This window comes from Chryseobacterium metallicongregator (assembly GCF_031324065.1).
In the GTDB taxonomy this organism is placed as follows: Bacteria; Bacteroidota; Bacteroidia; order Flavobacteriales; family Weeksellaceae; genus Chryseobacterium; species Chryseobacterium metallicongregator.
In genome coordinates, this window is sequence record NZ_JAVIXS010000003.1 from 403,700 (window position 1) to 461,370 (window position 57,671).

Here is a 57,671-nt window from a genome sequence, read left to right on the forward strand (position 1 = left end):
TTGATAACCGTCCAGAAATCTGAAGATCCATAGAACTTTGTACAGATTGCCCCTGATTATTACCAAAAGTAATCCCACGGATAATAGAACCTTTTGAATTAAGTTCTCCTAAAAACCTCTTTTTATCATTTTTTGCCAGTACAGCTTCATCAATAATGATCTTATTATGCGTTCTTATGAAATCAAGAGTGTCTTTTGCAAAGATGTCTTGTTCCAGTTTTGCTGCGAGAATACTGTCTCTTTTGATGCTGTCTTCCGGGACGTTGGGATTTTTCCACGAAAAGACCTGAGCATTTCCTGAAAATATGCCTAAGAAGAACAAAACGAATAGAATGACAAAATTCCGCAACTTTTAAAAATAATTCGTAAAAATAATTAAAAAATGTTAACATTAAGAGGTCAACTATAATTAACAAAAACTTAACCTCTTTATTGTCCACCAAAAAAAAATTAGAATGTAGTTTTGTTACGGAAAGAAAATTATTAACAACAAAAAAATTAAATCATGAAAAAACTTTATTCTCTTTTTGCAACAGTTGTGATGAGCGCAGTTGCTTTTGCACAAACAACTTACCTTTGGGATGGGAGTTCTGTAAATCCTATTTCTGGTACAAATGCCAATATTTCAAGTGTAGTATTTGCAGCAACTCAGGGAAATAATAATGGTACTACTAATTTAATTACTACTTCATCTGTGTCTTCAGGATATACAGGAGCAAGTGGATCCAGCAATTTTGGTGCTGCAGCTTTTAAAGAGGTTCTTTCAACTGCGACAAGTACTTATTTTAGTGTAACTGTTACTCCTGTTGCCGGTAATAAAGTAACTTTAAATTCTTTAAACTTAGGATCCAGAGGAACCTCTACAGGACCTGGAAAAATTACTGTATATTCCAGTATTGATAACTATGCAACAGCGATAGGTACTGTAATTGTTAACAATAATAGTACATGGACATTGAATAATATCGCTTTTTCAGGATCTAATTTAGTAGGGGCAGAATCAGCTCCGGTTACCTTAAGAATTTATGGAAGTGATAGTCCTGGAACAGGAACTCCGTCTCTTGGTACTGCTAACTGGAGAATAGATGATATTTCTTTAACGGTTACTTCATCTAGTGCTACTTTAGCGGTTATTGATGCTAAAAACGCAAAGCCAGGAAACTTCATAAAAAACTCTTTCGTTAAAAATAACGAGATCATTTTCGGAGCTGATGTAAAAGATGTAAAAGTTTTCAATATGTTCGGACAACTTGTAAAAGAAACTTCAGTAAAACAAAACGAATCTGTAAGTGTAGCTGAACTGGCAAAAGGAAACTACATCGTTACAGGTACAGTAAACAATCAGCCGGTTTCTCAGAAAGTTCTTAAAGACTAATTTCTTTTTAGATAAAAATAAAAAAGCCACTTCACTGAAGTGGCTTTTTTGTGATTGTTTCCTGGTTTTTAAGTTTTTGTATCCTATATATTTCTTAATTTGGTGGTATTGTTTTTGATGTTTTATGATCAATCCATTTCTTAAAAATTATTACGATGAAAAAAATCTTTACTCTTGTTGGACTTACAGTATTAACCTCCTTTTCCAATGCCCAGATTGTGATCAATGAAATCTATGGTGGTAACGCCAATTCAGGGGCTGTATTGAAGAATAATTATATCGTCCTTAAAAATATCGGGACTAATTTGGTTTCTTTAACGGGAGCAAGTATTCAGTATGCACCGGCAATAGGTGCCTTTACGGAATATCATACGCTTCCGGACTTTACTTTAGGACCGGAAGAAACCTATTTAATTCAGGAGTCAGCAATTGAAGGAGGTGTTGAAAATCTACCAACACCAGATTTTATTGCCACTACGATAACTAATTTTGACGGAACGCCTAATCAATCTTCCGGACTGAAAATTTCCAGTGTATCAGGAAAAGTAGCTTTAGCCGGAAATATAGTGCAGGTGGAAGGACCTTCTGCATCCAATGTACTGGATTTTGTAGGATACGGATCCAATGCAGATCAGTTTAAAGGAGACGGACCAGCTCCTTCTCCCACTACAACCACAGCTATCAAAAGAACTTTGGTAGGTAGTAATGATAATATGACAGACTTTTCTCTTGAAGGAAGTGTAAAATCAGGTTTTGTACAGAATCCATTCATAAAAGACAGTAAAGTAGTGTTCGGAACTGAGGTGAAAGATGTGAAAGTGTATGATACATTTAGACAAGTTGTTAAAAAATCACCGACTAAACTGGCCTCAACTCTTGATATCGCAGAGCTTCCAAAAGGAACTTATATTGTCACAGGAACAATTAACAATATTCCTATCTCGCAGAAAATTATAAAAGATTAGTTTTAAATAAGAAATAGCTTCTTTGAAAAGTGTCATTCTGAACGTAATGGAATGTAGTGAAGAATCTTATGAGCTTGGCTGCAAATAAGATTCTTCCTTCGTCAGAAATCGAAGATTCGACGCAGTCAATGACAAAAGCCAATTTATTTGACTTTTGAGACCATCTTTTTTGTTATCACGAATCTTAATACCAGCCTCTTCTCGCTGCATTAATAATTGACCCGAGATTAAGAATTAAAGTATATCTGATACGTTTCCCATAATCTTTGAATGAAGGTTCAAATCCTAAAGAAGACTGTATCGGGAAATAAACTTCCAGAAAATCTGGAATGATTCTTACTTTAACTCCGGTGTCCCAGATGAATTTGGCAGGAAGATCTTTGTTTTTATAAACTCCGGCATCTGCATATACGTGGAATATTTTCCAGACACTTGAATCTACATTGGCAGAAGTAATCCATTGGTTCACTGTTCCCGGAAGAAAAGATTTAAAACCACCATCAGCTAATATAAATTGTTGAGAAAGAAGACCACTGCTAGCACTTTCTCCCAAAAGGGTGTAGGAGAATGAATAATTGGAAACCCTTGAGATCCCATAATCAAAAAGATTATTTCGGGTATTGTTTCTTAAGAAGTATCCGGCAAATAAACGCAAGCTCAACTTTTGTTTAGGTGCAAATTCCCATCTGTAGAAGCCTTCAGCTGTTATTTTATTGAAATCTTCCATTCCCTGGGTGCTTAAGCTGAAGCTTTTTTCATGAATCATCTGGCTATCGCTATAACCATATCCGATACTCCAGAGGTTATATTTACTGTAATCATTATTGGCGATCATTTTAGCACTCAGATCCCTTTCAAAATAATTATAGGAAATTCCCAGACTTCTGCTTACTGTACTTCTTGGGTTCTTTCTGAAGTTAATGGAAGATGATATTGAGGTTTTTCTGTAGGCAAGATCATAATCATAATGGAAATAAGAGCCTGAAAGTCCAAATGTCAGACTTCGGATAATACTTTCTGCAGGCAGAATAGAATAGGAAACAGCTCCTGAACCGGTCAGTTTGCCTGTTCCTGTACTATAAGTTGGAGTTACTGAATACAGGAATTTCTGATCAAAGAAAGACTGATTTTTAAAATTGGCTCCCAAAAGAAATTTATCATACGTATTGTTGAAACGCACTCTTGGGCTGATGTAAATTTCGTTGTATTCCGGATTGGGAATATCTTTTATTAGTTTAAGTTTAATTTTTTTTGCATTGGAAAACAATCCTTTTGCATATAAGAAGTTATCTCTGTAATTGGATTCAGGGAAAGTATAGCCACTATTTAAGGTGACTTTGTAAATATTTTCTGATGCAGGGAGAGATAGACTGGTAGTACGTTCATTTTCTTCGGTATCTATCCAGTAGGCCTTTTTTTCTCCTTCTTTGGTTTCTGTTTCCAGTTTTACAGGAATAGAAACATCTGTATTCCTTACAATTTTTATTTGTAGAGAATCGTTATCTTTTCTAATGTTTTTTAATTTAAAATCAACCCTGTTCTTCTGTTTGAAAAAGTTCGAGAGGTAGGCAGTTGATTTATTATTTTCAGAAAGAGAAGCCAGAAACTCATCAGGATTAATTTTTTTTCCGGAATTCTGAGAAATATAATTTTTTACAATTCCATTGAATTGATCGTATCCCATTTTGTCTGCCGAGTAGTTGAAAAGACTTCCCGTTTCAAAACTACTGATAGCCATATCATTGAAATTACTCAAAACAGGGAAATGTTCATCAATCTTCTGATCAAGGTTTTGCAGCATGATATACTGATAGGAAAGTCCATAGCGGTCCAGAAGTTTTACTTTGGATGCATGGAATAACTTTAAAGGTTTAAGTCCAAATATTCTGGTCTCAGGAAGTGTACCTAAAAGTTTTGTGTCACCATAGAATTTTTTGAGATACTGAATTTCAAGATAAGCTTTTAAACCATTTTTAAACCAGTGATCTTTTTCTTTATCCGCAATCACGCCTTCATCAAGAATTTTCTTGGCAATGATTCCAAAATAATCCAGATCAGTCTTTTCCGTATCGGTAAACAGACGGAATTTGAACTTCCAGAAAGTAATATCATTATTTCCGAAAAAGTCTTCTTTAGCTCGGAATTTATCTGAAATAAAAATACTTTTCGGAAGAAATCCGATGCGTTCTTTAATGAATTTTAATTGTAAAGGAAGATAAAACTCGAGGTTTTGTTTTTCTTCCGGCTTCAGATTATATCCAAATTTGATTTCAACTTCATCTCCGTCAACATTCGTTTTGATGGATTGAAATTCTGTTGGAGAAATCAAAAATTCAGGATCTGAGTCAAGATATCCCTTAAATGAATTCATCTGAACTTGCGGAAGATTACCTTCAACAAAACTATTTACAGGGATGTCAAAATTGATGGTCCAGAAAGTATTAAAACTTACCTGTTCCTCAATATCGTGGTAGTTTCTTTTGGAAATATTGTCCGGATCAAAATGATCCGGAACAATAAAGAAATATTTTAATACAGTATTTTGAGCGGATGTTCCGTATCCCGTAAAATTTTTATCGGGAAGCTGCATCCTGTATTGCAACTGTAAAGTGACGCTTTCGCCAGGTTTTAATACATTTTTCAGAGGAATAAAAAGATTTTCATCTGAGAGTGTATTAACAGGAAGGACTTCATTGTCAGAATTTTTAATATTCAGTTCAAGGAGTTTTCCCAATTGATCATTTTTTGCAAAATGCAAATCATTATTTCGGTCTTCCAGTTTTCTGTAGACTAAAGAGGTTCCCCGTTTATTGTACGCGGAAACCCAATTCAGGAGTTTTACGGATTGAAGTTCTTTTCCGGAGTGATTGTAATAAACAATTTCCTGGCGGACATCAAGATTCTTTTTGTCAGGAGACAGTTTTGTTTCAATGTATATACTGTCTGTCTGTGCAGAAACCTGTACAACTCCACATAACAAAATAAGGCAAAGGCTGATCTTTTTCAAATATTCGTGATAAAGCCCAAATATAACTTATTTTGTATATACTTTATAGGATTTTAACCCTGAATTGCTTTTTTTTCCAAAGAATTAATATAAGCATTCCATCCCTCTGTTTTATAAGTGATTGCTGATGCTTCAGGATCATTGGATTTGTAGATTCCTCTTCCTACGATAATGAAATCTGTATGCAGTGTTTTGAAAACATGCTCAGGTGTGTTGTACTGCTGTCCTTTGCCATCTCCTGAATCTGCAAGATTTACTCCCGGAGTGAATAATAAAAGATCCTCAGGAATTTTATTCTGAGACACACCACCAATTACATTAGGATGAGATAAAGCTACTTTTAAAGCTTCTTCACGATAGCTGGCTGTTGTTAAAGCTCCTTTTGAAGACATTCCAACGATGGCTACCACTCCTACATTTTTGAAACAGTCTAATGATTCAAAACCTCCGATTACCTGAGAAGTTACGAAATCTGCCCAATCTGTAATTTTGAAAACTCCGCTTGTGAACTGAAGTTCCTGTGTATTTCCGATATCAGCAAATTTTCTGTCTTCCATCAGTAAGAACTGGTGTTTTGCTGCAATCGCTTTTAAAGGAGTAATTGTTTTTTCATATTCGAAATCAGAGATAATATCAATATGCGTTTTTAAAGCAATAATATGGGGTCCTACTTTTTCAGCAAGTTCCAATAGCTCCTGAGTTGTAGTAACATCAGCAGAAGCAATAAGGTTTGATTTTTTTGCTAAAGCAGTTTCCAGTAATTTTTTCGAAACGGAATGTTGTGTTGATTGAAGTTTCTGCTCATAAGAAGATCTTGTTTCTTCTTCAAACTGAATGTGGTTCCCTTGAAGGAAATCCTGGATTCTTTTTACTTCTTCATCAGATAATTCACCTGTTTCCTGAAGAATATTGCATACTTCCGAAATATTGAAAAGAGTATGTACTCTGTATCCTTTACCTTCCAATAACTGTTTTCCTCCCTGCTCTCTGTCAAGTACCACAACGATATCCGAAACTTTAAGATCTTCCTGTTCTATTTCAGGAATGGTTTCCAGCAAAGATTTTCCTGAAGTGATCACATCCTCTACCAAAAGACAGTTTTGTCCTTTCTGATAAATTCCTTCAATCAGTTTCTTTGTACCGTAGCTTTTCGCTTCTTTTCTTTTAATAATTAATGGAATATAACTTTCCAGAGACATTGCAGTAGCCATAGGAAGCGCAGCATAAGGAACTCCACAGATTAAATCAAAATTATCCAACGGAAGCATTTCCAGTAAATAATTAGCAAGATTTTTTAAAATTTTAGGATCTGAAGCCAAAGGTCTCAAGTCTACATAAAAAGGACTTTCAATACCACTTTTCAGGGTAAACCTTCCGAATTTAATGATTCCTAGTTTGTAGCACTCTAAGAAGAATTCTTTTTTACTTTCCATTATTTTTTATTAGATATTGCAAATTTAAGGAATTGAAATAAGGCTTAAAAATTTATCACTCATTTGTAAACAAAAAACCATCCCGGAGTAACCAGGATGGTGTGAAAAATATAATAAACTATTATTTTACGATTTCAGCATCAATGACTTGGGCACCACTGTATTTTTGCTGAGCTTCCCATAATAAAAACTTGTCAACCTCTTTAATGAGCTTAGGAATGGTAAGTGACAATACTGCCAGGTCATCCATGACTCCAAGTACCGGTATCACAAATTCAGGAAGGAGGTCAATAGGAGAGAGGACATATAAAATTCCCAGTAAAGGAAGAATAATGTCTATGGATTTCATTGGATAAATTCCTTTTCTCCACATTTTGACCATTCTGAAAATATCAGGGATCTTTTTGATAAAGCCCTTATGATTGATGGCTTCTTTTGCAAGATTTAATTTTGAATATTTCATTTTGTGTTTGGATTTAATAAATTTTTCAACGGTATAAATTTCGCAAATCCTGTACCAACAAATTATAAAATTTAGTTAAAATCTTATTTGATAATATTGTCAATGAACTGATGCACAGTCTCTGTGTTCCAGTCTTTTGTAGCATCCTCTTTAATAAGAATTCTTCCGTGTTTATCCAGTAGGAAAGTGGTTGGAAATACCTTTGGAAGAATTTTCTCAGAAATTGGACTTTGAGCAATATATACAGGAACAGTATAGTTATTTTCTTTCAAAAACTTTCTTACATCCTCTTCCTTATCATTCATAGCAATCAGCACAAAATCTACATGATCTTTTCTGGTATCATACAATTTCTGAATAGAAGGCCATTCTTTTCTGCAAGGTGGGCACCATGTTCCCCAGAAGTTAAGGAAAACACCTTTATCCTTAAAGTTTTTAAGATTAGTGCTCGGAGCATTAATTCCTTTAAGTTCTATATCATAATCCTCTTCACTGATATGAACTGCATTTTCTATAGTGGCTACAGGAAAGAACGTATCCTTTAGAAAGTTTCTTACCCCTGGTATAAAAGCAACACCAGCGATAATGACAATAATTACAAGATAAATGACATTTTTTTTCATATCTATTGTTTATAGAAGATCCAAAATTTCCTGAACAGCATCTTTTCCTCTGTTTTTGGCATAATATATCTGCAGATCATTATAGAAAGTATCTTTTGGATAGGCTTCAGGATCAGCTTTATATTTCATCAGGAGCTCATATCCATATTTGGGACGTGGCCCCCATGAATTTTTTACATTCAGGTCTTTATCAAGGATAATTACTTTAGGAATAGACTCTGTACCATTGGTCAAAAACTGGTTGATTAAACTTTTATCACTGTCTCTCAGGAAGACTCTTACCTCATTATGCCCTTCAAAAAATCTGAAAAGAGCGGGTACTGTTGCGCTTGCGTCTCCACACCATGCTTCGGAAATGATTAAAATCTTTCCGTCAAAATTTTTGGCAGCAAGTTCTTTCAGTTGATCTTCATCCGGAACGTATTTTTTTACCGTTCTGTCCATTCTTTGAAGACCTAATTCGTAATATTGTTTATAGTCAAGTTCCTGTTGGTTGGCCGGATTTTCTAATCTTTCTTTTGCAATCTGAAGATATTCTTCAAAAGAAATTCCTTTATCCCAGTAATTTTTCATTACTAAAAATATTTATGTTAAAAATTATTGATGTTTCTTGTTTTATTGATCAAAAACAGGTCTGCCAATACAAATGCAGCAAGGCCTTCCACTACCGGAACGGCTCTTGGAACTACACAAGGATCGTGACGCCCTTTTCCTTCTACGATTACTGGGTTTCCGTCTTTATCGATACTGTCCTGAGGTCTCAGAATAGTAGCTACAGGCTTGAATGCTACACGGAAATAAATATCCATTCCATTAGAAATTCCCCCCTGGATACCTCCGGAAAGGTTAGATTTTGTAGTAAAATCTGTATTGAAAGCATCATTGTGTTCTTTTCCCGTCATTTTAGCTCCACAGAAACCGCTTCCGTATTCAAAACCTTTGCAGGCATTGATATTCAGCATTGCTTTTGCAAGCTCAGCCTGAAGTTTGGAAAATATAGGTTCACCAATTCCTACAGGAACATTTTTAATCACACAGGTGATGGTTCCTCCGATAGTGTTACCCTCTTTTTTGATTTCTTTGATTCTTGAAATCATCTTTTCAGCAGTTTCAGCATCAGGACAACGAACATCATTGCTTTCTGTTTGAGAAAAATCTAAAGCCTGATAAGGTTTTTCGCAGAAAATATCACCTACGGAAGATACATAAGCATTGATCTCAATGTTGGGTAAAAGTTGCTTGGCAAGTGCGCCGGCTACTACCCAGTTCATTGTTTCTCTGGCAGAAGATTTTCCTCCTCCACGATGATCTCTGAAACCAAATTTCTGATCATAGGTGAAATCAGCATGACTTGGACGATATGCACCTGCGATATGGTCATAATCTTTTGATTTCTGATTTTCGTTTTCAATGATAAAACCAATTGGCGTACCTGTTGTTTTCCCATCAAAGATTCCGGAAAGAAACTTTACTGTGTCACTTTCTTTTCTTTGTGTAACGATTGCTGACTGGCCGGGTTTTCTTCGGTTCAATTCATACTGAACTTTATCGAGATCTACCGCTAAACCTGCCGGAAAATTATTGATGATACCGCCATAAGCCACTCCGTGACTTTCTCCAAATGTTGTAAGACTAAGAAGATTACCTAATGTGTTGAACATGATACAAAATTACCTTTTTTTCTTCAGATAATAAAGTTTCTGGATTTGTTCTATTTATCAATGTTTTTGATATTATTGATAACCTTTTGGGCTTCCTCTTTTTCTTCTGAAGTCATTTTTTTCGGGATAAACCCTTTTTTGATATCATTTTTGTCTGAAAGCTGTGGAAAAATACCTGCATTCAAATCATCAAAAAGATAAGCCAGAGTAATTGCCGGAAGTGGAGTGTCAAAACTATAGGGATAATGGTGAGAAACATTAAACTTTAAATTTCCCACCTTAAATGTGTCAAATTGCTGATATTCATAGGTTGAAGGCTTGTACATCTGCTCTTTTTCAAATCCGGTCATAAAACTTCCCACCCGGAAACTTGGAATATATCTCTGGATAAATTCCGGAAAGGATAAGGTAGAAATAAATAATAAACTGAGTGCTGAAAAGACAATAATGGATTTCTTTTGATCAAAATATTCGTAAAATAAAATAAAGAATATCACAAAAAAGACATCTATAAAAAATCTGTATTGGGCTGAAAATACAAGAACTAATATACTTTTTATCAACAATGAAATGCAGATCAGGGTGATAAGTTTTTTCTTTTTTATCCAGGCGAATACTATGAAAATAATTAAGCTCAGAACAAAGAGAATATTAATTTTGGATTTGATCCCTTCCAGAGAAAACCAGTTTTTGATATAATCTGCGGTCGAGAATTTTTGAATTTCCTCATAGGTGTACTGCATATCATAGGTTTTCATGATGGCAAATTGTGAAGAAATTTTTAAAATCTCAGGATCAGGCTTCCAGAAGGATACTCCTATATCACCTATTGCTATCGGAAAAACCGGATATCCAAATGTCCAGATATTTTTAATGAAAAATAAAAATAGTATTGAACTCCCTAAAATAAGTTGTTTAAAGTGACTTTTAAAAATAAAAACAGAACTTAAGAAAACCAGTATGGGCAGCCATATCATCGTAGGTTTTATCGTAAAGACAAAAACTGAAAATGCAAAAAGGAGCATGGTATTTCTGTTTCCGGCTACAATTTCATTTAAAATAATCAAGGAAAAGATAATAACAGGAAGGTCCGGGCTTGGAGACTGGGAAAACAGTAGGAGTATCGGCAGAAAACAAAGATGGATCCAGTTTTTTCGTTCAATACTATACATGCTGTAGATGACAAGCAGTATAGAGTTGATTCTTAAAAACGGGTCGGAAAAATTCGAAAATCCTGCCTGAAAAATGTGCCAGACAGACATTTGTCCTAAGGTGAGGTCTACATTCGAGATACCCTTTACCAGCCCATATTCTGTAAGCCATTTCAATGTAGGGATATAATACCCGAAGTGATCCAATATATAAGGATGGAAAGAACCTGCGAATATAACGATCAGAGAACTTACACTTAATATAATAAAATCCTTTTTTGAAAATTGACGGAACTCCTGGTAAAGTTTATTTTTAAAGAAAGAAAATAATCCCAATAGTATTGAAGGTGCTTCCACATTGATATTTAAGGGAATGAAAAAAGAAATAATTGCCCATATCAGGCAAATTCCAAGGATTCCGGATAAAATTTTTCCAGAGATTCCCTGAAATAAAATTCCCCACATATTTTCCATGATCTTTCCCCAGCCCATCAGGACAGGAATGATGAAAATAGAAGAAAGCAGAATCAATATCATAAAAAAAGATTGCTTAAAAGTAAGCAATCTTTATATTCTATCATTAAAAATATTTATTAACGGGGTTGTACCCTTCCGTCTTTTCTATCCTGTGATCTCCCAATAGTATATCCGGTTGCACCACCTACAACACCACCAATTACAGCTCCTAATCCTCTGTTTTTCTTAGCGATAAGGGCTCCGGCAGCGGCTCCGCCTACAGTACCAATGACGGTTCCTTTGGCAGCTTTACTCCATCCTTTTTTCTGAGTAGTTCCCTGTGAAGTACCATTTCCGTTATTGGCATAACTTCCGTTGTTGCTTCCTGAGCCAGAATTTGAGCTTCTGTCTCTATATATTGTTCGTGTTTCTCTGATCACCTGTGGTTTTGAATTATTTTCAGCAGCAGCTCTCGCTTTTTTGCTTTCTGATACACTGTCTGCTTTTTTTTGAGCTTCATATACCATTTTTTCCTTTTCTATAGCCAGCTTTTGTTTTTCTATTTCAAGTTGTCTGGCCTGAAATTCAAGTTTCTGTGCTTCCAATGACTTTTCAGCAACACTGTCATCTTTCTTGCAGGCCGTCATTAAAAAGACGGATAAAAAACCTGCTAATACTATCTTTCTCATAATTCAAATTTTAATACGATAAAGCCAAAATGACTTTGATTTTAATTCTATTTTCAATTATGAAGCCAAATTTTAGTTAATAAGTGTTAAAAGTGATAATTAAAAAGAGAGTTAATTTTATATAATGATCAGTTTTATACTGTTAATGGTAGATTCCGGAGGTCTAAGAATAAAGATTGATTTTTTTTGATGGTATATTTTCATAGGTGAAAATAAAATAAATTGAACTATATGCTATCAGAATAGTTCCTTTTCTCTGTTTATTTTTAAAAGTATTTGTAAATTTTATTTCATTGATAGTTTTTATTAAATTCATATAAGTTGAGTATTTTTGAATACCAAATTACTTTTTAATATGAAAAAATCAATTTTTACAGTATCAGCATTGATAGGATTGCTGACTGTTGCTACCTCCTTTTCCTCCAGGGAAATAGCAGAACTACATAAAGTCAATTCAGAAATAGCTGATAAAACACCCGAAACTCAGACCTATAAGATTCGTTATGGTCTTCTTTCAAAAAACGGAACAAAAATTCTTTCAGGAAATTATGATGTAGGAAGTTTCCTTGCTGAAAATATGACAACTGGAGAAGTGTATGATACTTATTATGGTGGTGGATTTCAATCTGTTCCACAATATTATGATGCGCTTCCTGCAGGAACCTATATTTTTTCTGCAATGCAGGGACAGGGAGGATGGGTTGGCTATGGAACAGTAGTTGCAACAGTTTCTGATGCACAGGTAGATTCTGATGGATATATCACCGTATATATTCCGATCATTTGGGAAGAATAAGCCTTGTGAGCAAACAAATATTTAGCTAAATTTACCCATTCCAGAGATGAAGATGTTTTCAATCATTCAATAATTATATATGGTTTTTAGATTAAATATAACCTATAAAGCATTTCGTAATGCAAATTATTTTTGATTAGTCTTCAGCGGGGCATCTTGATTCTTATAGAAAGTATTCATTCTTCTGTTGTGATATTGGGTTATATTTTCTTCTTAGAAAATGTAAAATATATTAGTCATGCTGAATGATTCTACCATATTCTGTTTGGATTTTTCTAAATAGATTTTTTTCATCATTTGTGTTTTTTAGGCCTCCGTCAGGAGGCCTTTTCTTTTTAATGCTTTTATGATTTTACGCATATAATAATTGTTCAAAAACTGATACTTTTATTACAAACATTTTCATTCCATATTTTATAATAAAAGGCTGCTCAAATAGAACAGCCTTTTATTTATATATTATCTAAAGTAACTTTTATTTTGCTAATGATGCGGTGCATTCTGTTGGTCTGGTAATTCAGAAGATTAAAAATTTCATTTGAACTGGTAAAAACCTCAGGAACGGTTTTGTGGTTAATGGTTTTTATTCCCCGTCTTTGCATCGTTTCATGGATTATTCTTGCAAAAGATTCTTTTGCACTTTGTTTTGCTTTATCCTGAGAAATTCCATTGGAATGGAGTCTGTAGAGATACAAAGGTTCTTTGAGGTATTTTACTTCTCCCTGCTCCAGTATTTTCAGATAAAGATCCTGGTCTACCGCATTTTTCAGATTCGGATTAATTCCTGTAGTTCTTAAATAAACCTCTCTTTTAAAGGTGAAAAAGTGGGCAAACTGAATGGGGTAGTTGAAGAAATAACGATTGTTATAAATTTGTTTAGTACCCGTATAAATTTTTTCAGGAACAAGGTTCTCGTTGCAAAGTATCATTTGAGAATATATGGCAGCAAGATCATCTCTGTTCACAAATTCCAGCGCTACTTTTTCCAGCGCCTCAGGATGAAGAGCATCATCAGGGTCAAGATATGCACATAAATCTCCCTGAGCATATTTCATGCATTTGGCTTTCGTAGATCCACAGCCTTCATTAAGGGCATTATGATAAAGTTTAAAACGGGAGTCATTTTTAATCAGAGACTCTATGATCTCTACCGAATCGTCTGTAGAGGCATCATCAATAATAATCACTTCCCAGTTTTCATAGGTTTGATTGATTAATGAAAGATAGCACTCCTTGAAATACTTTCCATTATTATAGTTTGCTATAAGTATAGAAAAATTTGTCACGGTTTTTTTGAATTAATAGTGTAAAATTATAAAATAATATATACGGAAAACATAATCTCAATCATTATATATCTAGTATTTTTTTCTTATATTTTGCACACTACGAAGTGTGTTGTACTTTTTTAAGAATAGAATATTTTACCAAGCACAAGAACTATAATCATATAAATTTTGATTATTGTCTTTTTTTGAGAAATAAAGTGGATAGCCTGAAAATTCTGTATTTAAAAGAAATAATAATTTTATGATTATACTCATAAAATAAAAAAAAAGACTGGTATATCTTTGGCTAAGAATTAATAGATAAAATAATTTTTATCTCTGATATAAAATTTTTTTTCATCATTTGTGTTTTTTGAGGCCTCCATTTCTGGGGGCTTTTTATATAAAGGATTTATATGATATTTTATGTTGATCTTCATGGAATTTTTCATAACTTTTTTGTATCATGATGATTAATCTTTTTATGGAGGATGTAGGGAATGTGCCAATTTGTTATCGAAAATCCTTTTTATGGCAGATCAGCTCTTTTAATTTTTTTTTATGTCCTGAATGTAAATTTTATTTTATTAAAATGTAAATTATTTTTTTTTTTAATACTTTTGCCGGAGCATTAGATTTATCTGAAATTATTAAAGGTAATTATGAAGAGGTTTTTAAGGTATCAGTAAAATCTGTTTTAAATGTTGAATTGGTGAAAATGGTGTCATAACAAGAAAATAACTTTTTTTCTCGAAATCGTTATTCTTGGCACGATTTTTCAATATAGAAATGTAACTCATGTTTAATTTGAGTTTTCATGGTTATTAGTTTTTATCCTCGGAATTTCCGGGGATTTTTTTTACCCTAATATGACGCTACTCATAAAAGTATGTTGGATCAAACTTCTATTTTTGAACGAGATAATTTTCTATCCATCATTACTTTTTACATTATTTATCAAGCTCTTCTTTGATCTGGAAGAGCTTTTTTTTTGTGAATAGTATATTACATTATAAATAAAAAACCATAAAGATTGAATAGTCCGTGGAAAAGTGCTGTTAGAATAAAACTGTATTGATGAGCGTGCTTGTTGTAATAGATGTAAAGATTATTTAAAATAATACCGCCAAAGAATGTCATAGCGATATACAGCCCATTATAATAATGCATAGAGGCAAAAATACTGCTCATAATGATTATGCAGAGCATTCTATTATTTATTTTCATCCATTTGCTTAAAACCAGGTAAGGGAGATATTGAAATAGAAAAGTCTCCAGAAAAGGTGCGATGAATATTGCAATGAAGTTTAGTTCTTCTTTCGAAATATTGTTGTGTCTATTTTGATTGACATCAAAATGAAAATAGGTATCATTAATGAAATTAAAGAAATATCCATTCAAAAGAGCAAGAGAAAATGAAATGATGAAGAAGGATAGTAATTTTTTCATACGTAAATATTGATGATAAAAAAGAATGGAATACTAAAAAAGCTAAAAGTATCAAAACAAAAAAACCTCTAAATAACTTAGAGGTTTTTTTTGAGGTACCTAGCGGATTCGAACCGCTGTAGATGGTGTTGCAGACCACTGCCTAGCCGCTCGGCCAAAGTACCATTTTTACCATTTTTGAGGTGTGCAAATATAGTGAAATTTCTTTATGAACAAAAGTTTTTAAGCAAATTCTTTCCTCCCAAGATCTTCAATTTCTCTTTTTGCTTGAATCTCAGCCTGATAATTTTTGATGTTAATTACTCTTGTATCACTCCAGCTGTCATGCCATCCGTTTACACCAAGAAAAGATATCCCATCAAAGGAACAATTCTGGAAAGACTTCTGTAAAAAAATTGCTGGGTAGTTGGCTTTGTATCGTCTGTACTGATTACTTTGGTTCCGGTAATATACTTTGCAACGGTTCTTCCATCTAAAAAGTTTTCCATCAAAAAGTAATACACACAATAATTGAAATTTCCAATAAAGAGCTGCCATATTATATTTCCATTACTATAGAAGTAGAAAAACTCAATTGAGGTTGCTTCATAAAGATAGTTTTTTAGTTTAGTTTTTTTATTGGAGTTTTAAAATCCGTTCACAAGTAGCTTTAAGGAGGCGTTCGTATCAATAACCGCTGTAATACCTGTATTACTGAGTAGAATTTTACTAGGTTTAAGATTGAAAACTTTTCCATTCATCTTTAATCCTTTATAATATTCTTTGTTGAAGGCTTCTTCAATACTTTTTCTTGAAGTTTCTTCCAGTTCCTGAGTTGGGATACCATATTCTTCTTCAATCATTTTTACGATTTTCCCCTGAAACAGGAGAGAAGCTGTTTTCTGCAGAATATTGGTAGTTTTTAGTTTGAATTTGGTTTCTGACAATACAATTTTTCTTTTTGTTTCGTCATACACCGGAATTCCTGAAATAATAGAAGTTCCTTTGATATAACCATCAGTTTGAGCCTCAATAACTACTCTGTCATCAACACCGTATACTCTGATATCTGTTACTTTTACTTTAGAATCACGCACATCAAACTCTTTGTTTAGAAACGTTTTTCTTGCCATATTACTAGCTTCTGTAAAAGGAATATTGGCTGTCGTCTGCAGAATAAACTTGTCAGCAACGGTAGGTGTTGTATTAAAATTGACAACACTGGTTACTGGTGAAGAAGCGGCAGGTTTATTTCCTGTAAAAGTTTCAGAAAAAATATCTACACCAAGGGTAGCATTGATCTGGTTTCCATAAAATTTTAAAGGAGTGATATTGACTCCCACAGGGCTTACTTTCAGCCATGTATTATACTCCTCAGAAATATTGAAGGGCTGAAGGAAAGTATTCCACGCCATTAACGCATATTGCTGGAAATTCAGCTGTGTAGCCATTTGCTGATCAATAGTTTTACAGAATTTTTCCTGTTGCTCTTTTAAACTTTTTTCAACAATGGAGGTAATAGGAATCTGTATTCTTCCATAGTCCAGAACAGGTTTTGTTACCCATCTGAAGCCATTGGGCCGGGTATTGGTGGTAATGGTCCAGTTATTTTTAAAAGTAACGGTGGTATTGAAAGACATTACCGTTTCGAAAGTGGTATTTTGATAGGTATATACTCCTAATGTACCAATTCCTTTTTCAGCCCATATTTTTAAAGGAACTTCAATCAGTAAATTCTGACTGGTTCCTCCTACAAGGCGAATGGGTCTTGTTTTCCATACTTTTACCTTAAACTGATCATTATTATTGTCTGTATAAGAATCATCCTGATACACAAGATCTTTCACGGAAGCATTGATCATATTGCTCAGTTCCGAAAGGGGAATGGTCACAGGCATTGTAATACTGGACTTTATCTTCGGAAAATTATAAGCCGCCAACTGATTATCAACGCCGGCCTGGCCAAAAACGCTGATTCCTGCTACTAAAAATAATATTTTAACGAATTTCAATTTGTATGTTTTTTTAATGAAACGAAAATAAGAATTTTAATTTTCCGGTTTAAAACTCTTTTCCAACTCAATACTCGCTCCTTTCATTTCTCCCTGCATAGGTGGAGCTGTTTTGGTGATTTTTAATTTAATATAATCGACCTGTGGAAAGCTGTCATGAATTTTTGTGATGATTCTTCCCGCTACATGTTCCAGTAATTTGGATTTTATTTTCATTTCACAGTGAAGGATATTGTTGATATCTGCATAACTTATAGTGTCATGCAAATCGTCGGATGTGGCTGCTTTCCACAGATCGGTATGAAGTTCTGCATTCAGAATATAATAGGTACCGATGGTATTTTCTTCAGGAAGTACACCATGGTACGCATATATTCTTACATCTTCAAGATATATTTTGCTCATTGCATCAGATTTTATGAAGCAAAAATCGTCTTAATTCTTCAAAATCTGAATTTATTTCTACAGTTTTTTTCTCCTTTTCCATAAGTTCCTTCAATGATTCCGGAATTTCAATTTGGGTATGAATCGCTTTTTCCACAGCATCAGGGAATTTTACCGGATGAGCAGTACCCAGGATAAATCCTTTTTGATTGGGATTTTCTTGCAGATATTTTTCCATTGAAGCAAAGGCTACGGCACTGTGAGGTTCCAGAATATATCCGTATTTTTCATAAACTTCTGTGATGGTACTCATGGTTTGGTCATCATTAATGGAATATGCCGATATTTTATATTTTAAAGCTTCAAACTGATGCCCAAAAAGCTCCAGAACTCGTACAAAATTACTAGGATCTCCTACATCCATTGCATTGGATAGAGTAGCAATCGCTTTTTGTGGTTGGTAGTTCTGAGTTGTAAAATAATCCGGAACTACATGATTGGCATTACAGGCTGCAATGAAATGACTGGCAGGTAATCCTCTGAAATGAGCCAGAAGTCCGGCACAGATATTTCCGAAATTACCACTTGGTACACAGATTACAGGATGTTCTTTATGCTGCTGAATCCATTGTTTTAATGCAATTAAATAATAAATCTGCTGGGGAAGCCATCTTGCAACGTTGATAGAATTAGCAGAAGTCAAAAATAACTGATTGTTGATTTCTTCATCTGAAAAAGCCTGCTTGACAAGATTCTGACAATCATCAAAACTGCCATTGACTTCTAGTGCCGAAATATTTTCGCCTAATGCCGTCAACTGTTTCTCCTGCACCGGACTTACCCTGTTTTTAGGATACAAAATAACTACATTAATCTGCGGAATTTTATAAAATCCATGGGCAACAGCGCCTCCGGTATCTCCGGAAGTGGCAACAAGAACAGTTACTTTTTTCTGCTGATCTTTCAGAAAATAAGACAGGCAGCGGCTCATAAATCTCGCACCAATATCTTTAAAAGCTAGAGTAGGGCCATGAAACAATTCCAGTATAGATATCTGTTCATTGATTTTTACCAAAGGAATTTCAAAGCTGACGGTTTCTGCAACAATCTCTTTTAATACTTGTGAAGGAATTTCATCGCCCACAAAATCTCTCATGCATTGATAAGCAATTTCTTCATTGGAATACTGATGAAGGTTTTTAATAAATTCTTCATTCAACTGGGGAATGTTTTCAGGAAAGAACAATCCTTTTTCTTTTCCCTGACCTTTTATTGTTGCTTCTCCGAAATTAATTTTTTCCAGATGGTCTTTTAAATTATAATATTTCATTTCTGTTTTTTATGATTAAGCTTCTTCAATGATTTGAATACCAGCCGGATTTATTTTTGAAACGTATACAAAACTTTCTATTTCAATTTCCTCATATATTGATTTCATCATTTGGGCAATTTTATCTGCAGTTTCTTTTTGTTCAGAAAGCATAAAAATAGAAGGCCCAGATCCTGAAATTCCACCACCTAAAGCTCCTAATTGCAGACTTTTTTCTTTGATTTCGTTAAATTTCGGGATCAAAATACTGCGGATAGGTTCTATAATGACATCGTTGAGGCTTCTGCCAATCAACGGGAAATCATTCTTCTGAATCCCAGCTACGAGCCCGGCTATATTTCCCCATTGTTCAACAGCGCTTTTTAAAGTGATATTTTTCTTTAAAATCTGTCTGGCATCTGAGGTTTTAACTTCCACCTGTGGATGAACGGCAGTTACAAATAAATCAGGACTATTCAGAGGGATGATATCCACCGGCTTGGTAGATTTCACCAGCGTAATTCCACCATAAATGCAAGGAGCGATATTGTCTGCATGCCGTACTCCTGAAGCCAGCTCTTCTCCAAACATGGCAAAATGAACCATTTCCTCTTTGGAAAGTTTGTTTCCTAATAACACATTGGCACCAAAGGCGGCTCCGGCGGCACTTGCCGCACTGGAGCCGAGCCCGCTTCCGGGCTTTATATGTTTATGAATAATGACTTCAAAGCCGTTTTTCAGATTAAAGTATTCCTGAATTTTTAAGAGAACAATCCCGGCAACATTACTGGAAGGCTTTTCAGGAAGTCCGAAAGAGTCTGTATGTTTTATAATAATTTCTGGGGTTTCCAATAATCTGAATTCCATCTCATCATAAGGATCGTGCATAGCCATTCCTAAAATATCAAATCCGCAAACCAGATTGGCAACAGTGGCTGGTACTTTTAATTTTACTTTTTTCATAATTATATTTTAAATAGAACGGATAATATCTGCAAAAACTCCACTTGCCGTTACATCTGCGCCGGCACCGGCTCCTTTTACAACCAATGGCTGTTCTGAATATCTTAAAGTTTTAAAAATGACAATATTGTCTTTTCCATATAAGTGAAACAGATCGCTATCCGGAGCAATATGCTGTAGCCCTACTTTAGCTTTTCCGTTTTCAAATTCTGCAACATATTTTAATATTTTGCCTTCGTTTTTAGCTTTAATCAATAAGTTTTTAAAATGATCTTCATATACTGTAAGCTTTTCGTAGAAGTTTTCAACACTTCCCTGCATGCATTCTTCAGGCAGAAAACTTATGTTTTCAATTTCCTCAAACTGAAGCGGATATCCTGCCTCTCTTGCCAGAATTAAAATTTTTCTGGCTACATCTGTTCCGGACAGATCAAGTCTTGGATCCGGCTCTGTATATCCTTCCTTCTGAGCCTGAGCTACTACTTCAGAGAACGTTCTGCTGCCATCATACTCATTAAATACAAAATTCAATGTTCCACTCAATACAGCCTTAATAGATTGAATTCTGTCTCCGCTTTTGATCAGATCATTAATGGTTCCTATTACCGGAAGCCCTGCTCCTACATTGGTTTCAAAATAGAAATTACAGCTGTGATTTCTTGCGGTATTTTTTAAAGTTTTATACTTTTTGAAATCTGAAGAAGCCGCAATTTTGTTACAGGCCACGATGTTCACACTTCTTTTTAATAAGCTTTCATACACTTCAGGAATGTTAGCGCTTGCCGTTACATCAACGAAAACCGAATTTCTAAGGTTTCTGCGGATAATTTCATCAGCAAATTCTCTGGCAGAGGCTTTTTCACCATGTTGTTCCCAGTTAGCATAGCTGTCCATTGAGATTCCCTGATCTGAAAACAGCATATAACGGCTATTGGAAATCCCTGCAATTCTCAGGTTGATCAAAAAGTTTTCTTTTAAATAATCATTTTGGTTATAAACCTGCTGTATTAGTTTTGAACCTACATTTCCTGTTCCACAGATGTACAGATGGATTTGCTTTATTTCAGATTCAAAAAATTCTTCATGAAGTACGTTAACCGCTTTTTTACTATCCTTTTCTGAAATCACAATGCTGATATTTCTTTCTGAAGATCCCTGTGCAATTGCTCTTATATTAATCCCATTATTTCCGAGACATCCAAACATTTTTGCACTCACTCCACTTCTACTTTTCATATTTTCTCCTACCAAAGCCACGATGGAATGTCCTGTTTCAATTTTTACAGGATACACTCTTTTCAGGTTAATATCATCTGCAAAAGAAGTATTGATGGCATATTCGGCACGCAAAACTTCTTTTTCTTCAATAGCAATGGTGATAGAATGTTCTGAAGATCCTTGTGTAATTAGGATTACATTTATTTTTTCATGGCTTAGACATTGAAATAATTTTGCTGAAATTCCGGGTATTCCTACCATTCCACTGCCTTCAAGGGTAAGCAGGGCAATATTGTTCATATTTGAAATTCCTACTACAATCTGCTTTTCATCTTCGGAACATCTCGGTTGATGAGAAATTAAAGTTCCTGGTGCATCCGGATCAAAAGTATTCTTGATGATCAGGTTTGTATTTTTTACCATCACAGGCTGAATGGAAGGTGGATAAAGCACTTTTGCCCCAAAATGTGATAGTTCCATCGCTTCATGATAAGAAATTTCTGAAATAGGTTTAGCATTGGAGACCAGACGCGGATCAGCGGTCATCATCCCGCTTACATCTGTCCAGATCTGAAGTTCTTCTGCATCAATAGAAGCCGCAATAATAGAAGCCGTATAATCGGAACCACCTCTTCCTAATGTGGTTGTATTTTTTTTTTCATCATGAGCAATAAACCCAGGACCTAAAAGAATACGGTTTGGGGTTTTATTCAGGAAATTGGCAATATTACTATCAGTACATTTAAAATCTACTTTTGCATGAGTGAAATTACTGTCTGTTCTGATCAGCTCTGCAGAATTCATCCATACGCAGTCTGATTTTTCTTGTTGAAGTCTTGCTGCAATAATATTTGAAGACAGAAATTCTCCGTAAGAAGCAATTTTATCTTTTATTCTGTCAGTAAGCTCACCAAGTACAGCAATCCCGCTGCAGAGCTCTTCGATATCATTGAAATGTTTTTTTACAAAACTTAACCATGAACTTTGTTCTGCAATTGGAAAAAGTTCTTTTACCAGATTGATATGTTTTTCCTCAAGGTTCTTGACAATCTGAATATAATTTTCATCTTTTACAGAAGCGTGTTCTGCGGCTTTGATCAGTTGGTCAGTAACACCGTGAAGTGCTGATACAATAACAACAACTTTGCTTTTTAAAGATTCTCTTTTTATTATTTTTTCCACCAGTAAGATATTCTGAGAATGGGCGACTGATGTTCCGCCGAATTTTAAAACTTTCATCAAGTATTTTTTTGAAGTTGGATAAATAGAATGATATACTCTTTTAAAAAAAAGAGTACGGATACCGGGAATAATATGTGAAAATCTACCCCGTTATGGGGTAATTGTTGTAATTCCGAATGTAGAAACAGAAGATATGCCTGAAATAAGTGATTTCAGGGAAGAAATATCAGATATGTTTCTTAATAAATTCATTGTAACGGAACAAATGTACAAATTATTTTGAAACCACCAAGTTTTTAACAGAATAAAATATATTTCCTTTTCATGAGATATATTTGGTGTAATTGATTAAAAATGTTACATTTATAATATTAACTAATAACGAAAGAATTATGAAAAATTTAAAGAAATTAAACCGCCAACATCTGAAATCAATGAATGGAGGAGATGTGAATAACTGTTTTGAAAATTGTCCTGCCGGACCCTACGGACCTGGTGAACCAAGATCATGTGCTGATTATTATGCATTACCAGAGTGCTGTAAAGGAAGAGTATTAGTAAGCTTTGAATGCTTCGGCCCTTACTGATTTACATGATCAATTTATTGTTATTACAGAATACTAAAATTATTACAATATGAAAACAATCAAGAAATTATCAAGAGAAGATCAGAAAAATATCAAGGGTGGTTTCACTGATATTCAGATTGAAGCATGTGGAGGTGAGCAATTTGTCTGTTTCCGCGGAGGTGGAAAATGGGGCTGCTGGCTAAAGCCGGGTGGTACTTGTTATGCGCCTATGTTATAATAAGATAAGATGTAATTATTTCAATAAACCTTAATCAAACTCAATGACCATGAGAAATTCAAAAAAACTTAACAGAGAAAGCTTAAGAGCCATCATTGGAGGGACAGGAGACAGCTGTGCCGTAGATCTTGACTGTGGACCAAAAGGTTGTGCGATATGTACAGATCTTAAAGGACGTAAAGTTTGTCTTTATCTTCTCTCTTATGATCCATCTATTCCAGGCAGCTGTATGGTTCTGGAAGGTTAGTAAAAAATCAAAAATTAATTAAAACTACTATGAAAAATTTAAAGAAATTAAACAGAAAAGAACTTCAAATGCTGCAAGGAGCAGGTCCAGCCACATGCACAGGATGTCCTAAGAATACTACTTATGGAAATAATCCTGGTGATGCTCCATGTGAGGCTTTTCAGATGCTTCCTGACCGTTGTAAAATGTGTGTTATTGTAGATATGTCATGCATGAGCGGAGGAGTTTCTTAAAAGATAATTTGACTTTATGAAAAAATTAAAGAAACTGAACAGAAGGGATTTGGAACAAATGAAGGGTGCTGGTGTATCAAGGTGTGATGGTTGTCCTACCCATCTGGTTTTTGGACCAGGCTCTTCCAGTGATCCTTCGTGCGAGGCATATTGGATATTGTCCGAGAATTGCAGAATGTGCGTTGTTGTGAGCGCAGATTGTTTTGTTGCAATCACTGCTGACTAAAAATAAAAATAAAAAAGCACTGTGAAAACAGTGCTTTTATTTATTTTATACTTTTAGAAAGATCAAGCATGGCTTCAATAGGTTTCAATGCTTTTAATCTTAATTCTTCGTCGATAAGAATTTCAGGAAGCTCATATTTCATACATAAATAAAGCTTTTCCATTGTATTACGTTTCATATAGAAACATTCTGAACAGTTGCAGCTTTCATCAAAAACCAATGCAGGAATCAGTTCCTTGTGAGGAGCACGTTTTCTCATTTCGTGAAGAATTCCTTCTTCTGTAGCGATGATGAATTTCTGACAGTCATCTTTTTCTACATAGTTCAACAGGGCAGAAGTGGAACCGATAAAGTGAGCCAGTTTTAATACTGCTTCTTCACTTTCAGGGTGTGCAATCAGTTTTGCATCCGGATTATCTGCCAATTGCTGGGCAATTCTTTCCATTGAAAATGCTTCGTGTACTACACAGCTTCCATCCCAAAGGATCATATCACGACCTGTTTTTTTTGATAAATATCTTCCAAGGTTTTTATCCGGTGCAAAAATAATTGGTCTGTCTTTCGGAAGTGCTTCAATTACTGTTTCAGCATTGGAGCTTGTAACGATGATATCACTTTCTGCTTTCGTTTCTGCGTTACAGTTGATGTAAGTGGCAATTAAAGCATTTGGGTACTGTTCACGCATTTTTCTTAATCCCTCTCCGGAACAACCGTCTGCCAGAGAGCATCCGGCCATGGTATCAGGAAGAACTACTTTTTTAGTTGGGTTCAGGATTTTAGCGGCTTCTGCCATGAAATGTACTCCGCAGAATACGATCATATCAGCATTCGTATCTTTTGCCTGTCTTGCAAGCTGTAAAGAATCCCCCAGGAAATCAGCAATATCCTGAATTTCTCCAGGCTGGTAATAATGGGCAAGAATAACAGCGTTTTTTTCCTCTTTAAGCTTAAGAATGGCTTTCACCAGTTCTTCTCCCTGAGGAATAGCAATATCTTTTATATCCAGAAATCCTCTGACAGGAATTGCAGATTTAGCTTTTTCTAATGTTTCGGTACTCATATCAACCTCAATTTTTTTCTTTATAGAAGTTAGAGATTAGACATTAGAAGTCAGTATACAATGAGGATGATTTTCCTGGATTAAAAAACTAACTTCTAATTTCTAACTTCTAGTTTCTTTCTATAAAACTTTTTATTAAACTTTCTATTTCTTTTTTAGCTGCATCAAGATCTTCATTAATTACGATCTTGTCAAACTCGCTAGCGTAGGTCATTTCTTCTTCTGCCTTTGCTACACGGGTTTTTATGGTTTCTGCATCATCTGTATTTCTGGAGATCAATCTTCGTTCCAATTCTTCAATGGAAGGCGGTTCTATAAAAATAGACAGTGCCTTTTCACCAAAATATTTTTTTAACGAAATTCCTCCTTTTACATCTACATCAAAAATAACTACTTTTCCCTGATTCCAGATTTTTTCTACTTCAGATTTTAAAGTACCGTAATATTTGTCAGTATATACTTCTTCATACTCTACAAAAGCATCTTCAGAAATTTTCTGTCTGAACTCATCCGGTGTCAGAAAATGATAATCTACCGCATGAATTTCACTTCCTCTCGGTTGTCTCGTTGTACATGAGATTGAAAATTCCAGCTCAGGAAATGTTTCCAGTGAATGCTTTACCAATGTAGTTTTTCCGCTCCCTGATGGTGCTGAAAATATAATTACTTTATCCATTTTTTTTAATTTCGGACTATGGGTTTCGAGTTACGGATTTCTTTCTTAAAAATTATAACCACGCATCTCGTACCTGCCATTACAATACGTTTAACGTTTGCTCTTTTATTTTTTCAAGGTCATCTTTCATCATCACAACTAGTTTCTGGATATCTGCGTGATTGGCTTTAGACCCTAATGTATTGATTTCTCTTCCGATTTCCTGAGAAATGAAGCCCAGTTTTTTTCCATTAAAAGATTCATTGTCCATTACTTCTTTATAGTATTTCAAGTGCTGGCCAAGTCTTACTTTTTCTTCAGAAATATCAAGTTTTTCAGTAAAATAAGCCATTTCCTGATAGAAACGTGTTTCATCAACGTTTTCAAATTCTTTCAAAGATTTCTGATAACGCTCTTTCACGCTGACAATTCTTTCTTCTTCAAAAGGAATTACTTCACCAAGATATTTGTCAATATTCTGAATATTTCTGTTTAATTCTTCGTGTAAAATACTACCTTCAGTTCTTCTGAATTCTTCGAATCTGTCTACAGCATTATTGACAATCTTAGCCAAAGCTTCCCATTCACCTTCCGTCAATTCGTCAGGTCTGGATGTGATGGCATCAGGAAGTCTTACCGCCATTTTAAGGTATTCGAAATTGGGACCGTCAGAAGCTATGTTTTTAAGTTCATTGATATAAGAGTCAATTAAGTTTTTATTAATTTTTACATCATTGGACTCTTCAAGATTCTCAATATTAACGTAGCAGTCTACTTTTCCACGGATAATTCTATCATTAAGAATTTTTCTGATCTCAAATTCTTTTTCTTTATAACGTAAAGGAATTTTGATATTCAAATCAAAGCTCTTGCTGTTCAGAGATTTAATATCTATTGTAATCTTTTTTCCTTCAAAAACATCTTCGGCTCTACCGAATCCGGTCATTGATAAAATCATAGTTTTTTATTGTTCTACAAAGATAAACATTTAAGTCTATAGTTGGGCTAATGTTGAATGGCTGGAAGATGGAGGTAGGAAGCGGGAAGATTGTTGCAAATATAAATGAGATCTAATTTTAACTTCCAGTCTCAGGCTTCCATCTTCCAGCAAATTAAATGAGCTCATTTTCGTAAATTAGCGCTGTGAAAAAGAAAAATTTAATTTCTGTTGTAGGACCCACCGGAATTGGGAAAACGAGATTGGCAATTGATTTGGCTCAGTATTTCAATACGGAGATTATTTCATGTGATTCCCGCCAGTTTTTTAAAGAAATGAAAATAGGAACAGCGGCACCTTCTGAAGAAGAACTGGCGGGTGCACCTCATCATTTTATCGGAAATCTTTCGGTGGAAGAATATTATTCTATCGGGCAGTACGAAGAAGATGCGCTTCAAAAACTTAATGAACTTTTTACCACTCATGACACCGTTATCCTTGTCGGTGGAAGTATGATGTATGAAAAAGCAGTAATAGAAGGCTTACATGATCTTCCGGAAGCGAACGCTGAAAACCAGGAGAAACTTCAGACTATTATGGAGCAGGAGGGGATAGAAAAGCTTCAGGATATTTTAAAAGAACTGGATCCGGAATATTTCAATGTGGTAGATATTCACAATCACCGCAGACTGCTGAGAGCCATTGATATTATCTGGCAAACGGATAAAAAATATTCTGACCATATTTCGGTTTCCCAAAATGGAAGGGATTTTAATGTAATCAGAATCGGAATAGAAGCTCCAAGGGAAGAACTGTATGACAGAATCAACCGTAGGGTGGATATTATGATGGAAAAAGGTTTACTGGATGAGGTAAAAGGTCTTGAACAATTCAAAGAACTGACGGCTTTAAATACGGTAGGATATGCTGAACTTTTCAAATATTTTGATGGAGAGTGGGATCTTGATTTTGCGGTTTCAGAAATTAAAAAGAACAGCCGAAGATATGCGAAACGTCAGCTGACGTGGTACAGAAAGGCGGATGATATTCATTATTTACCGCTCGGGTATTCTCAAAATGATTATAAAGAGCTGCTAAAATGGATTGCTGAGCAGTTTCAGAAATAATACGTTTACACCATTAAGAAGCTTTAAAAGTTTTAAAAATAGAGATTCCTACGGAATGACATAGTGTATGAATAAGCTAAGCGTACAGTTTGTCATTCTGACGAAGGAAGAATCTCATTACGACTAATAGATTCTTCACTCCACTGCGTTCCTTTCAGAATGACAGTGCAGATAAAAATTAATAATTGTCTTTTAATATGTAAATAAAAAATGCGGTCCAAAAAGAACCGCACCTTAACAAATATAATTTAATTTACTACTTCCAACCGCCGCCTAGCGCTCTGTATAGATCTACAATGCTGCTTAATCTCTGTCTTTTAATGGAAGCCAGATTCAACTCTGCCTGTAGGGAATTTCCCTGTGCTGTAATCACTTCCAGGTAATTGGCTGAACCTCCTTTGTAAAGAAGTTGTGCACTTTTAATTCCGTCTTTCAATGTGGTAGACTGCTCGGTAGCTTTCTGTTCCTGAACTTTTAAGTTTTCATTGGAAACCAAAGCATCTGAAATTTCACCTACTGCATTCAGTACCGATTGGCGGAATGCCAGAACATTTTTCTCCCTTTGAATTTTTGCTACTTCCAGATCTGTTTTCAATTGTCTTTTCTGGAAAATAGGCTGGGTAATTCCTCCTAAAACTGATCCGAATAACGATGCCGGAATCTGGAACCAGTTATCAAATTTGAATGAATTTACTCCTCCGTTGGCTGTAATTTTCAATGCCGGATACATATTGGCCTGAGCAATTCCTACCATCGCATTGGATTCTAGTAAAACCAATTCCTGCTGACGTACATCCGGTCTGCGGCTCACCATAGCTGCCGGAAGTCCCGCGGAAATATTCTGAGGTAAAGAAGTATCAGACATTTCAATGGTTCTGTTTACTTTATTAGGCAGTTCACCTGTCAGAATACTCAGTGCATTTTCCTGAATAGCGATATTCTGTTCCAGCTGAGCAATCAGAAGTTCTGTTGCCTGTTTCTGTGCTGCAGCCTGCTGTACTCCTAAAGAAGTATTATCACCACTTTCCCACATTTTTTGTGTAATCATTAGGGTATTGCTGCTCAGTTCCAGATTGGATTTTGCAATAGCCAATTGTCTGTCAAGCATTAACAGGTTATAATATCCCTGTGCAATAGCTGCCACTACCTGAGTCTGAACTGCTTTTGAACCTTCATAGGTCTGAAGATATTGCATTCTTGAAACTTCCTGCTGGTTTTTGATTTTTCCCCAGATATCTGCTTCCCATGAAAGGTTGAAGGCTGCATTATAATCTTCAACATGGCTTGAACCTAAAAATAAATTTAAGCTTTGTCCGTTCATGCTGTTTTTAGAAGGTCTTGAAATCTGCCCGCTTACTCCGAAACCAACATCCGGATATTGCATATATTTTGCCTGTTTCAGTTTTTCCTGTGAAGCAGCTACCTGTTTCAGGGCAATCTGAAGGTCATAATTATTTTTAATTCCTTTTTCAATCAGTTCCTGTAAAATAGGATCGCTGAAAAACTGTTTCCACTCCAGGTTGGCTATACTGGCAGTGTCTGCAGTGGCGGTGTACTGAAATTTTTCCGGAAGAGGAAGCTCAGGCTCCGTGTATGCCAGTTTAGACACACACGAAACAGAGCCGATGGCCAGCACAAATGTTAGAATAATATTTTTTACTCGTTTCATAGTTTTTAAACTTTTAATTGAATACAAAACTTAGAGAGGTTTCTGTTGAGGCAAAAATTGACTTTAGTAGGAGAAAATAGTTAGCTTTTTTAAACCATTAAGATTAGTAAGAGAATAGTTGATCTTTTAATCTTAAAATTTTCCCTAAGTTTTTGTTATTCATTTTTTATTAGTGACTAGCAGCTAAAAGTTCTTCTTCCATTTGTTTTTTCAGAAGTCTTTTCTTTTTTCTGCTTGGCATTTTTTCATGAAGGTACTGGAACACTACATACATTACCGGAATGATAAAGATCCCGAAAATTACTCCTGTAAGCATTCCTCCTACAGTACTATAACCGATAGAGTGATTTCCTTTTGAAGAAGCACCTTGCGTCCATACCAGCGGAAGCATTCCCACGATGAAGGCGAAAGAGGTCATTAAGATCGGTCTTAGACGTAATCTTGATGCCTGAAGTGCAGATTCAATTAATGTTTTCCCTGCTTTTCTTCTCTGTACAGCAAATTCCACAATCAGGATGGCATTTTTTGCCAATAGTCCTACCAGCATGATCAATCCTACCTGAACGTAAATATTGTTATCAATTCCAGCTAATCCTGTGAAAGCAAATACTCCGAAAATCCCTGTAGGAATCGTAAGAATAATAGCAAACGGAAGAATATAACTTTCATATTGTGCTGCCAGTAAGAAGTAAACAAACAGAATACTTAAGAAGAAAATAAAGGCAGTCTGTCCGCTTGTTTTAATTTCCTCACGGGTAATTCCTGTCCATTCATATCCATATCCTCTTGGAAGTGATTGCTGAGCCACTTCTTCTACCGCTTTAATGGCATCTCCGGTACTGTAACCAGGTTTTGGAGTTCCGTTGATTGTTACGGCATTGAAAAGGTTATTTCTTGTTACCGTTTCAGGACCGAAAGATCTTTTTAACGTAACCAGTGTTTTTGCCGGCACCATTTCTCCGGATTTATTTTTTACATAAATTCCTTCTAATGAATTAACATCTGTACGGTAAGGAATATCGGCCTGAGCCATTACTCTGTAATATTTTCCAAATCTGTTGAAATCCGATACAAAGCTACTTCCGAAATAAATCTGCATGGTCTGCATCAGTTCTGTTACAGAAACACCCAGCTGGTTGGCTTTATCCGTATCCACATCAATAGTATACTGAGGGTTTCCTGCCGCATAGGTTGTAAAGGCAAAAGCAATTTCAGGTCTTTTCATCAATTCACCAATGAACTGTTGAGTAGTTGTTCCCAATTGTTCGAAAGAACCGTTCGTTTTATCCTGAAGCATGAATTCAAATCCGGAAACGTTACCGAAACCTTGTACAGTAGGGAAGTTGAAGAAAAATGCGTTGGCATCTTTTACCTGGCTTACCTTACCTGTCAATGTTGCTGCAATCTGATCAGGATCTTTCATTTCACCACGCTTGTCATAATCTTTAAGTTTAATGAAACCTGCAGAATATGGAGAAGCGTTGGCATTACTGATGAAGTTCATCCCATCTGCTACCCAAAGGTGGTTGGTTGCTTTTTCCCCGTTGATGATTTTATCAATTTGTGCTGTCGCTCTGTGTGTTCTTTCTAATGAACTTCCTGGAGGAGTATTCACGGCATACAATACGAATCCCTGGTCTTCAGTAGGAATAAATCCTGATGGTGCTTTTTTGATCAAAAATACACTTGCTGCTGTAATGACAACAAGACCTCCTATCGCTACCCATTTGTTTTTAATTAAAAATTTAAGGCTGTAGATATATTTTCTGGTCATGCTGTTGAAGCTGGCATTAAAAGCATTGAAGAATCTTGCTCCAAAACCTTTTTTATGACCGTGTTCTCCATGCTCTCCCTGAGGATCATTTAAGAACATTGCACATAATGCAGGACTCAATGTTAATGCATTCACTGCTGAGATTAAGATGGCAATCGCTAATGTGAAAGCAAACTGTCTGTAGAAAACTCCTGCAGGTCCCTGCATGAAACCAACCGGAATAAACACGGCACACATTACCAATGTAATGGAAATAATGGCTCCGGAAATTTCACTCATTGAGTGCATCGTTGCATGTTCTACAGGCATTCCCGTTTGTTCCATTTTGGAATGGACGGCTTCTACCACCACAATGGCGTCATCCACTACAATACCAATGGCGAGTACCAATGCAAATAAGGTAAGCATGTTGATACTGAAACCAAATAACTGCAGAAAGAAGAAGGTTCCGATAATCGCTACCGGTACGGCAATAGCCGGAATTAATGTAGATCTGAAATCCTGAAGGAAGATAAATACTACAATAAATACCAAGACGAAAGCAATAACAAGCGTTTCTACAACCTGATGAATCGAAGCATCCAAAAAGTCTTTGGAATTATACATGATAATGGGTTTCACTCCTTTTGGAAGGGTAGTTTCCATTACTTTCACCTGCTGTTCAATTTCGGTTAGGATCTCATTGGCATTGGAACCTGCGGTTTGTAAGATGGCAAATCCGGCAACCGGTTTTCCGTCTACTCTGTTGGTCGCAGTATATGTATAAGAACCAAACTCTACTCGTGCAACATCTTTCAATCTTAGGAAAGATCCATCACTATTTGCTTTGATGGCGATATTTTCATAATCTTCATCTTTGTTCAGCTTTCCTTTATATTTAAGGATATATTCGTAAGTTTCCTTACTTCCCTGTCCCAAACGACCTGGAGCCGCTTCAAGGTTGTGATCTTTAATGGCTCCTAACACTTCCTGCGGAGAAAGATTATTAGCTGCCAGACGATCCGGTTTTAGCCAGATTCTCATGGAATAATCCCTTGTTCCGAATACCTGAGCCTGTGCTACACCCGGAATACGCTGTATCTGTGGAATAACATTAATTTTCAGGTAATTCTGAAGGAATAATTCATCATATTGTTTTTCATCTTCACTGGTTAATCCCATGAACATGATCATACTATTCTGAACCTTCTGGGTTGAAATCCCGGCCTGTACTACTTCCTGAGGCAGCTGGCTCATCGCTTTCGATACACGGTTCTGTACGTTTACTGCTGCATTATCAGCATCAGCACCCTGTTTGAAGAAAACACTCAGGGTCATAGTACCGTCGTTACTGGAGTTTGAGGTCATGTACGTCATGTTCTCAACCCCGTTTACCGCTTCCTCAATAGGAGTAGCCACTGAACGTGCTACCACCTCAGCATTAGCTCCAGGATAGAAGGCCGTTACCTGAACGCTTGGTGGAGCGATATCCGGGAAAAGGGCAATCGGTAAATTAAAGAGAGACAAAGCTCCCAATAATAAGAGTATTATGGAGATGACCGTTGAAAGAACCGGTCTTTCTATAAATTGTTTTAACATAAGAAGTTTATTTTTTTAAGTCTTCTGTATTCGGAAAGGACTATAATGGTTTTGCTTTTAACAAGCTGTCCGAAGAAATGTTTTTCGGCTTAACAGAAGCACCGTCTTTCAGGTTTCCAATTCCGGTGAATACGATTTTTTCTCCAGGCGAAAGCCCTTCAGAAATAAAATAATAGCTATCCGTTTTTCCTGATATTTTGATCGGTCTTCCGGTTACCTTCTGGTTTTTACCCATTACATAAACATAGGTTTTATCCTGAATTTCGAAGGTTGATTCCTGTGGAATAACCACCGCATTAGAAATCAGCTGAGGCATACGTACTCTTCCTGTATTTCCTGTTCTTAAAGTTCCGTTGGCATTAGGGAAAACGGCACGTACACTGATCGCTCCGGTAGTTTTATCAAACTGTCCGTCTACAATACTTAATCTTCCTTTTTCAGGGTAAGTACTGTTGTCGGCAATCACAAGATCTACCATCGGCATATTTTTCAGTTTTTCTTCAAGACTTGCTCCAGGATACTTATTCTGGAAAGCAATGAAGTCAAGTTCACTTAAAGAGAAATAGGCGTAGATTTCGCTGATATCAGATAATAAAGTCAATGGATTTACATCTGTTCTTGAAATCAGACTTCCTTTTTTATAAGGAATTCTTCCGATATAACCGCTTACAGGAGCAGTAATGGTTGTAAATCCTACGTTGATTCTGGCGCTTCCTACAGAGGCTCTCGCTTGTGCAGCAGCTGCTACAGCCGCTTCATAATTGGCTTTTGCAGTTTTAAGCTGTACATCAGAAACTACTTTGGCAGCAACCAGTGGCTGAAGTCTGTCTACTTCCACTCTTGCTTTTTGGATATTGGCATTGGCAGCCTGAAGATTAGCTTGAGCCATATTCATCTGTTCGCCGTAACTTCTTGAATCTATTTTAAATAACGGTTGTCCTGCTCTTACATAAGCTCCTTCTTCTACATAGATTCTATCCAGGTAACCATCTACCTGAGATCTGATTTCTACGTTGTTTTTCCCTTCCAGGGCAGTTGGGAATTCCTGATATGTAGTAGCGGGTGAGGTGATAACGGTATAAACCGGAAGTTCTGGAGCTGGAGGTGCGGCATTGGTTCCTTCTGCGGCTTTTGTGCAGCTCTGTAAAAGAATTATACTTGCAATAAGTACAATAAACCTTGTTTTTCCAGGTAATTTCATTGTTGGTTTAATTTTTTTAATGAAGTGTTAGAGGTAAGTAAAGTGTTTTTATAAATGCTGTATTTTTTCCTAACAGTGTTAATAATTAGTTCAAAAAAAATTACAGAATTTTTAATGTCCGATAAAGTCGATTGTTTCCATAATTGAAAATTGTTTTTAATGTATTTAAGTGTATAATGTTGGTGTAAGGTGTGTTAATTTTACTAACAGTGTTAATTTATAAGCAAAAAATGACTAATTTTAACATCTGAAAACTATGAATGGTTTCATAAAATGTTTGAGTTTTTAATCAGGAATAACAGAATCATTTATATTAATTCAGTGTTAAGTTTCCTAACGGTGTTAATTTTTAATTCAAAAAAAAATTACAAAGACTTAATAAAAGCCGAAACAGTTTCGTCCAATGTAGTCTTATTCATTGTTGAAGGGATATCAGCTGTACGCATCATCATAATAGAGATCATACCGTGTACGGCAGAAAACAGAGCATGAGACATATGGCAGGCATTGTCCGGATTAGATCCGTTTTTCTTGATAATCTCATAAGTACATTCATAGATAAGCTCCTGAAATGATGAGAATTCCTTTTTCATCTGACCTTTTCCGCAACACTGCATTCCAAGACCAAACATAAGCTGGTAATATTCCTTGTTTTTAAAAGCAAAGTTCCAGTATGCATCCACAATGGCAACAAGCTGCTCTTCCGGAGTATCGTGTTTCTGCTGAGCTTTTAATAATTCTATATGTAACTTGTGGAAGCCATCTAAAGAAATTTCAAATAGGATAGCTTCTTTATTTTCAAAATAATCATATACAACAGGTGCACTATACTCAATAGCATCAGCTATCTTACGCATAGAAAGCGAACCCCAGCCTTCAGTTTTAGCCAACGTAAAAGCAGCCTGCAATATATTTGCACGGATGGATTCTTTTTCTCGTTGACGGCGTTCATGTAGACCCATGATATTTATTTACTAACAGCGTTAGCAAAACTACAAACTTTTTGATATAAGTTCCAAAGGATATTATGAGTTTTATAGATTTGCGGACTATTTAAAAATATTATATCAAAGGTTGGAAGCTGGAAGAATGGGGGCTGGAAGTTATTTCAGTAGTAAATAAATTAAATAATAGAATTTGACTATAACTATTTTTGAGACCCGAAAATCTTCTTTTCTTCAACTTCCTGCTTCGGTACCCTACAAAAATAAAATGTCTGTTTAAGAACTCAGTTCAATTAATAAAAGAAATAATTATCTTTGCCACTAAAGAAATAAGGATATGAATACTCCCTCAAATATGCTGGCATTAGGAACAAAAGCTCCGTTTTTTGAACTTCCTAACCCGTCAAAAACGAATGAACTTCAGTCTTTGGATGAACTGAAAGGAGAAAAAGGTACTTTGGTGATCTTTATGTGTAACCACTGCCCGTTTGTTCTTCATGTGATTGACAAGATCAATGAATTATACGAAGATTACAACGAGCGTGGAATTGAATTCATCGCCATCAATGCGAATGATATCGAAAAATATCCGGCAGATTCTCCCGAAAAAATGATTGAATTCCAGATTGAAAGAAGATTTGATTTCCCTTATCTGTTTGACGAAAGCCAGGCAGTAGCAAAAGCTTATGATGCCGCTTGTACACCTGATTTTTATTTCTTTGATGATAAGCTTGATCTTGTATACAGAGGTCAGATGGATGATTCAAGACCTGGAAATAATAAAGATGTAACAGGAGAAGATTTAATCATCGCTTTTGAAAATCTTTTAGCTGGTGAAGCTCAGGAAGAAATCCAGAGACCAAGCATGGGATGTAATATCAAATGGAAATAATTACTGGTTGCTGGTTGTTTAGTTACTGGTTTTTACTCATTATAATACAAGCTGCTCTTTTTGGAGTGGCTTTTTTGTTGACTGCAACATATACTTGCAGCTTATCCACACCCTTTGTCACTCTGTAGGAGTCTCTGCACAGCTTATTTTGTTTTATTGTAAACCATTGTAAAATTTGAAGAGAGTCTGGATTCCTAGGGAATGACAAATACGAGATATAGTCTATCCAAAGCCTTGTCACTCCGTAGGAGTCTCAGTATAGTTTTTTATTAAAAACTTACCTTAGCTTTAGTCTCATTTTCAACCTTCAAATCTACATTGACTTTATTGTGAGAATAATTCTTTATAAATTCCGAAGGCGTTTTCCCGGTATATTTTTTAAACATCCTGTTAAAATACGTCACATTATTAAAACCACATTGATAGCTGCATTCTGAAATAGATCTGTCCTGAGCCATCAGCAAGCATGCTTTATTGATTCTGTATCGGTTCACAAATTCTGTAAACGTAATCTGGGTGGCTTTTTTAAAGAAATTACAGAAAGCTGGTAAAGTCAGGTTAGCTAGTTTTGCTACTTCTTCAATATCAATTTCCTTGTCGTAATGATGTTCTACATAGGTGAAAATATTCTCAAGACGGGTTTTATTTTTAGAAATAATGGTATAGGGCATAATTTCCTTGTTTAAAAGATCATAATCCTCACATTTCGAAAGTTCAAAAAGAATCTCAAGTAAAAGTAAATATCTTTTATAACCTTCAGATTCAAGCATCATTTTCAGCTTTGGAAGCATTATTTTTTTTACTTTATGATGAAAATGGATTCCATATTTTGAAAGCTCCAACAGGTTTTTGATGGATCTGGCTTCTACTTCCTGCTGGGGAAACTGAAGAATTTCTTCCTTGAACTGAAGTACAATTTCCTCATGTGGATCAATAGAATTCAGTCCAAATCCGGAGTGGGGAATATTGGATCCGATTAAGACCAGATCCCCATTCGTATAATTACTTTTATGGTAGCCTACATGGCGGGTTCCGTTCCCGGAAATGACACATACCAGCTCAATTTCGGGATGATAATGATACTCCCATTTAAATTCTGAAATAGGGGAATTATTATGAATGGTACGGAATGAGCTCTTCTCATTAGGGATGACCCTTTCAAAAGTAACTTTCATCTAATTAATCATATTTATTCATTAAAAATACTAAATATATTAATATAGTTCAAATATTGATTTACTGTGTTAAATTATCGTTAACAGAAATGCTTCTATCTTAGCCGACAAGAAATAACCTGAATGAAAAATATTAACATCAAGGCCGTTTTATTTTTAAACTATTTTGTCTTCGCCATTCTTCTGAATTCTGTAGGAACAGTTATTCTACAGGTACAGCAGAATTTTGGGATTTCAAAATCTTCGGCCAGTGTTTTGGAAGGTTTCAAAGATCTTCCCATCGCCATATGTTCTTTCATTCTGGCTTCCTTCCTTCCTAAAATAGGAATCAAAAAATCAATGCTGACTGCCTTACTCCTGGTAAGCTGTATGTGTTTTGTAATGCCGTTTACCAATGAGTTCTGGGTTTTTAAATTATTATTTGCGACAGTAGGAGTTTCCTTTGCATTGATCAAAATATCAGTTTTTACTTCTATTGGATTAGTAACAGAAACAGATAAAGAGCATTCCAGCTTTATGGGGTTTCTGGAAGGTTTTTTTATGATTGGCGTATTGGCGGGAAATGTATTATTCAGTTTATATATTGATGATCACAATCCGAAATCTACCGAATGGCTGAATGTATATTGGGTGCTGGGAGGACTTTCAAGTTTATCTTTTTTATTCCTGTTCTTTTCAAAACTCAATGAGCAGGAAGCTAAAAGTGAGAAAACAGATCTTTTGGGAGATTTAAAAAACAGTGTAAGCTTATTCAGTTATAAAAAAGTGTTGTGCTTTTTATTATGTGCTTTCCTTTTTGTATTGGTAGAGCAGAGTTTTCAGACATGGACTCCTACTTTTTATAAAGAGATTTTAAAAGTACCTACCTCTATGAGTATTCAGGCAGGAGCGGTGTTAGCAGGAGCTTTTGCTTTAGGAAGATTTTTATCGGGATTCTTCTCTAAGAAATTTAGCTGGATCTATGTAGTTTCTTTCTGTGTGGTAGGTTTTGCCATCAGTTTACTGTTGGTGTTACCATTAACCCATAATATTCACATCGATACGAATACAAATTGGATGAATGCCCCATTGGTCGTGTATTTATTTCCTTTGATGGGCGGTTTGCTGGCGCCGATTTATCCAAGTATTAATTCTGTAATTCTGGCATCAATTCCTAAATATCTACACAGCGCGATGTCAGGGTTGATTGTCGTTTTCTCAGCAATCGGAGGAACTATAGGTTCTATCATTACCGGTTTTGTGTTTCAGGAGTTTAGCGGACAGCAGGCATTTTACCTTTCCCTGATTCCGCTTTCATTATTGATCATTTCCGCGGTTTTCATGAATAAATTAAAAATTAATCCTAAAAAATAACAATGAGTAATCAGCTTTACATAAACGAAATTCAAAGTCTGTTTGATGAGGTACAGAAATCTGAAATTTTTGAAGATCAGAAAATGATGACGGATGCAGTTCCTCTGTTTCCCATTTCAAAGATTAATGAGGATTATGAAAAATCAAAAAATACGGAAGGTTTTAACCTGAAAGATTTTGTGATGACTCATTTTGACTTTTTAGGAGCAAGGGTTTCTGTACACAGACAAAAACAGCTTCCCATTGGGGAACATATTGAAAAACTATGGGACGAATTGACCCGCACAGCCTATGAAGAAAAAGGAACACTTTTAAAATTACCAAAACCTTACATCGTTCCTGGAGGGCGTTTTAATGAGTTTTTCTATTGGGACAGCTATTTTATTATGCTTGGGTTAAAAGCTTCCGGCAGAGTAGAAATGATGAAGAACATTATTGAGAACTGTTCTTATCTGATTCAAAACGTAGGATTTGTTCCGAATGCCAGCAGAACTCATTTCCTGAGCAGATCGCAGCCTCCCTATTTTTCATTAATGCTGGATCTTCTTTTTGAAACCACGAATGACGAAGGAATTTATACAGAATACCATGACACTTTGGAAAAAGAATATGCTTTCTGGATGAATGGTGAAGAATGGCTTGAAAACAATTCCAGTGTAAAAAGAGTAGTGAGAACTGCAGACGGAGATATTCTGAACCGTTATTACGATGCAGAAAATGCACCTCGCCCTGAAAGTTACCTGATCGATATTGAAGATCATGAGAAAACTTCATGCGATGAATTTTACAGAAATATAAGAAGTGCTTGTGAATCGGGTTGGGATTTTTCCAGCAGATGGTTTGCAGACGGAGAAAATATACAGACGATAGAAACGCTGAACCTTGCACAGGTTGATCTGAACTGTCTTTTATGGCATTTGGAAACGACGTTGGCGAAATCATCAGCGCTTCACAATCTGAGTGAAAAAGAAAATTATTTTTCAGAAAGAGCAGCAAGCCGAAGACAGATGATCAATAAATATTTCTGGGATGGAAATACTAACAATTATAAAGATTATCACACTAAAAAAAACACAAAAACACCGTCTGAACATATTGCTGCTCTTTACCCTTTATTCCTGGGAATTGCAGACCATACACAAGCTGAAGCGGTTGCTAAAGCGGTTGCTGAAAAATTTCTTTATAAAGGCGGGCTTGTCACCACAACCAAAAACTCAGGACAGCAATGGGATCTTCCCAATGCATGGGCTCCTTATCAATGGCTGGGCTTTAAAGCAATGAAAAATTACGGCTTTGATGAGCTGGCAGAAAAAATTAAAAATAACTGGTGTTCCAATGTAGAAAGGGTCTACAAAAATACCGGAAAACTGATGGAAAAATACAATGCATTAGACACAGAAACAATAGCAGGCGGCGGGGAATACCCTAATCAGGACGGATTCGGTTGGACCAATGGAGTGTATTTACAATTACAACAAAACTGAAACTAACAATAAAAATAAGGCTATGAAAAAAAAATCGATCTTTTTAATCGCCGCAACAGCTACGTTATATTTTAATAATGCTTATGCTCAGGAAACACCGCAGGATTCTGCAAAAGTTTCCTCCATCGATCAAATTGTCATTACAGGAAACTCAAATCCAAAGAAAAAAATAGAATCCAGTACAGCAATTTCCACATTTAGTTCCAAGGAAATCCAAAAACAGAATCCAATCAGTGCAGCTGCTTTATTGCAGAGAGTTCCCGGATTTGCGGTGGAAACTTCAGGAGGAGAAGTAGGAAATAATCTTTTTGCAAGAGGAATTCCTTCTGCAGGAGCCTATGAATTTGTACAGGTACAGGAAGACGGTCTTCCGGTTTTTGAAGACGGAGCACTTCAGTTTGCCAATGCAGACAATTTTTTCCGTGTAGATAATTCTGTCAACCGCATGGAAGCTTTGAGAGGAGGATCCGGATCTATTTTTGCAACCAATTCTCCCGGAGGACTGATCAATTTTATTACGAGAGAAGGAACCAATGATTTCAGAGGTACTGCAAAACTGGAAACAAGTACCTATGGATTAATGCGTACCGATGTTAACGTAGGTGGAGCATTGGTTCAGGATAAATTGTTTTTCAATGTCGGAGGTTTTTACAGAACAGATGACGGAATCAGAAAAACAGGTTTCAAAGCCAATAATGGAGGACAGATCAGAATGAATCTTAAATATGTCTTTGATAAAGGCTATGTAAAAGTGTATTACAAAAAACTGGATGACAGAAATACATTCTTCCTTCCGATTCCTTTGATCCAGAACGGAAATAAACTGAAAGGATTCCAGGGATTTGATCCTAATTATGGAACATACAGCTACAGAGCCATCAGTCAGCTGAATATTCCACAGGCCGGAGGCGGATTTTTCAACAGAAATCTTGAAGACGGAATTCATCCGAAAGTAGATGTTTTAGGAGCAGAGTTTAAATATGATCTTGGAAATAATTTCAGTGTTTTAAACAAAACCAGATATACAGATATCAATATGAATTATACAGGGATTTTCCCGGCTGGAGGTCCAAAACAGGCTTCTAAATTCGCTACTGATGCTGTGAAAGACGGCGGTCTTGGAATGAGCAATTATCAGTATTCTCTGGTAAGCAACGGAGCCATTGTCAATCCTGAGTATGTACAAAAATTAGGGTTCTGGGCGATTGACAAGCAGATGAATAACTTTGTGAATGATTTACAGTTCAATTATAAATTTGACAAAGGAAATGTTACGGCTGGTTTTTATAAATCCAATTGGAAATCTCAACAATACTGGAACTGGAGCAATGTTCTGGCGACTGCTACAGACAGACCTGAACTTTTGAATCTGGTAAACCCTTCTATGAGCCCAACAGATGATGGATATTCTAAAACCTACAACGGAGTAATAGATATGACATTTTTACAAAGAAGAACACAGACTCAGGGAAGTTTGAATGATCTTTATGTAAACTTAGATTATAATATCACTGACGCCTTAAGTGTAAATGGAGGACTTCGTTACAGTCATGATTATTATAAAGGAAATTTTGCCAATACCACCACTTCCAATTTAAATAATTCTGGGTTAACTACTGATGGAACTCACGGTTTCAACACGACTACAGCTGATGATAATATGAGTGTATTGGGAAATAAATACACCTATTGGAACTTTAATGTGGATAAAGTATCTTTTACATTAGCTGCAAATTATAAAATTAATAGAGAAAATGCGGTGTATGCACGTTTTTCCAATGGTTTCAGATCTCCGAATGAAGAAGCTTATTACAATTATTTCTCCACTCCAAACCCTGATAAACCTTTAAAATCAGTAACCACCAATCAGCTGGAAGTAGGATATAAATATTACTCGCGTACTTTTGACATAGCGGTGATTCCATTCTATTCTACCTTGAATAATCTTTCGTTTACAGATATCTTCTCTGATGGAAAATCTGAAAATACTTTTGCCAATACCCAAAACTATGGAGTTGAATTTGAAGGGTATGCCCGTTTATTCAATAATATTTTAGAAGTTGCATTCAACGGAACCGTTCAAAGCCCAAAATATAAAAACCTTGAAGCCGGAAGTGTACTTGAAGGAAATGTGGTAAGAAGAATGCCAAAGTTTTATTTTAATATCTCACCGGCGGTGAACATTACCAAGTCATGGAGAGCCTATGTAAGTATGAATTATTATGGAAAACGTTTCCAGGATGAGAAAAATGTACAGACCTTACCTTCTTTTACAGAATTTGGAGCGGGAATGTCTTATCAGTTAGGAAGAATACGTTTTGCAGTAGATGGTACCAATATCTTTAACACTATTGGTATTACAGAAGGAGATCCAAGAGCCGGATCACCTAATGGAGACGGAATCATTATGGCAAGACCTATTATGGGAGCAGCTGCCAGAGCATCAATCACACTGGATTTCTAAATTCTATTTCTTTATAAAAACAAAACCGTCAGAATTTCTGACGGTTTTGTTTTTTTTTATTACTGCCCGATAAAAAGAATAAATAGATTAAAAATATCAATATTTACGGCATGAATTAACAGGTCGCTCCTCCGGAGCTTTATTTTATGGAGACTTCATTTTTTTCTACTAACAGTAGATCCCGATGGGATCAAATCCAGCTCCAATGGGAGCTAACTGTTAATAGAACGTATTTTTCTTAAAATTATAGCTCCGGAGGAGCGATCTGTTCATTATGTTTAAATTTTATCGAACATGATTTTTTATATAAAGTGTCAGATCTAAGGTTGATTCAAGACATTTATATGACTCTCAAACTCTCAAACCCTCCGACTCTTTTACTTCAAAAACGGATTATACTGTTTTTCAAAGCCAATGGATGTAGGATTTCCATGTCCTGAGAAAACCTGTGTTTCATTATCCAGAATGAAAAGTTTTGATTTAATTCCTTCAATCAGCTGATCATAATTTCCTTTATACAAATCTGTTCTTCCGATACTGCCTTCAAAAAGAACATCTCCTGAAATCATGAATTTCTGATTTTCATTATGATAAACAACACTTCCAGGAGAATGTCCCGGAACATGATAAATTTTAAATTTTTCTCCATCCAGATCAAGTTCATCTCCTTCATTTATATATTCTACATCCACTTTTACAGGGTTGAGCTGCATTCCGAATCTCATGCCGCTTGCCTGAAGCATATCCAGTACTTCCTGATCTTTCTGATGCATATTAACAGGTACGTTGAATGTATCAAAAGCCCACTGAAGTCCCAATACATGATCAATATGAGCATGGGTCAACAGAATTTTCTGAATCTTCAGTCCTTTTTCAGTAATGAAGTTATCAATAGCCTGAGTTTCCTGAGCATTCATATTTCCCGGATCGATTAACCAGGCATTTTTATTTTCGTTATAAAGGATATAAGTATTTTCACTCGCAAAGTTGAATACGAAACCTTGAATCTGAAGCATATCTGAATATTTTTTATTCAAAAATACGATATTATTAAGAAAATGGCTATTTTTCGTTATCTTCGTCATAATGAAAACTTTGCGAATACTCTTACTTTCTTTGGGCGGACTGGTTTTTGGACAAAATATCCAAAGTGTTCAGCTGTTCAATCCTCAGACAAATGATGAAACCCCTGTAATTAAGATTGGCGAACAGCTGGTTCTGGGCTTTGATGATCTTACCAACGGCAGTCAGATCTATAGGTATACATTCAAACATTACGACAGAAACTGGAATGAAGATAATCTGTTTTTTACAGAATTTGCTACCGGAAGTATGAATGCACTTCTGGATCAGTTTCAATATTCTTTCAATACATTACAGGCGTATACCCACTATAAACTTGTTTTTCCGAATGAGAAAATCCAGTTGAAAGTTTCCGGGAATTATGAACTGATTGTTTATAAAGATTCTGCAGACCAGCCTCTTTTCAAAAAAAGGTTTTATCTGGTAGAAGATGTAACATCTGTGGGGTTAAATATTACGAGATTTGCCGACGCAAAAAATCCAAATCTTAATCAAAGGGTAGAAGTGAATGTTTCTCCGAAGGGAGGTGATATTTCTTCCAATGTCAATTCAATCACGATGAATGTGATGCAGAATAACAACCCGAATATGGTGATTTCTAATCTTAAGCCAAGCAGTGTTTTAGGAAATCAGGTTCTTTTCCAACAGATGAACCTTACGTTCCCGGGAGATAATGAGTTTTATTATTTCGATAATAAAAATATGAATATGGCAGCGGATATGGTGCGTGCTACCGAAATAAAAGATGATGTGAACCAGACGTATCTTCATCCGGTATGGGCATTTCCTTTGAATTATCAGTATCAGCCCGATGTGAATGGAGCATGGTATTACAGAAGAAATGATTTGGGTAGAGAAAGAGATGCAGAAAGAGAAGCGGATTATTCATGGGTGCATTTCTATTTAGATTCCGATCCTGTGGATAAAGAAATTTATGTGCTGGGAGGATTTAATAATTTTAAACCCGGCAAAGAAAATCAGATGCAGTATGATGCATCTACTAAACAATATGTGGCAAAAATATTCCTGAAACAAGGGTTTTATAACTATGTGTTGGTAACAAAAGATGGAAACGGTTTGAATTTTGGGGAAGTGAATGGTAATTTCTGGCAGACAGAAAATCTTTATCAGGCATTTCTTTATTATGCACCGTTTGGAAGAAATTATGATGGATTAATGGGATATGGAGAATTCAGAACACCGATTGCCAACAAACGGTAAGTAATTATAATTTAAAATATGCATAAAAAATAGGGCTGTCTCTTAAGATAGTCCTATTTTTTTGTCCGTATTGAAAAGAATTAATCTCTCAAATCTTATATTATGGCTAATTTTTTCATATTATAATGCACTACATAGTGAAAAAAAATAATTCACAAAATTTTGATTTTAATTAATTTTTTTAACATAAAATTTACATTGCTGAAAAATTATATTTAAATAATTTTCTTTTTTTTAAAATCATCATTGTGTTTTATTTATTGATTTATAATATCAATTGAATTTTATTCATTGTTTCTGTTGTTTTATTGTGAAAAGTTTATAAATTCGTCACCACAATCAACCAATATTAATATGAAAACGAAATTTATCTTAGTGGCAAGTGTTGCCGCCTGCTCTTTTGTGTTTGGACAAAACACTCCATCGAAATTAGTTCCGGGTAAAAGCGGACTCCATGCTGAATTTATGAGATTTGAAAAAAATGCACCTGCGTATCAGGGAACTCCTGTTTTATTTGACGAAGCTTCTCAGAGACTTTCTCCGGGACAAGCTCGTAAACTAGGGCTGGAAAAAGATGCATTAGGTTTTGAAACTCAAAGATTTCAACAGACCGTTAATGATATTCCTGTAGAATATGGAATGATCGCTGTACAGACAAAAAACGGTAAAATTGTAGGACAATCCGGAAAATGGGTTGTTAAAGTTCCGAAAGGACTTGACAAAAATGCAAGCCTTGCTGAAAATGCAGCATTACAGAGTGCTTTGTCATTCGTAGGGGCAGACTCCTATAAATGGAAAAATAAAGAAGAGGAAGATTTTCTTAAAAAAGAAACAGGCGATCCCAATGCAAGCTATGCTCCTAAAGGTGAATTAGTTTATTATTCAGATCCTGATGACGACAGACTGACTGATTTAAAATTAGCTTATAAATTCGATATCTATGCTGAAAAACCATTAAGCAGACAATATGTTTTTGTAGATGCTAAAAATGGAAAAGTACTGGGAGTAGATGCTATTATTCATGAAGTGAATAGCCCTGGAACAGCAGTTACAGGATATAGCGGAACCCGTAACATCACTACAGATTCTTATAACGGAAGCTACCGTTTAAGAGAAACAGGTAGAAATGGTGGAACTTCTGTGGAAACTTACAATCTGAAAAAAGGAACGAGTTATGCTTCTGCGGTAGACTTCACAGATACTGACAATAACTGGAACAATGTCAATACCAATAAAGATCAATATGCTACCGATGCACATTGGGGAGCAGAAATGACAGTGGATTATTTCTATACAAAATACGGACGCAAGAGTATTGATAATAATAATTTTGCTATTAAATCTTATGTTCACTATTCTACCAACTACTTCAATGCATTTTGGGATGGTTCCAGAATGACTTATGGGGATGGAAGCTCTACAACGAACGGTGGAAAACCTTTGACAGCAATAGATGTATGTGGTCATGAGATTACACACGGATTGACTTCTAAAACAGCTAATCTTGCTTATCAGAGAGAATCCGGAGCATTGAATGAAGGTTTCTCAGATATCTTCGGAAATACCATTGAGCGTTGGGCAAGACCTACTCAGGCAAGCTGGACACTAGGGGAAGATTTCAACTACGTGATCAGAAATATGGCGAATCCAAATGCGTACAGCCAGCCAGATACGTATATGGGAACCTACTGGAAAACTACTACAACTTCAGGCTGTGTTACACCAAGCCAGTCCAATGATTATTGTGGAGTTCATACCAATTCAGGAGTACTTAACTTCTGGTACTATCTGTTAGTTACAGGAGGTTCCGGTACAAATGACAAAGGCTTTGCATACAATGTTTCAGCCATCGGACTGGATAAAGCCGGAGCAATTGCTTACAGAACATTAACGACTTATCTTACTTCTTCTTCTACCTATGCGAATGCAAGAACCTATTCTATTCAGGCTGCTACCGATTTATACGGAGCAACCAGCAATGAAGTAACTCAGGTTAAAAATGCATGGAATGCTGTAGGCGTAGGAGGAGGAACTTCTCCGGCAGGAAAAGTGGCGGCCACAGATACAGCTCTGTACACCATAAGTCCAAACCCTGCAACAGACCGATTTACCATCAACTTTGAAGGAAAATCAGGAAAAGGAATTGTAGAATTGGTAAGCCTTACAGGTAAGAAAGAAATTTCTGAGAAAGTAGAAATGACTGATGGGGCAAATAAGCTGAACATTCAGTTACCTTCCAATATTCTTCCAGGAGTATATATTGTATTGGTAAACGGAGAGAAAGCAGGAAACCTTATTAAAAAATAGCACCAAACTTTTTAATATATTCAACGAAAAGGCCGCAAGTTAATTCTTGCGGCCTTTTGTATATTTTAAACAAAGAAGTTTATACCAAATAGAAATCATTCAGTTTTTCTTCACAAAGCGTTTTTACAACTTCAATCCATCGGTCTTCATCATTCAGACATGGAATGTAATGGAAGTTTTCACCTCCACCATGCATAAACTGCTCTTTCCCTTCTACAGAAATCTCTTCCAGGGTCTCCAGACAGTCGGAAACGAATGCCGGACATACAACAGCCAGGTTTTTTATTCCCTTTTTACCAATGGTCTCCAGAGTTTCGTCTGTATACGGCTCAATCCACTTGTCTTTTCCTAATCTTGACTGGAAAGAAACAATCGTTTTCTCTTTAGGTAAATTCAATTTATCAATGACAAGCTGTGTTGTTTTATAACATTGATGACGATAGCAGAACTGATGACTTGGATTATCCTCTCTGGAACAACAGTCATTAAGGTTACAGGTCTTCGTAGGATCTGTCTTATAAATATGTCTTTCCGGAACTCCATGATAAGAAAACTGTAATGCATCAAAATTTTCAGGAAGCTTCTCTTTTATACTTTCTGCAAGGCAATTGATATAAATATCTCTGTTGTAGAAAGGCTGAATATAATTGATCTTTATAGTTGGAAAATTCTTTTTTCTCACTTCTTCCGCTTTTTCAATCACGGTTTCCGTGGTACTCATTGCATATTGAGGATATAGTGGAAAAAGAACAATTTCAGTGACTCCCTGATCAACCAGTTTCTGGATACCAGCTTCAATGCTTGGTTGCGCATATCTCATTCCGATTTCCACAGGAACATCTACCACTTTCTGAAGTTTTTTCTGAATTTGTTCAGTAATCACAATCAGCGGAGAACCTTCATCCGTCCAAACCGTTTTATAGGCTTCAGCAGATTTTGCAGGTCTTGTTTTCAGAATGATTCCCTGTACAAGAAGTGCACGAAAGATCCAACGGTAATCAATCACTCTTTCGTCCATCAGAAACTCATCAAGATATTCCTTTACGTCGTTTACAGAAGTTGATCTCGGTGATCCGAGGTTGACTAGTAAAATTCCTTTCTTATTCAATATTCTAAATTTTAATTATGAAACAGAACTTGTAAAATCTGTTACTAATTTTAATACTTTGGCAAAGGTATTACTTTCCAGTAAGCCATTGCCGTCAAATTTGCCTTTTATCCCTTTTATTAATGCCTGATGTTTATCATCTGCTACCGCTCCAAGAGTCTTTAAAATTAATAATAACTCTTCATGACCTCTTTCTCCACTGGCAGAAGCGGTAATCACAGCAACAGGTTTTTCAGAAAAAACTGTCGTGGAAACACACCATTCCAACAGATTTTTTACTCTTCCCGGGATACTGAAAATATATTCCGGTGTGGAAAATATAACCCCTGAAGCGTTTTTAATATCTTTTCTGATTTTCAGAACTTCTTCCGGAGCAAGATCATCTGTTAATGCCGTATCAAAATGTGGAAGGACAGCAAGATCAGTATACATCTGAAAGTCTGTATTGTTTGTCTTTTCCAGCACCTGTTCCATCAGTTTCTGATTGCTGGAATTTTCAGAAGCACTTCCAATAATCACCAAAATTTTCTTTCCGGGAGGCATTTTAACTGTTTTATCCGTTTACGGCTTCCACTCTTTCTACCAGGTCCGGAACGAATTGTTTTAAAATATTTTCAATTCCGTTTTTCAAAGTAGCAGTAGAACTTGGACATCCTGAGCATGCACCCTGTAAAAGCATTTTAGCTGTTTTACTTTCCTGATCATATTCCATCAGAGAAATTTTTCCACCATCATTTTCTACAGCAGGAGCTACATATTCATTTAAAATGTCAGAAATTTTCTGCTCATCTTCAGTATAATCTCTGTTGATAATTTTCTCAACAGGATTTTCGTGTTTCTGAGGTTCTATTTTTGAAATTTCACCTCCGTTCTGAAGATATTCAGCGATAAGCGCACGAACAGTCATCATCACCTGGTGCCATTCTACAGAATTATTTCTTGTAACCGCTACAAAGTTGTCCGAAATGAAAACTTCCGTTGCAAAATCAAATTCTTTAAAAATAGCCAGCGCCAAAGGAACTTCTTCAGCAGCTTCTTTCGATTTTACTTCCACAAAACCATCCATCAGCAGTTTGCTTGATACAAACTTCATTACATTCGGATTTGGAGTCATTTCCGCATAAATCTGATACATTTCTTTTTTCTTCTGAAGATAAATTCTTGGGTTGGCCAATAATTCATCCTCAATTACATTTTTCAGACTTTCAGCAACATGTTCCCATTCTATGGTATCTTGTTTTGCCACTGCTACAAAATTAGCGGTAATGAAAACTCTTTCCACAAAAGGATAATTGAAAAGTTCCTGTGCCAAAGGAATTTCCGAAATATCTGAATTTCTGTCCAGTTCTAAAGACCCTGGGATGAGGTTGTAATCTGCTACAAATTTCATCACTTTTGGGTTTTCAGTTGGTTCTATAAGTACGGTACGCATTTTTTCGTTAAATTTGAGATACAAAAATACGCATTAGAAGTTAGAAGCTGAAAATTGAGAGTTAGATTTTTGCTATCACTGTAATTTAGAACTTAGATACAAGAAAAGATAACACATCATAAATTCTCAAATTGGCTCATTTTCAAATTTTCAAATTAATATTATGGCACTTATAAAAGAACTTTTAGGAAAAGCACCACAGATCGGAGAGAATACTTTTTTAGCAGAAACTGCAACTATTATTGGCGATGTTACAATGGGAAAAGACTGCAGTGTCTGGTATAATGCAGTGATCAGAGGTGATGTTCACTATATCAAAATGGGTGACAAGGTGAATGTTCAGGATAATGCAATGCTGCACTGTACGTATCAGAAATATCCTTTGAATATCGGGAACAATGTTTCTATAGGGCACAATGCCATTGTTCATGGATGTACTATTAAAGATAATGTACTGATTGGAATGGGAGCTATTGTGATGGATGATTGTCTGGTAGAAGAAAATTCTATCGTAGGAGCAGGTTCTGTAGTGACTCAGGGAACTCACATTAAATCCGGAGAAGTTTGGGGAGGAGTTCCTGCAAGAAAAATCAAAGATATCAATGCTCAGTTACTGGAAGGAGAAGTGAACAGAATTGCAGATAACTATGTGAAATATTCATCATGGTATAAGGAGAATGTGAAGGATCATCAATTTTAGATGTCAAGTGAATAGTGAATAGTCAATTCGCTGCGCTTGTCAATTTTTTTTACGAAGCAAATTCACTATTGATCTATTTAAAATAAATATAAAAGCTCTGTCCAAAAACAGAGCTTTTTCGATTTGATATAGAACCTTTGCTTTATTGTTAATTATTATCCGGTGTAATAAGCCTGATCTTACCATTGATACATTTGAGTGATGTAGGTGGCTCGATCATCATACAGTCAGACGTAATATTATACTTTTCATTAAAAGCTTTCACTTTATCCGTATACTCATTCACCCTTGGTAAGAAAGTTGTTTCTATTTTTTTAGGATAGGCAATGTATTGCTGAGGACCGCCGCAGGCTTTTGATCCCATAGGAGCAAATGCCCATTGGCTGGCATCGGTACATTTTTCTCCTGATACTTCAGATTCAATAGAAGCTTTTAATCTATCCAGCTGTGCCTGTTCATATTTCTGACTGTCTTCGTCAGCAGGTCTGTCAGCAATATCAATAGGAAGATTGGTATTGGCACTCTTTGATGTATTACACGAAACTAAAGTTAATGTAGTACACAATACTATTGCCGGGATATGAAAGAATAATTTTTTCACAATAAACTTTTTTCTTTTTAAGAATTTTCAAAACTTATGCCAAGGTAAGAAATTCAAATTCATTTCCGTATTTTTGACGAAGATGAATAATCATTTTTTTGACTTAATAGAATATACGAACAGAAGCGTTTTTTTAACCGGGAAAGCCGGAACAGGAAAGACGACATTTCTTAATGATTTTGTAAGGCGTACCAAGAAAAAGCATATTGTAGTGGCTCCCACAGGAATTGCTGCCATTAATGCAGGAGGAGTAACCATCCATTCCATGTTTGGACTGCCATTAAGAACCTTTCTTCCTACTACAGAAAGGATAGATACCAGTTTGGCTAATAATATTGCCGATCTGATGCCCCATTTCAAATACCGTAAAGATAAACTGAAGCTTCTGAGAGAAGTTGAAATCATTATCATTGATGAGGTTTCAATGTTGAGGGCTGATGTTCTGGATATGATGGATTTTTCTTTGAGATTCATCAGAAGGAATAATCAGAGATTTGGAGGTGTACAAATGCTTTTTATCGGGGATTTGTTTCAGCTTCCTCCGGTAGTGAGGGATGAGCATATCCTGAAAATGTATTACAACTCACCTTTCTTTTTTGACAGCCATGCCATTAAAGAAATTCCTATCGTTACCATTGAACTCACAAAAGTATACAGACAGTCTGATGAAGAGTTTCTGGAAATTCTGAATGCAATCCGTGACGGCGATGTGGATAATATAGACTTTAATCATCTCAATGAAAGGTATGATCCTGACTTTGATATGGGAAAAGAATCATATGTATATCTGTGTTCTCACAACAAAATGGCAGATGAGATCAATCAGGAAAAACTGACAGAAATAAAAGTTGATCCTCAGGTGTATGAAGCTAAACTGGTAGGCGATTTCAAAGAAAACCAATTTCCGAACGAACAGTTTTTAGAACTGAAAATTGGAGCTCAGGTCATGTTTATCCGAAATGATATTTCCGGTGAGAAGAAATATTTTAATGGAAAGCTAGGAGAGATCATCGGATTGGATGAAAATGAAATTCGTGTTGTATTGGACGAAAGTGAAAATGAAATTGTTGTAAAAAGAGAAACCTGGGAACAGAAAAAATATTTTCTTGATACTGAGAAAAATATTCAGGAAGAAGTGTTGGGAAGTTTCGAGCAGTTTCCTATCAAATTAGCATGGGCGGTTACGATTCATAAAAGTCAGGGATTAACGTTTGATAAAGTGATTATTGATGCCGGAAAGAGTTTTACTGCCGGTCAGGTGTATGTAGCTTTATCCCGTTGCAGAACATTGGAAGGAATTGTTTTAAAATCAAAAATTACTCCCGAAGTTATTTTTAAAGATAACAGGATTTTACATTTCCATACAGATACGATTGCCAATGACCATGTGGAAACGATTCTGAATCAGGAAAAATATGATTACAGCATCAGAAAAGTGTTGCGTACATTAGACTGTACATGGTTTTTAAAGGAAGTGGAGGAATGGAATAACCTTTCCATTGTCACCAAGAATATTGACCATGTTAAAACCAAACAGCTTTATCTTCAGCTGAAGCATGAAGCGGTAAATCTTGGAAAGATATTTGAAAAACTGGAACGTATCATTTTTCAGAAAGTCAATAATTTTATTGAACAGAAAGAAGAGTGGTCCGAAATTGAGAGTAAATCAAAAGGTGCTGTTAATTTCTTTTTTACAGAAACCAGAAATAAAATTTTTGATCCTTTAAAAGAATTTTATGCCGAAATAAAAGGTGCGAAAGGTTTAAAACAATATAACGAAGAATTTAAAAGCTGGCTGGAAGACATTGAAGAATATCTAAACAGTCTGAGAGAGATACACCTTCTTGAAACGAAACTTTTAGATGAAAAGAATGATAAAGAAATCAATCTCAAAATTGCTAAAGTTCCGTCACAAGTTTTAACTTTTCAGTTGTTTGAACAGGGAAAAACGATCGGAGAAATTGCCTTAGAAAGAGGTTTGGTAAAAGAAACTGTTATCGGGCATCTTGCCAAATTTGCAGAACAGGGATTGCTGGATATCGCCAGAGTCATTACTTCAGATAAAATCAAAGCTTTTGAAGATGAATTCTATAAAAATCCACATGAAACTTTAACCGAGTGGAAGAATGCACTGCCCAATCATTTTGAATTTAACGAAATCAGGATTTTAATTAATCATTATAATTATAAAAAAGAAAAGAACTCATAAGAGTTCTTTTTTTATGGAGAGACAATTCTTAAAATCTAAGGATACATTGCATTGATGGTATTGATATCTCCGGTAGTAAATCCTGTTCTATTATAAGTAAAATTGCTGTTATCAGCTCTGGTAATCGTTGGTAACCCATTTTTAGAATAAGAGGTTGGCCAATACATCATCACCGAATTAATATTAAACGGGCCTATATCTGTTCCGGAATTATAAATATTGAAATTATAAGATTGTCCGTTTTGAATATTGTTCCACAGAATTTTTACATATTGATCTCTGTCTTTACGCGTATGTTCATGGTAAAGTCCTACTGTATGTCCCATTTCATGAATAACGGATCCTACAGAAATATACTGATCCAAAGAAACGGTTTGTTTTCCACCCTGATATCCGATATGAGCCCAGCCATCAGATCCTGACGAGCTTCCGAAAATAAATTCCACATAATTAGACTGATTGGTGCGATAGATCCACTGAGTATTGGTTTTATTATTATACTCGCTGATGGCAGAATTGATTTTATTGACGTTGATGGAACCCATATTGCTGGCAATGGTGTAGTAAATTTTACCATTGGGCCATCTGGAATAGCTGGCGCCGCCTTTATTAACTTCATTACCTTCTGACAGTTGTTTGTCGGTAAGAACAATATCTCCCTGGAAAAAATTCATTCCGTTTTTTCTTTCGTAGGTAATTTCCTGGCCGTTCAATTGCCCCTTTTTTACATTGTCTGCGTTGAAGGCATTGGTTTGAGCTTCAGAAGTAATTTCTTCATTGTTTTTACTGCAAGAGGAAAATGTAGCAGCAATAAGAAAACTCATAAAGACAGTTTTTCCTGTCAGCATCTGCTTATAAAACAGGCTGTTTGTTTTTTTGTTCATATTAAAGTTTTTAAAAATTTGGTATACGAATATAATGAATATGTCTCTTTTTATTGAATTATTTTTGTTAAAATACATTTTTAATATGATTATTTAATTTTAAAATCATATAGACAAAACGATGTAAACAAAATTTTTATTCCAATAGTTTTTCCCTGAACTGATCAATTGTTTTTATTAATTACAAAAAGTAACTAATGCAGTTTTTATGTTTTAAATTTGCCTTGTTTTTCAGATTAAAGAAAAATTAACATCATAACATGAAAAATTTTGAAATTTCTGTTTTAGATCTTGCACCGGTAAAGCAAGGTAAAAGCATTCATGATACTTTTCAGGACAGCTTATCACTAGCTAATCACGCTGAAAATTTAAATTATAAAAGATTCTGGCTGGCAGAACACCACAATATGGAAAGTATTGCAAGCTCTGCAACTTCTGTTTTAATAGGTTTCATCGCCAATGGAACGAAAACAATCAGAGTAGGTTCAGGAGGAATTATGCTTCCGAATCACAGTTCTCTGATTATTGCAGAACAATTTGGTACTCTGGAGTCTTTATTTCCGGGAAGAATAGACCTTGGATTAGGAAGAGCTCCGGGAACAGATGGCTTGACAGCACAAGCGTTGGGAAGGAATCCAGCCATCATCAATGAACAGTTTCCAAGACAGATTCTCGAACTTCAAAGATATTTCTCAAAAGAAAATTCAGAGGCGATGGTTCGTGCCATTCCGGGAGAAGGGTTGGATATTCCGCTTTATATTCTGGGATCAAGTACAGATAGTGCATGGCTGGCTGCAGAACTAGGTTTGCCATATGCATTTGCAGGACATTTTGCACCAGAACAGATGGAAATGGCTTTTAAGATATACAGAGAGCATTTTGAACCGTCAAAATATTCGGACAAACCTTATATCATTGCCTGTGTAAATGGGGTAGCAGCTGAAACATCCGAAGAAGCTCATAAAATCTCGACGACTTTATTTCAGGCATTCATCAATATTGTAAGAAACGACAGAAAACCTTTTGCTCCACCCGTGGATGATATGGATGAAATCTGGTCGCCCATGGAAAAATCTATGGTGTTGCAGAAACTGAGATATACGTTTATCGGAGATCAGGCCGAAGTTCAGGAAAAGCTCACAAATTTTCAGGAAAGATTTCAGGTAGATGAACTGATGATTAATTCACATATCTACGATCATCAGAAAAGATTGAGATCTTACGAGATTTTCAGAGAGGCTGCAGACTCTTTATCCAAAGCGTAATAAACCATACATAATTAATTGGCAGATGCTTATTTTTATGAGTATCTTTGCACAAATAAAAAGTAAACATGTCCGATATTAAATTAAATACTATTCCAGAGGCTATTGAAGACCTTAAAAATGGTAAAATAATCATAGTAGTAGATGATGAAGACAGAGAGAATGAAGGTGATTTTCTTTGTGCAGCAGAACTGACAACGCCGGAAATTATCAATTTTATGGCGCTTCACGGAAGAGGACTGATCTGTATGCCGCTTCCTGAAAAAAGATGTGATGAGCTTGGCCTTGAAGTAATGGTAAGCAGAAGCAGCGATCCTAAAGAAACTGCTTTCACCGTATCAGTTGACCTTTTGGGTAACGGAACATCTACCGGAATTTCTGCGGGTGACAGAGCAAAAACTATTTTAGCCCTGATGGATGAGAAATCCAAGCCTACAGACTTTATGAGACCTGGTCACATTTTCCCGCTTCGTGCAAGAAAAGGTGGTGTATTGAAAAGAGCCGGACATACTGAAGCTGCAATTGATCTTACGCATTTAGCAGGATTGAAAGAAGGAGGAGTAATCTGTGAGATCATGAATGAAGACGGAACAATGTCTCGTCTTCCTGAACTTCACGCTTTTGCTCAAAAGCATGATATGAAGATCGTTTCTATCGAAGATCTGATTCACTATCAGCTGAAAAAAGGAAATCTGGTAGAAAGACTTGAAGAGAAAAAAGTAAAAACGCACTATGGTGATTTTGATTTTTATGCTTTCAGAGAAACTTCTAACGACCAGATCCACTTTGCATTGACAAAGGGAGCTTGGACAGTAGATGAGCCTGTTTTGGTAAGAGTACAGTCTTCAGATTCTTATTTCGATGTATTGACAAGACTGAATAACGGCGAAAAACCATTGTTGGAAAAAGTAACCGGTATGGTGAATGAAGCTGGAAAAGGAGCCATCATTTTCATCAACAACGTTTCCAATTCTGAAAATACATTAAGAAAACTTCAGCAGTTTCTAAACTATCAGGACGGGCAGGAGCAGCATCCTACATTAGCGTACAATTACAGAGATTATGGAATTGGAACGCAGATCTTAAAGAATTTAGGAATCAACAAGTTCAAAGTAATCACTCAAAACCCTAATATCAAACCTCAGGTTGGAGGATATGATGTAGAGGTGACAGAGATGGTACAACTATAAAAAATGAATGGTCAATAGTGAATTGTTTTCACAATAAATGACTGTTTGCAATACAAAATTATAAGGTTTAGGATTTTTCTAAACCTTTTTTTATTTTTAAACCATGACTGAGTCCTTAAAAAAACATATTCGGGGATATATTGATATTTCAGACGAAAAGCTGGAAAAATACTGCAATGCCTTTAATCTTCAGAAAATAAAGAAAAAAGAATTCCTTTTAAATGAAGGAGAGATTTGTGAATTTGAAGGATTTGTGGTGAGTGGCTGCTTTAAAGTTTTTCATACCCATCATAATGCAGCCGAACAGATATTGTATTTTGGAATTGAAAACTGGTGGATCTCCGATATTGATAGCTTTATCAACCATATTCCTTCAAAGCTCAATATTCAGGCGCTGGAGGATAGTGAGATTCTTCTTATTCCGAAAAAAGATAAAGAAAAACTGTATGCTGAAATGCCGGAAATTGAAAGATTGATGAGGCTTAAATTTCAGCAGTCAATTATTGCATTACAGCGTAGAATTATTGATAATTTAAGCAAACCTTCAGATGAAAGGTACGTAGAATTTTTAAGGGATTACCCAAAAACAGCGCATCGTCTTACCAATATTCAGATTGCAGCTTATCTGGGAGTAACCCCGGAGTTTATAAGCAGAATACGGAAGAAAATTGTCAGTAAAAGCTGATGGTTAAAAATTGAAAAAGTCCCAAAAGTATCTACAGACCAACTTTTGGGACTTTATATTTGATAAGATATAAATCTTTAGATTAATGTGATTCCATCAAAATTTCGGAAGCCATTCAGAAAATCTTTTACCATCATTCTTTTTTTACCTTCCAATTGAAGTTCCAAAGGATAGTAAATTCCGTCCTGGGTATAGATTTTAAATTCATTTTTAGAAATATCAAGACTTCCCGCTGGTTTTCCGTGATCAGAAAGTTCAAATTTGCCCCCGAATATTTTTAATCCTTTTTCCTCGTTGTCAATCTTTAAAGTGGTGAAAGCTGCAGGATAAGGTGACATTCCCAGAATAAACTGATGAATGTTTTTTGAAGGCTGCTCCCAATTGATTTTCGTATCTTCTTTGAAAATTTTGTAAGCATTTTTAGGATGTTCTACGTGGGGTTGAGGTTTTTCTTCAATTGCATTTTCAGCAAGGCCGTCTAACGTTTTTACAACAAGTCCTGAACCCATCTCCATCAGTCTGTCGTGAAGGCTTCCTGCATTTTCATCAGGTAAAATTTCAATTTCCTGCTGAAGAAGAATATTACCTTCATCAATTTTTTCATTAATAAAGAAAGTGGTTGCTCCGGATTTTTCTTCTCCATTGATTACAGCATAATTGATAGGTGCAGCACCTCTGTAATCAGGAAGTAATGAAGCGTGAAGATTGAAGGTTCCCATTTTAGGCATTTCAAAAAGCACTTTAGGCATCATTCTGAATGCTACCACTACAAAAACA

Annotated in this window: 51 protein-coding genes and 1 tRNA gene (2 of these 52 running past the window's edge); 19 read left to right on the forward strand and 33 right to left on the reverse strand. The window is 35.7% G+C overall.

The window, feature by feature from the left end; genetic code table 11:
* Positions 1 to 349, reverse strand: the 5' end (the start) of a protein-coding gene (locus REB14_RS06055) for a hypothetical protein (protein ID WP_079243126.1). It extends 2,879 nt beyond the left edge of the window; the window shows 349 of its 3,228 coding nt (coding positions 1–349); it begins with the start codon at positions 347 to 349; its stop codon lies beyond the left edge, outside the window.
* 156 nt (positions 350 to 505) lie between these two features.
* On the opposite strand from REB14_RS06055, the gene REB14_RS06060 reads away from it, so the two are divergent.
* The gene (locus REB14_RS06060) at positions 506 to 1,375 is read left to right on the forward strand and encodes a T9SS type A sorting domain-containing protein (protein WP_309521762.1); all 870 of its coding nucleotides are present in this window, start codon (positions 506 to 508) and stop codon (positions 1,373 to 1,375) included.
* A 155-nt stretch (positions 1,376 to 1,530) separates the two neighbouring features.
* On the forward strand, positions 1,531 to 2,340 hold the full coding sequence (locus REB14_RS06065) for a T9SS type A sorting domain-containing protein (protein ID WP_079243124.1): 810 nt from the start codon (positions 1,531 to 1,533) through the stop codon (positions 2,338 to 2,340).
* A 184-nt stretch (positions 2,341 to 2,524) separates the two neighbouring features.
* Here REB14_RS06065 and REB14_RS06070 read toward each other — a convergent pair whose 3' ends face one another.
* The 8 genes from REB14_RS06070 to REB14_RS06105 all read right to left on the reverse strand — a co-directional run bounded on the left by REB14_RS06070 (position 2,525) and on the right by REB14_RS06105 (position 11,823).
* Positions 2,525 to 5,347, reverse strand: coding sequence for an aminopeptidase (locus tag REB14_RS06070; RefSeq protein ID WP_309521763.1), 2,823 nt, complete (start codon positions 5,345 to 5,347; stop codon positions 2,525 to 2,527).
* A gap of 53 nt (positions 5,348 to 5,400) precedes the next feature.
* Complete coding sequence (gene pyrF / locus REB14_RS06075; protein ID WP_079243122.1) at positions 5,401 to 6,780, reverse strand: orotidine-5'-phosphate decarboxylase; 1,380 nt, start codon at positions 6,778 to 6,780, stop codon at positions 5,401 to 5,403.
* 121 nt (positions 6,781 to 6,901) lie between these two features.
* A complete protein-coding gene (locus REB14_RS06080; RefSeq protein ID WP_034694904.1) occupies positions 6,902 to 7,243 on the reverse strand; it encodes a YkvA family protein in 342 nt (113 codons plus the stop codon).
* 83 nt (positions 7,244 to 7,326) lie between these two features.
* A complete protein-coding gene (locus REB14_RS06085) occupies positions 7,327 to 7,866 on the reverse strand; it encodes a TlpA family protein disulfide reductase (protein ID WP_079243121.1) in 540 nt (179 codons plus the stop codon).
* Between the two features lie 9 nt (positions 7,867 to 7,875).
* Entirely contained in the window at positions 7,876 to 8,439 is a 564-nt protein-coding gene (locus REB14_RS06090; protein ID WP_079243120.1) for a thioredoxin family protein, read from the reverse strand.
* A gap of 17 nt (positions 8,440 to 8,456) precedes the next feature.
* Entirely contained in the window at positions 8,457 to 9,527 is a 1,071-nt protein-coding gene (aroC, locus tag REB14_RS06095; protein WP_079243119.1) for a chorismate synthase, read from the reverse strand.
* A gap of 50 nt (positions 9,528 to 9,577) precedes the next feature.
* Complete coding sequence (locus tag REB14_RS06100) at positions 9,578 to 11,215, reverse strand: LIC_10190 family membrane protein (protein WP_309521764.1); 1,638 nt, start codon at positions 11,213 to 11,215, stop codon at positions 9,578 to 9,580.
* 56 nt (positions 11,216 to 11,271) lie between these two features.
* Positions 11,272 to 11,823 carry a YMGG-like glycine zipper-containing protein gene (locus tag REB14_RS06105; protein WP_079243117.1) on the reverse strand — a complete coding sequence of 184 codons (552 nt, stop codon included), beginning with the start codon at positions 11,821 to 11,823 and terminating at the stop codon, positions 11,272 to 11,274.
* A 355-nt stretch (positions 11,824 to 12,178) separates the two neighbouring features.
* Here REB14_RS06105 and REB14_RS06110 point away from each other — a divergent pair, with 355 nt between their 5' ends.
* Positions 12,179 to 12,619: a hypothetical protein gene (locus REB14_RS06110; protein WP_079243116.1), complete on the forward strand. Its 441-nt coding sequence runs from the start codon at positions 12,179 to 12,181 to the stop codon at positions 12,617 to 12,619.
* 452 nt (positions 12,620 to 13,071) lie between these two features.
* On the opposite strand, the gene REB14_RS06115 is transcribed toward REB14_RS06110, so the two are convergent.
* The 9 genes from REB14_RS06115 to thrA form a co-directional block, all read right to left on the reverse strand.
* The gene (locus tag REB14_RS06115; RefSeq protein ID WP_309521765.1) at positions 13,072 to 13,905 is read right to left on the reverse strand and encodes a glycosyltransferase family 2 protein; all 834 of its coding nucleotides are present in this window, start codon (positions 13,903 to 13,905) and stop codon (positions 13,072 to 13,074) included.
* 987 nt (positions 13,906 to 14,892) lie between these two features.
* The gene (locus REB14_RS06120) at positions 14,893 to 15,336 is read right to left on the reverse strand and encodes a CPBP family intramembrane glutamic endopeptidase (RefSeq protein WP_079243114.1); all 444 of its coding nucleotides are present in this window, start codon (positions 15,334 to 15,336) and stop codon (positions 14,893 to 14,895) included.
* A 93-nt stretch (positions 15,337 to 15,429) separates the two neighbouring features.
* Positions 15,430 to 15,500 (reverse strand) — tRNA-Cys (locus REB14_RS06125).
* 171 nt (positions 15,501 to 15,671) lie between these two features.
* Positions 15,672 to 15,911, reverse strand: a complete 240-nt coding sequence (locus REB14_RS06130) for an RDD family protein (protein WP_309521803.1) — start codon at positions 15,909 to 15,911, stop codon at positions 15,672 to 15,674.
* A gap of 51 nt (positions 15,912 to 15,962) precedes the next feature.
* Positions 15,963 to 17,327 (reverse strand): DUF4403 family protein, encoded by a 1,365-nt coding sequence (locus REB14_RS06135; protein ID WP_079243112.1) that lies wholly within the window; start codon positions 17,325 to 17,327, stop codon positions 15,963 to 15,965.
* 36 nt (positions 17,328 to 17,363) lie between these two features.
* On the reverse strand, positions 17,364 to 17,732 hold the full coding sequence (folB, locus tag REB14_RS06140; protein ID WP_079243111.1) for a dihydroneopterin aldolase: 369 nt from the start codon (positions 17,730 to 17,732) through the stop codon (positions 17,364 to 17,366).
* Positions 17,733 to 17,736: 4 nt separating this feature from the next.
* Positions 17,737 to 19,041, reverse strand: a complete 1,305-nt coding sequence (gene thrC, locus REB14_RS06145; protein ID WP_309521766.1) for a threonine synthase — start codon at positions 19,039 to 19,041, stop codon at positions 17,737 to 17,739.
* 15 nt (positions 19,042 to 19,056) lie between these two features.
* Positions 19,057 to 19,983 carry a homoserine kinase gene (locus REB14_RS06150; protein WP_309521767.1) on the reverse strand — a complete coding sequence of 309 codons (927 nt, stop codon included), beginning with the start codon at positions 19,981 to 19,983 and terminating at the stop codon, positions 19,057 to 19,059.
* 9 nt (positions 19,984 to 19,992) lie between these two features.
* Positions 19,993 to 22,440, reverse strand: coding sequence for a bifunctional aspartate kinase/homoserine dehydrogenase I (thrA, locus tag REB14_RS06155; RefSeq protein ID WP_309521768.1), 2,448 nt, complete (start codon positions 22,438 to 22,440; stop codon positions 19,993 to 19,995).
* A gap of 335 nt (positions 22,441 to 22,775) precedes the next feature.
* Between thrA and REB14_RS06160 the strand changes: the two genes are divergently transcribed.
* The 4 genes from REB14_RS06160 to REB14_RS06175 are packed head-to-tail and all read left to right on the forward strand — an operon-like array spanning position 22,776 to position 23,670.
* Positions 22,776 to 22,970, forward strand: a complete 195-nt coding sequence (locus REB14_RS06160; RefSeq protein WP_079243107.1) for a bacteriocin-like protein — start codon at positions 22,776 to 22,778, stop codon at positions 22,968 to 22,970.
* Between the two features lie 49 nt (positions 22,971 to 23,019).
* The gene (locus tag REB14_RS06165; protein WP_156106417.1) at positions 23,020 to 23,190 is read left to right on the forward strand and encodes a bacteriocin-like protein; all 171 of its coding nucleotides are present in this window, start codon (positions 23,020 to 23,022) and stop codon (positions 23,188 to 23,190) included.
* A gap of 49 nt (positions 23,191 to 23,239) precedes the next feature.
* Entirely contained in the window at positions 23,240 to 23,437 is a 198-nt protein-coding gene (locus REB14_RS06170; RefSeq protein WP_309521769.1) for a hypothetical protein, read from the forward strand.
* 29 nt (positions 23,438 to 23,466) lie between these two features.
* Positions 23,467 to 23,670 carry a hypothetical protein gene (locus REB14_RS06175; protein WP_309521770.1) on the forward strand — a complete coding sequence of 68 codons (204 nt, stop codon included), beginning with the start codon at positions 23,467 to 23,469 and terminating at the stop codon, positions 23,668 to 23,670.
* A 266-nt stretch (positions 23,671 to 23,936) separates the two neighbouring features.
* Here REB14_RS06175 and nadA read toward each other — a convergent pair whose 3' ends face one another.
* From nadA to REB14_RS06190, 3 genes are all read right to left on the reverse strand, one after another.
* Complete coding sequence (nadA, locus tag REB14_RS06180) at positions 23,937 to 24,956, reverse strand: quinolinate synthase NadA (protein ID WP_079243104.1); 1,020 nt, start codon at positions 24,954 to 24,956, stop codon at positions 23,937 to 23,939.
* A 109-nt stretch (positions 24,957 to 25,065) separates the two neighbouring features.
* The gene (gene gmk / locus REB14_RS06185; RefSeq protein WP_079243103.1) at positions 25,066 to 25,632 is read right to left on the reverse strand and encodes a guanylate kinase; all 567 of its coding nucleotides are present in this window, start codon (positions 25,630 to 25,632) and stop codon (positions 25,066 to 25,068) included.
* Positions 25,633 to 25,711: 79 nt separating this feature from the next.
* Positions 25,712 to 26,569, reverse strand: a complete 858-nt coding sequence (locus REB14_RS06190; RefSeq protein ID WP_079243102.1) for a YicC family protein — start codon at positions 26,567 to 26,569, stop codon at positions 25,712 to 25,714.
* Positions 26,570 to 26,754: 185 nt separating this feature from the next.
* Between REB14_RS06190 and miaA the strand changes: the two genes are divergently transcribed.
* Complete coding sequence (gene miaA / locus REB14_RS06195; RefSeq protein WP_309521771.1) at positions 26,755 to 27,675, forward strand: tRNA (adenosine(37)-N6)-dimethylallyltransferase MiaA; 921 nt, start codon at positions 26,755 to 26,757, stop codon at positions 27,673 to 27,675.
* A 256-nt stretch (positions 27,676 to 27,931) separates the two neighbouring features.
* Here miaA and REB14_RS06200 read toward each other — a convergent pair whose 3' ends face one another.
* From REB14_RS06200 to REB14_RS06215, 4 genes are all read right to left on the reverse strand, one after another.
* The gene (locus tag REB14_RS06200) at positions 27,932 to 29,344 is read right to left on the reverse strand and encodes an efflux transporter outer membrane subunit (protein WP_079243100.1); all 1,413 of its coding nucleotides are present in this window, start codon (positions 29,342 to 29,344) and stop codon (positions 27,932 to 27,934) included.
* A gap of 169 nt (positions 29,345 to 29,513) precedes the next feature.
* Positions 29,514 to 32,696, reverse strand: coding sequence for an efflux RND transporter permease subunit (locus REB14_RS06205; RefSeq protein WP_309521772.1), 3,183 nt, complete (start codon positions 32,694 to 32,696; stop codon positions 29,514 to 29,516).
* A 40-nt stretch (positions 32,697 to 32,736) separates the two neighbouring features.
* A complete protein-coding gene (locus REB14_RS06210) occupies positions 32,737 to 33,897 on the reverse strand; it encodes an efflux RND transporter periplasmic adaptor subunit (protein ID WP_309521773.1) in 1,161 nt (386 codons plus the stop codon).
* Positions 33,898 to 34,262: 365 nt separating this feature from the next.
* The gene (locus tag REB14_RS06215; protein WP_034694942.1) at positions 34,263 to 34,859 is read right to left on the reverse strand and encodes a TetR/AcrR family transcriptional regulator; all 597 of its coding nucleotides are present in this window, start codon (positions 34,857 to 34,859) and stop codon (positions 34,263 to 34,265) included.
* A gap of 319 nt (positions 34,860 to 35,178) precedes the next feature.
* Between REB14_RS06215 and REB14_RS06220 the strand changes: the two genes are divergently transcribed.
* The gene (locus REB14_RS06220) at positions 35,179 to 35,733 is read left to right on the forward strand and encodes a thioredoxin family protein (RefSeq protein WP_034694944.1); all 555 of its coding nucleotides are present in this window, start codon (positions 35,179 to 35,181) and stop codon (positions 35,731 to 35,733) included.
* A 269-nt stretch (positions 35,734 to 36,002) separates the two neighbouring features.
* Here the strand turns inward: REB14_RS06220 and REB14_RS06225 are convergent, their stop codons facing one another.
* Positions 36,003 to 36,908 (reverse strand): AraC family transcriptional regulator, encoded by a 906-nt coding sequence (locus tag REB14_RS06225; RefSeq protein ID WP_079243097.1) that lies wholly within the window; start codon positions 36,906 to 36,908, stop codon positions 36,003 to 36,005.
* 123 nt (positions 36,909 to 37,031) lie between these two features.
* Between REB14_RS06225 and REB14_RS06230 the strand changes: the two genes are divergently transcribed.
* Genes REB14_RS06230 through REB14_RS06240 form a run of 3 tightly spaced genes read left to right on the forward strand, consistent with a single transcriptional unit; the run spans position 37,032 to position 42,209 of the window.
* Positions 37,032 to 38,261, forward strand: a complete 1,230-nt coding sequence (locus REB14_RS06230) for an MFS transporter (protein ID WP_309521774.1) — start codon at positions 37,032 to 37,034, stop codon at positions 38,259 to 38,261.
* Positions 38,262 to 38,263: 2 nt separating this feature from the next.
* Positions 38,264 to 39,745: a trehalase family glycosidase gene (locus tag REB14_RS06235; protein ID WP_309521775.1), complete on the forward strand. Its 1,482-nt coding sequence runs from the start codon at positions 38,264 to 38,266 to the stop codon at positions 39,743 to 39,745.
* A gap of 22 nt (positions 39,746 to 39,767) precedes the next feature.
* Positions 39,768 to 42,209, forward strand: coding sequence for a TonB-dependent receptor (locus tag REB14_RS06240; protein ID WP_309521776.1), 2,442 nt, complete (start codon positions 39,768 to 39,770; stop codon positions 42,207 to 42,209).
* A gap of 377 nt (positions 42,210 to 42,586) precedes the next feature.
* On the opposite strand, the gene REB14_RS06245 is transcribed toward REB14_RS06240, so the two are convergent.
* Positions 42,587 to 43,225 carry an MBL fold metallo-hydrolase gene (locus REB14_RS06245; protein WP_079243983.1) on the reverse strand — a complete coding sequence of 213 codons (639 nt, stop codon included), beginning with the start codon at positions 43,223 to 43,225 and terminating at the stop codon, positions 42,587 to 42,589.
* Between the two features lie 70 nt (positions 43,226 to 43,295).
* Between REB14_RS06245 and REB14_RS06250 the strand changes: the two genes are divergently transcribed.
* Entirely contained in the window at positions 43,296 to 44,513 is a 1,218-nt protein-coding gene (locus REB14_RS06250; RefSeq protein ID WP_309521777.1) for a type IX secretion system plug protein, read from the forward strand.
* A 354-nt stretch (positions 44,514 to 44,867) separates the two neighbouring features.
* Positions 44,868 to 46,820: a M4 family metallopeptidase gene (locus REB14_RS06255; protein ID WP_079243092.1), complete on the forward strand. Its 1,953-nt coding sequence runs from the start codon at positions 44,868 to 44,870 to the stop codon at positions 46,818 to 46,820.
* 79 nt (positions 46,821 to 46,899) lie between these two features.
* Here REB14_RS06255 and hemH read toward each other — a convergent pair whose 3' ends face one another.
* The 3 genes from hemH to REB14_RS06270 are packed head-to-tail and all read right to left on the reverse strand — an operon-like array spanning position 46,900 to position 49,360.
* Positions 46,900 to 47,928: a ferrochelatase gene (gene hemH, locus REB14_RS06260; RefSeq protein ID WP_079243091.1), complete on the reverse strand. Its 1,029-nt coding sequence runs from the start codon at positions 47,926 to 47,928 to the stop codon at positions 46,900 to 46,902.
* A 15-nt stretch (positions 47,929 to 47,943) separates the two neighbouring features.
* Positions 47,944 to 48,471 carry an NADPH-dependent FMN reductase gene (locus REB14_RS06265; protein WP_309521778.1) on the reverse strand — a complete coding sequence of 176 codons (528 nt, stop codon included), beginning with the start codon at positions 48,469 to 48,471 and terminating at the stop codon, positions 47,944 to 47,946.
* Between the two features lie 10 nt (positions 48,472 to 48,481).
* On the reverse strand, positions 48,482 to 49,360 hold the full coding sequence (locus tag REB14_RS06270) for an iron-sulfur cluster biogenesis protein NfuA (protein ID WP_034694953.1): 879 nt from the start codon (positions 49,358 to 49,360) through the stop codon (positions 48,482 to 48,484).
* 163 nt (positions 49,361 to 49,523) lie between these two features.
* Between REB14_RS06270 and REB14_RS06275 the strand changes: the two genes are divergently transcribed.
* Positions 49,524 to 50,060, forward strand: a complete 537-nt coding sequence (locus REB14_RS06275) for a gamma carbonic anhydrase family protein (protein ID WP_079243089.1) — start codon at positions 49,524 to 49,526, stop codon at positions 50,058 to 50,060.
* Between the two features lie 148 nt (positions 50,061 to 50,208).
* Here the strand turns inward: REB14_RS06275 and REB14_RS06280 are convergent, their stop codons facing one another.
* Positions 50,209 to 50,661 carry a hypothetical protein gene (locus tag REB14_RS06280; RefSeq protein ID WP_079243088.1) on the reverse strand — a complete coding sequence of 151 codons (453 nt, stop codon included), beginning with the start codon at positions 50,659 to 50,661 and terminating at the stop codon, positions 50,209 to 50,211.
* Between the two features lie 82 nt (positions 50,662 to 50,743).
* Between REB14_RS06280 and REB14_RS06285 the strand changes: the two genes are divergently transcribed.
* Positions 50,744 to 52,870, forward strand: a complete 2,127-nt coding sequence (locus REB14_RS06285) for a helix-turn-helix domain-containing protein (RefSeq protein ID WP_079243087.1) — start codon at positions 50,744 to 50,746, stop codon at positions 52,868 to 52,870.
* Between the two features lie 35 nt (positions 52,871 to 52,905).
* On the opposite strand, the gene REB14_RS06290 is transcribed toward REB14_RS06285, so the two are convergent.
* Positions 52,906 to 53,754 (reverse strand): M12 family metallopeptidase, encoded by an 849-nt coding sequence (locus tag REB14_RS06290; RefSeq protein WP_158521388.1) that lies wholly within the window; start codon positions 53,752 to 53,754, stop codon positions 52,906 to 52,908.
* 260 nt (positions 53,755 to 54,014) lie between these two features.
* On the opposite strand from REB14_RS06290, the gene REB14_RS06295 reads away from it, so the two are divergent.
* The 3 genes from REB14_RS06295 to REB14_RS06305 all read left to right on the forward strand — a co-directional run bounded on the left by REB14_RS06295 (position 54,015) and on the right by REB14_RS06305 (position 56,894).
* On the forward strand, positions 54,015 to 55,019 hold the full coding sequence (locus tag REB14_RS06295; protein ID WP_079243085.1) for an LLM class flavin-dependent oxidoreductase: 1,005 nt from the start codon (positions 54,015 to 54,017) through the stop codon (positions 55,017 to 55,019).
* A gap of 68 nt (positions 55,020 to 55,087) precedes the next feature.
* Positions 55,088 to 56,209, forward strand: coding sequence for a 3,4-dihydroxy-2-butanone-4-phosphate synthase (ribB, locus tag REB14_RS06300; RefSeq protein ID WP_034694964.1), 1,122 nt, complete (start codon positions 55,088 to 55,090; stop codon positions 56,207 to 56,209).
* A gap of 103 nt (positions 56,210 to 56,312) precedes the next feature.
* Positions 56,313 to 56,894 carry a Crp/Fnr family transcriptional regulator gene (locus REB14_RS06305; protein WP_079243084.1) on the forward strand — a complete coding sequence of 194 codons (582 nt, stop codon included), beginning with the start codon at positions 56,313 to 56,315 and terminating at the stop codon, positions 56,892 to 56,894.
* 77 nt (positions 56,895 to 56,971) lie between these two features.
* Here REB14_RS06305 and fmt read toward each other — a convergent pair whose 3' ends face one another.
* Positions 56,972 to 57,671: the 3' portion of a methionyl-tRNA formyltransferase gene (gene fmt, locus REB14_RS06310; RefSeq protein ID WP_309521779.1), read on the reverse strand. The gene runs 248 nt beyond the window's last position; only the last 700 of its 948 coding nucleotides appear in the window; the start codon falls outside the window, past its right edge — the gene reads right to left on this strand; the stop codon is at positions 56,972 to 56,974.

What these genes read in the sequence shown, in the direction of transcription:
- REB14_RS06090 (WP_079243120.1), bottom strand. Translation starts at nt 8,439, where the DNA reads ATGAAAAATTACTGGGATAAAGGAATTTCTTTTGAAGAATATCTTCAG.
- REB14_RS06175 (WP_309521770.1), top strand. Translation starts at nt 23,467, where the DNA reads ATGAAAAATTTAAAGAAATTAAACAGAAAAGAACTTCAAATGCTGCAA.
- REB14_RS06305 (WP_079243084.1), top strand. Translation starts at nt 56,313, where the DNA reads ATGACTGAGTCCTTAAAAAAACATATTCGGGGATATATTGATATTTCA.
- REB14_RS06120 (WP_079243114.1), bottom strand. Translation starts at nt 15,336, where the DNA reads ATGAAAAAATTACTATCCTTCTTCATCATTTCATTTTCTCTTGCTCTT.
- REB14_RS06065 (WP_079243124.1), top strand. Translation starts at nt 1,531, where the DNA reads ATGAAAAAAATCTTTACTCTTGTTGGACTTACAGTATTAACCTCCTTT.
- folB (WP_079243111.1), bottom strand. Translation starts at nt 17,732, where the DNA reads ATGAGCAAAATATATCTTGAAGATGTAAGAATATATGCGTACCATGGT.
- REB14_RS06105 (WP_079243117.1), bottom strand. Translation starts at nt 11,823, where the DNA reads ATGAGAAAGATAGTATTAGCAGGTTTTTTATCCGTCTTTTTAATGACG.
- REB14_RS06270 (WP_034694953.1), bottom strand. Translation starts at nt 49,360, where the DNA reads ATGCGTACCGTACTTATAGAACCAACTGAAAACCCAAAAGTGATGAAA.
- REB14_RS06235 (WP_309521775.1), top strand. Translation starts at nt 38,264, where the DNA reads ATGAGTAATCAGCTTTACATAAACGAAATTCAAAGTCTGTTTGATGAG.
- REB14_RS06290 (WP_158521388.1), bottom strand. Translation starts at nt 53,754, where the DNA reads ATGAACAAAAAAACAAACAGCCTGTTTTATAAGCAGATGCTGACAGGA.
- REB14_RS06265 (WP_309521778.1), bottom strand. Translation starts at nt 48,471, where the DNA reads ATGCCTCCCGGAAAGAAAATTTTGGTGATTATTGGAAGTGCTTCTGAA.
- REB14_RS06200 (WP_079243100.1), bottom strand. Translation starts at nt 29,344, where the DNA reads ATGAAACGAGTAAAAAATATTATTCTAACATTTGTGCTGGCCATCGGC.
- thrC (WP_309521766.1), bottom strand. Translation starts at nt 19,041, where the DNA reads ATGAAATATTATAATTTAAAAGACCATCTGGAAAAAATTAATTTCGGA.
- REB14_RS06150 (WP_309521767.1), bottom strand. Translation starts at nt 19,983, where the DNA reads ATGAAAAAAGTAAAATTAAAAGTACCAGCCACTGTTGCCAATCTGGTT.
- REB14_RS06110 (WP_079243116.1), top strand. Translation starts at nt 12,179, where the DNA reads ATGAAAAAATCAATTTTTACAGTATCAGCATTGATAGGATTGCTGACT.
- REB14_RS06240 (WP_309521776.1), top strand. Translation starts at nt 39,768, where the DNA reads ATGAAAAAAAAATCGATCTTTTTAATCGCCGCAACAGCTACGTTATAT.
- REB14_RS06210 (WP_309521773.1), bottom strand. Translation starts at nt 33,897, where the DNA reads ATGAAATTACCTGGAAAAACAAGGTTTATTGTACTTATTGCAAGTATA.
- ribB (WP_034694964.1), top strand. Translation starts at nt 55,088, where the DNA reads ATGTCCGATATTAAATTAAATACTATTCCAGAGGCTATTGAAGACCTT.
- REB14_RS06165 (WP_156106417.1), top strand. Translation starts at nt 23,020, where the DNA reads ATGAAAACAATCAAGAAATTATCAAGAGAAGATCAGAAAAATATCAAG.
- REB14_RS06230 (WP_309521774.1), top strand. Translation starts at nt 37,032, where the DNA reads ATGAAAAATATTAACATCAAGGCCGTTTTATTTTTAAACTATTTTGTC.
- REB14_RS06160 (WP_079243107.1), top strand. Translation starts at nt 22,776, where the DNA reads ATGAAAAATTTAAAGAAATTAAACCGCCAACATCTGAAATCAATGAAT.
- aroC (WP_079243119.1), bottom strand. Translation starts at nt 9,527, where the DNA reads ATGTTCAACACATTAGGTAATCTTCTTAGTCTTACAACATTTGGAGAA.
- REB14_RS06225 (WP_079243097.1), bottom strand. Translation starts at nt 36,908, where the DNA reads ATGAAAGTTACTTTTGAAAGGGTCATCCCTAATGAGAAGAGCTCATTC.
- REB14_RS06245 (WP_079243983.1), bottom strand. Translation starts at nt 43,225, where the DNA reads ATGCTTCAGATTCAAGGTTTCGTATTCAACTTTGCGAGTGAAAATACT.
- REB14_RS06215 (WP_034694942.1), bottom strand. Translation starts at nt 34,859, where the DNA reads ATGGGTCTACATGAACGCCGTCAACGAGAAAAAGAATCCATCCGTGCA.
- REB14_RS06250 (WP_309521777.1), top strand. Translation starts at nt 43,296, where the DNA reads ATGAAAACTTTGCGAATACTCTTACTTTCTTTGGGCGGACTGGTTTTT.
- REB14_RS06190 (WP_079243102.1), bottom strand. Translation starts at nt 26,569, where the DNA reads ATGATTTTATCAATGACCGGATTCGGTAGAGCCGAAGATGTTTTTGAA.
- REB14_RS06255 (WP_079243092.1), top strand. Translation starts at nt 44,868, where the DNA reads ATGAAAACGAAATTTATCTTAGTGGCAAGTGTTGCCGCCTGCTCTTTT.
- REB14_RS06220 (WP_034694944.1), top strand. Translation starts at nt 35,179, where the DNA reads ATGAATACTCCCTCAAATATGCTGGCATTAGGAACAAAAGCTCCGTTT.
- REB14_RS06060 (WP_309521762.1), top strand. Translation starts at nt 506, where the DNA reads ATGAAAAAACTTTATTCTCTTTTTGCAACAGTTGTGATGAGCGCAGTT.
- REB14_RS06285 (WP_079243087.1), top strand. Translation starts at nt 50,744, where the DNA reads ATGAATAATCATTTTTTTGACTTAATAGAATATACGAACAGAAGCGTT.
- REB14_RS06205 (WP_309521772.1), bottom strand. Translation starts at nt 32,696, where the DNA reads ATGTTAAAACAATTTATAGAAAGACCGGTTCTTTCAACGGTCATCTCC.
- nadA (WP_079243104.1), bottom strand. Translation starts at nt 24,956, where the DNA reads ATGAGTACCGAAACATTAGAAAAAGCTAAATCTGCAATTCCTGTCAGA.
- thrA (WP_309521768.1), bottom strand. Translation starts at nt 22,440, where the DNA reads ATGAAAGTTTTAAAATTCGGCGGAACATCAGTCGCCCATTCTCAGAAT.
- REB14_RS06080 (WP_034694904.1), bottom strand. Translation starts at nt 7,243, where the DNA reads ATGAAATATTCAAAATTAAATCTTGCAAAAGAAGCCATCAATCATAAG.
- REB14_RS06085 (WP_079243121.1), bottom strand. Translation starts at nt 7,866, where the DNA reads ATGAAAAAAAATGTCATTTATCTTGTAATTATTGTCATTATCGCTGGT.
- pyrF (WP_079243122.1), bottom strand. Translation starts at nt 6,780, where the DNA reads ATGGAAAGTAAAAAAGAATTCTTCTTAGAGTGCTACAAACTAGGAATC.
- REB14_RS06100 (WP_309521764.1), bottom strand. Translation starts at nt 11,215, where the DNA reads ATGATATTGATTCTGCTTTCTTCTATTTTCATCATTCCTGTCCTGATG.
- REB14_RS06275 (WP_079243089.1), top strand. Translation starts at nt 49,524, where the DNA reads ATGGCACTTATAAAAGAACTTTTAGGAAAAGCACCACAGATCGGAGAG.
- REB14_RS06295 (WP_079243085.1), top strand. Translation starts at nt 54,015, where the DNA reads ATGAAAAATTTTGAAATTTCTGTTTTAGATCTTGCACCGGTAAAGCAA.
- REB14_RS06170 (WP_309521769.1), top strand. Translation starts at nt 23,240, where the DNA reads ATGAGAAATTCAAAAAAACTTAACAGAGAAAGCTTAAGAGCCATCATT.
- gmk (WP_079243103.1), bottom strand. Translation starts at nt 25,632, where the DNA reads ATGGATAAAGTAATTATATTTTCAGCACCATCAGGGAGCGGAAAAACT.